General features: G+C 43.8%; 51 protein-coding genes and 3 tRNA genes (1 of these 54 running past the window's edge). 28 read left to right on the top strand and 26 right to left on the bottom strand.

The window, feature by feature from the left end; all coding sequences use genetic code 11:
• The 8 genes from gspF to I3249_RS08720 all read right to left on the bottom strand — a co-directional run.
• Positions 1–693, bottom strand: partial view of a type II secretion system inner membrane protein GspF gene (gene gspF / locus I3249_RS08755; protein WP_238069571.1) — the 5' portion only. Its footprint begins 510 nt before the window's first position; the window shows 693 of its 1,203 coding nt (coding positions 1–693); the start codon lies at positions 691–693; its stop codon lies off the left edge, out of view.
• 83 nt (positions 694–776) lie between these two features.
• Positions 777–1,838: a hypothetical protein gene (locus I3249_RS08750; RefSeq protein WP_238069570.1), complete on the bottom strand. Its 1,062-nt coding sequence runs from the start codon at positions 1,836–1,838 to the stop codon at positions 777–779.
• 320 nt (positions 1,839–2,158) lie between these two features.
• Positions 2,159–3,094 carry an AraC family transcriptional regulator gene (locus I3249_RS08745; protein WP_238069569.1) on the bottom strand — a complete coding sequence of 312 codons (936 nt, stop codon included), beginning with the start codon at positions 3,092–3,094 and terminating at the stop codon, positions 2,159–2,161.
• 442 nt (positions 3,095–3,536) lie between these two features.
• Positions 3,537–3,612 (bottom strand) — tRNA-His (locus I3249_RS08740).
• 41 nt (positions 3,613–3,653) lie between these two features.
• Positions 3,654–3,730 (bottom strand) — tRNA-Arg (locus I3249_RS08735).
• Positions 3,731–3,835: 105 nt separating this feature from the next.
• Positions 3,836–3,912, bottom strand: a tRNA-Pro gene (locus I3249_RS08730).
• Between the two features lie 238 nt (positions 3,913–4,150).
• Complete coding sequence (locus I3249_RS08725; protein ID WP_238069568.1) at positions 4,151–5,674, bottom strand: McrC family protein; 1,524 nt, start codon at positions 5,672–5,674, stop codon at positions 4,151–4,153.
• 15 nt (positions 5,675–5,689) lie between these two features.
• The gene (locus I3249_RS08720) at positions 5,690–7,207 is read right to left on the bottom strand and encodes an AAA family ATPase (RefSeq protein ID WP_238069567.1); all 1,518 of its coding nucleotides are present in this window, start codon (positions 7,205–7,207) and stop codon (positions 5,690–5,692) included.
• A gap of 426 nt (positions 7,208–7,633) precedes the next feature.
• On the opposite strand from I3249_RS08720, the gene I3249_RS08715 reads away from it, so the two are divergent.
• Both I3249_RS08715 and I3249_RS08710 read left to right on the top strand, forming a co-directional pair.
• A complete protein-coding gene (locus I3249_RS08715; protein WP_238069566.1) occupies positions 7,634–8,359 on the top strand; it encodes a DUF4442 domain-containing protein in 726 nt (241 codons plus the stop codon).
• Between the two features lie 38 nt (positions 8,360–8,397).
• On the top strand, positions 8,398–8,871 hold the full coding sequence (locus I3249_RS08710) for a RidA family protein (RefSeq protein WP_238069565.1): 474 nt from the start codon (positions 8,398–8,400) through the stop codon (positions 8,869–8,871).
• 110 nt (positions 8,872–8,981) lie between these two features.
• Here I3249_RS08710 and gspE read toward each other — a convergent pair whose 3' ends face one another.
• Entirely contained in the window at positions 8,982–10,535 is a 1,554-nt protein-coding gene (gspE, locus tag I3249_RS08705) for a type II secretion system ATPase GspE (protein WP_238069564.1), read from the bottom strand.
• A 326-nt stretch (positions 10,536–10,861) separates the two neighbouring features.
• On the opposite strand from gspE, the gene I3249_RS08700 reads away from it, so the two are divergent.
• Together I3249_RS08700 and I3249_RS08695 are read left to right on the top strand one after the other, a co-directional pair.
• Entirely contained in the window at positions 10,862–11,683 is an 822-nt protein-coding gene (locus tag I3249_RS08700; protein WP_101205496.1) for a thiazole synthase, read from the top strand.
• Positions 11,684–11,857: 174 nt separating this feature from the next.
• A complete protein-coding gene (locus tag I3249_RS08695; RefSeq protein ID WP_201578852.1) occupies positions 11,858–13,297 on the top strand; it encodes a wax ester/triacylglycerol synthase family O-acyltransferase in 1,440 nt (479 codons plus the stop codon).
• A gap of 83 nt (positions 13,298–13,380) precedes the next feature.
• Here I3249_RS08695 and I3249_RS08690 read toward each other — a convergent pair whose 3' ends face one another.
• Both I3249_RS08690 and dxs read right to left on the bottom strand, forming a co-directional pair.
• On the bottom strand, positions 13,381–14,208 hold the full coding sequence (locus I3249_RS08690) for an inositol monophosphatase family protein (protein ID WP_057758174.1): 828 nt from the start codon (positions 14,206–14,208) through the stop codon (positions 13,381–13,383).
• A gap of 343 nt (positions 14,209–14,551) precedes the next feature.
• The gene (dxs, locus tag I3249_RS08685; RefSeq protein WP_238069563.1) at positions 14,552–16,615 is read right to left on the bottom strand and encodes a 1-deoxy-D-xylulose-5-phosphate synthase; all 2,064 of its coding nucleotides are present in this window, start codon (positions 16,613–16,615) and stop codon (positions 14,552–14,554) included.
• A 633-nt stretch (positions 16,616–17,248) separates the two neighbouring features.
• On the opposite strand from dxs, the gene ribA reads away from it, so the two are divergent.
• The 3 genes from ribA to I3249_RS08670 all read left to right on the top strand — a co-directional run bounded on the left by ribA (position 17,249) and on the right by I3249_RS08670 (position 19,857).
• The gene (gene ribA, locus I3249_RS08680) at positions 17,249–17,977 is read left to right on the top strand and encodes a GTP cyclohydrolase II (RefSeq protein WP_238069561.1); all 729 of its coding nucleotides are present in this window, start codon (positions 17,249–17,251) and stop codon (positions 17,975–17,977) included.
• Between the two features lie 58 nt (positions 17,978–18,035).
• Positions 18,036–18,995 carry an oxygen-dependent coproporphyrinogen oxidase gene (gene hemF / locus I3249_RS08675; protein WP_238069601.1) on the top strand — a complete coding sequence of 320 codons (960 nt, stop codon included), beginning with the start codon at positions 18,036–18,038 and terminating at the stop codon, positions 18,993–18,995.
• Between the two features lie 385 nt (positions 18,996–19,380).
• Positions 19,381–19,857, top strand: a complete 477-nt coding sequence (locus tag I3249_RS08670; RefSeq protein ID WP_238069560.1) for a cytochrome c — start codon at positions 19,381–19,383, stop codon at positions 19,855–19,857.
• A 129-nt stretch (positions 19,858–19,986) separates the two neighbouring features.
• Here I3249_RS08670 and I3249_RS08665 read toward each other — a convergent pair whose 3' ends face one another.
• The 3 genes from I3249_RS08665 to I3249_RS08655 all read right to left on the bottom strand — a co-directional run bounded on the left by I3249_RS08665 (position 19,987) and on the right by I3249_RS08655 (position 22,410).
• Entirely contained in the window at positions 19,987–20,964 is a 978-nt protein-coding gene (locus I3249_RS08665) for a mechanosensitive ion channel domain-containing protein (RefSeq protein ID WP_101205491.1), read from the bottom strand.
• 97 nt (positions 20,965–21,061) lie between these two features.
• The gene (gloA, locus tag I3249_RS08660; protein WP_238069558.1) at positions 21,062–21,619 is read right to left on the bottom strand and encodes a lactoylglutathione lyase; all 558 of its coding nucleotides are present in this window, start codon (positions 21,617–21,619) and stop codon (positions 21,062–21,064) included.
• Positions 21,620–21,771: 152 nt separating this feature from the next.
• Positions 21,772–22,410 (bottom strand): carbonic anhydrase, encoded by a 639-nt coding sequence (locus I3249_RS08655; protein WP_057758161.1) that lies wholly within the window; start codon positions 22,408–22,410, stop codon positions 21,772–21,774.
• 390 nt (positions 22,411–22,800) lie between these two features.
• Here I3249_RS08655 and potA point away from each other — a divergent pair, with 390 nt between their 5' ends.
• The 4 genes from potA (at position 22,801) to I3249_RS08635 (ending at position 26,732) form a co-directional block, all read left to right on the top strand.
• The gene (potA, locus tag I3249_RS08650; protein WP_238069556.1) at positions 22,801–24,042 is read left to right on the top strand and encodes a spermidine/putrescine ABC transporter ATP-binding protein PotA; all 1,242 of its coding nucleotides are present in this window, start codon (positions 22,801–22,803) and stop codon (positions 24,040–24,042) included.
• Positions 24,042–24,920, top strand: a complete 879-nt coding sequence (gene potB, locus I3249_RS08645) for a spermidine/putrescine ABC transporter permease PotB (RefSeq protein ID WP_238069554.1) — start codon at positions 24,042–24,044, stop codon at positions 24,918–24,920. Before potA ends, potB begins: the two co-directional genes overlap by 1 nt.
• Positions 24,920–25,726: a spermidine/putrescine ABC transporter permease PotC gene (gene potC / locus I3249_RS08640; protein ID WP_238069552.1), complete on the top strand. Its 807-nt coding sequence runs from the start codon at positions 24,920–24,922 to the stop codon at positions 25,724–25,726. The genes potB and potC overlap by 1 nt, the downstream gene beginning before the upstream one ends.
• A gap of 115 nt (positions 25,727–25,841) precedes the next feature.
• A complete protein-coding gene (locus tag I3249_RS08635; protein ID WP_238069551.1) occupies positions 25,842–26,732 on the top strand; it encodes a LysR family transcriptional regulator in 891 nt (296 codons plus the stop codon).
• A 574-nt stretch (positions 26,733–27,306) separates the two neighbouring features.
• On the opposite strand, the gene I3249_RS08630 is transcribed toward I3249_RS08635, so the two are convergent.
• From I3249_RS08630 to I3249_RS08610, 5 genes are all read right to left on the bottom strand, one after another.
• The gene (locus tag I3249_RS08630; protein WP_238069550.1) at positions 27,307–27,936 is read right to left on the bottom strand and encodes a hypothetical protein; all 630 of its coding nucleotides are present in this window, start codon (positions 27,934–27,936) and stop codon (positions 27,307–27,309) included.
• A 225-nt stretch (positions 27,937–28,161) separates the two neighbouring features.
• Positions 28,162–28,533: a fluoride efflux transporter CrcB gene (gene crcB, locus I3249_RS08625; RefSeq protein WP_102078044.1), complete on the bottom strand. Its 372-nt coding sequence runs from the start codon at positions 28,531–28,533 to the stop codon at positions 28,162–28,164.
• Positions 28,534–28,577: 44 nt separating this feature from the next.
• Positions 28,578–29,636, bottom strand: coding sequence for a tRNA (adenosine(37)-N6)-threonylcarbamoyltransferase complex transferase subunit TsaD (gene tsaD, locus I3249_RS08620; RefSeq protein ID WP_238069549.1), 1,059 nt, complete (start codon positions 29,634–29,636; stop codon positions 28,578–28,580).
• A 237-nt stretch (positions 29,637–29,873) separates the two neighbouring features.
• Entirely contained in the window at positions 29,874–30,392 is a 519-nt protein-coding gene (locus I3249_RS08615; protein ID WP_238069548.1) for a c-type cytochrome, read from the bottom strand.
• Positions 30,393–30,517: 125 nt separating this feature from the next.
• Entirely contained in the window at positions 30,518–30,889 is a 372-nt protein-coding gene (locus tag I3249_RS08610; RefSeq protein ID WP_238069547.1) for a hypothetical protein, read from the bottom strand.
• Between the two features lie 698 nt (positions 30,890–31,587).
• Here I3249_RS08610 and rpsU point away from each other — a divergent pair.
• Positions 31,588–31,803, top strand: a complete 216-nt coding sequence (gene rpsU / locus I3249_RS08605) for a 30S ribosomal protein S21 (protein ID WP_010195908.1) — start codon at positions 31,588–31,590, stop codon at positions 31,801–31,803.
• A 203-nt stretch (positions 31,804–32,006) separates the two neighbouring features.
• Positions 32,007–32,456, top strand: a complete 450-nt coding sequence (locus tag I3249_RS08600; RefSeq protein WP_057758141.1) for a GatB/YqeY domain-containing protein — start codon at positions 32,007–32,009, stop codon at positions 32,454–32,456.
• Between the two features lie 42 nt (positions 32,457–32,498).
• On the opposite strand, the gene I3249_RS08595 is transcribed toward I3249_RS08600, so the two are convergent.
• Entirely contained in the window at positions 32,499–34,025 is a 1,527-nt protein-coding gene (locus I3249_RS08595) for a M48 family metalloprotease (RefSeq protein ID WP_238069546.1), read from the bottom strand.
• A 577-nt stretch (positions 34,026–34,602) separates the two neighbouring features.
• Here I3249_RS08595 and I3249_RS08590 point away from each other — a divergent pair.
• From I3249_RS08590 to thiS, 4 genes are all read left to right on the top strand, one after another.
• On the top strand, positions 34,603–35,058 hold the full coding sequence (locus I3249_RS08590; protein ID WP_238069545.1) for a sulfurtransferase TusA family protein: 456 nt from the start codon (positions 34,603–34,605) through the stop codon (positions 35,056–35,058).
• Between the two features lie 240 nt (positions 35,059–35,298).
• Positions 35,299–36,162, top strand: a complete 864-nt coding sequence (gene rpoH / locus I3249_RS08585) for an RNA polymerase sigma factor RpoH (RefSeq protein WP_197099889.1) — start codon at positions 35,299–35,301, stop codon at positions 36,160–36,162.
• A gap of 24 nt (positions 36,163–36,186) precedes the next feature.
• On the top strand, positions 36,187–36,561 hold the full coding sequence (locus tag I3249_RS08580) for a DUF423 domain-containing protein (RefSeq protein ID WP_238069544.1): 375 nt from the start codon (positions 36,187–36,189) through the stop codon (positions 36,559–36,561).
• Positions 36,562–36,693: 132 nt separating this feature from the next.
• The gene (gene thiS, locus I3249_RS08575; protein WP_102090834.1) at positions 36,694–36,894 is read left to right on the top strand and encodes a sulfur carrier protein ThiS; all 201 of its coding nucleotides are present in this window, start codon (positions 36,694–36,696) and stop codon (positions 36,892–36,894) included.
• Positions 36,895–37,114: 220 nt separating this feature from the next.
• On the opposite strand, the gene raiA is transcribed toward thiS, so the two are convergent.
• Positions 37,115–37,495, bottom strand: a complete 381-nt coding sequence (gene raiA, locus I3249_RS08570; protein WP_057758130.1) for a ribosome-associated translation inhibitor RaiA — start codon at positions 37,493–37,495, stop codon at positions 37,115–37,117.
• Between the two features lie 359 nt (positions 37,496–37,854).
• Positions 37,855–39,513: an RNA polymerase factor sigma-54 gene (rpoN, locus tag I3249_RS08565; protein WP_238069543.1), complete on the bottom strand. Its 1,659-nt coding sequence runs from the start codon at positions 39,511–39,513 to the stop codon at positions 37,855–37,857.
• A 287-nt stretch (positions 39,514–39,800) separates the two neighbouring features.
• On the opposite strand from rpoN, the gene I3249_RS08560 reads away from it, so the two are divergent.
• Positions 39,801–40,670 carry a nitrilase-related carbon-nitrogen hydrolase gene (locus tag I3249_RS08560; RefSeq protein ID WP_238069541.1) on the top strand — a complete coding sequence of 290 codons (870 nt, stop codon included), beginning with the start codon at positions 39,801–39,803 and terminating at the stop codon, positions 40,668–40,670.
• Positions 40,671–40,703: 33 nt separating this feature from the next.
• Here I3249_RS08560 and I3249_RS08555 read toward each other — a convergent pair whose 3' ends face one another.
• The 4 genes from I3249_RS08555 to I3249_RS08540 form a co-directional block, all read right to left on the bottom strand.
• Entirely contained in the window at positions 40,704–41,726 is a 1,023-nt protein-coding gene (locus I3249_RS08555) for a tyrosine recombinase XerC (RefSeq protein WP_238069539.1), read from the bottom strand.
• Positions 41,727–41,772: 46 nt separating this feature from the next.
• Positions 41,773–42,660 (bottom strand): diaminopimelate epimerase, encoded by an 888-nt coding sequence (gene dapF, locus I3249_RS08550; RefSeq protein WP_101205107.1) that lies wholly within the window; start codon positions 42,658–42,660, stop codon positions 41,773–41,775.
• A 311-nt stretch (positions 42,661–42,971) separates the two neighbouring features.
• A complete protein-coding gene (lysA, locus tag I3249_RS08545) occupies positions 42,972–44,201 on the bottom strand; it encodes a diaminopimelate decarboxylase (protein WP_238069600.1) in 1,230 nt (409 codons plus the stop codon).
• A 345-nt stretch (positions 44,202–44,546) separates the two neighbouring features.
• Positions 44,547–44,861, bottom strand: a complete 315-nt coding sequence (locus I3249_RS08540; RefSeq protein WP_057758119.1) for a lipoprotein — start codon at positions 44,859–44,861, stop codon at positions 44,547–44,549.
• An 805-nt stretch (positions 44,862–45,666) separates the two neighbouring features.
• Between I3249_RS08540 and I3249_RS08535 the strand changes: the two genes are divergently transcribed.
• From I3249_RS08535 to tdh, 10 genes are all read left to right on the top strand, one after another.
• Positions 45,667–46,899 carry an acetate kinase gene (locus I3249_RS08535; protein WP_238069538.1) on the top strand — a complete coding sequence of 411 codons (1,233 nt, stop codon included), beginning with the start codon at positions 45,667–45,669 and terminating at the stop codon, positions 46,897–46,899.
• Between the two features lie 153 nt (positions 46,900–47,052).
• Entirely contained in the window at positions 47,053–49,200 is a 2,148-nt protein-coding gene (gene pta / locus I3249_RS08530) for a phosphate acetyltransferase (RefSeq protein ID WP_238069537.1), read from the top strand.
• Between the two features lie 220 nt (positions 49,201–49,420).
• Positions 49,421–50,383, top strand: coding sequence for a nicotinate-nicotinamide nucleotide adenylyltransferase (locus I3249_RS08525; protein WP_238069536.1), 963 nt, complete (start codon positions 49,421–49,423; stop codon positions 50,381–50,383).
• Between the two features lie 131 nt (positions 50,384–50,514).
• Positions 50,515–50,928 carry a ribosome silencing factor gene (rsfS, locus tag I3249_RS08520; protein WP_057758112.1) on the top strand — a complete coding sequence of 138 codons (414 nt, stop codon included), beginning with the start codon at positions 50,515–50,517 and terminating at the stop codon, positions 50,926–50,928.
• 359 nt (positions 50,929–51,287) lie between these two features.
• Positions 51,288–51,959 carry an MOSC domain-containing protein gene (locus I3249_RS08515; protein ID WP_238069598.1) on the top strand — a complete coding sequence of 224 codons (672 nt, stop codon included), beginning with the start codon at positions 51,288–51,290 and terminating at the stop codon, positions 51,957–51,959.
• 157 nt (positions 51,960–52,116) lie between these two features.
• The gene (locus I3249_RS08510) at positions 52,117–53,481 is read left to right on the top strand and encodes an APC family permease (RefSeq protein WP_238069535.1); all 1,365 of its coding nucleotides are present in this window, start codon (positions 52,117–52,119) and stop codon (positions 53,479–53,481) included.
• 101 nt (positions 53,482–53,582) lie between these two features.
• Complete coding sequence (locus I3249_RS08505; RefSeq protein WP_238069534.1) at positions 53,583–54,464, top strand: N-acetylmuramoyl-L-alanine amidase; 882 nt, start codon at positions 53,583–53,585, stop codon at positions 54,462–54,464.
• A 29-nt stretch (positions 54,465–54,493) separates the two neighbouring features.
• Positions 54,494–54,685 carry a hypothetical protein gene (locus tag I3249_RS08500; protein WP_238069533.1) on the top strand — a complete coding sequence of 64 codons (192 nt, stop codon included), beginning with the start codon at positions 54,494–54,496 and terminating at the stop codon, positions 54,683–54,685.
• Positions 54,686–55,078: 393 nt separating this feature from the next.
• Entirely contained in the window at positions 55,079–56,269 is a 1,191-nt protein-coding gene (gene kbl, locus I3249_RS08495) for a glycine C-acetyltransferase (protein WP_238069532.1), read from the top strand.
• 65 nt (positions 56,270–56,334) lie between these two features.
• Positions 56,335–57,360 carry an L-threonine 3-dehydrogenase gene (gene tdh / locus I3249_RS08490; RefSeq protein ID WP_238069531.1) on the top strand — a complete coding sequence of 342 codons (1,026 nt, stop codon included), beginning with the start codon at positions 56,335–56,337 and terminating at the stop codon, positions 57,358–57,360.
• Positions 57,361–57,671: the final 311 nt, after the last annotated feature.

Genomic DNA, 57,671 nt, shown 5'->3' with positions numbered 1-57,671 from the left:
TGCGGTACTTGCCAATACCAGTAATATTAACCACCACCACTGAGTAATGATATTCGATAGCGTGAGAACGATTTGAGTAATTAAAGGCAACGCTTGCTCAGACTGTTCAAAGACTTTGACAATTTTGGGCACAACGAAGCTCATCAGTCCCATAATTACCGCAATTGCCATTACCATCAGGACAATCGGATAGACCATGGCCCCTTGGATTTTCTTTTGGAGGGCAAAACGGTTTTCGGTGTAGTCTGCTAGTTGATTGAGGATAAGATCAAGGTGACCAGATTTTTCGCCTGCAGCAATCGTAGCGATATATAATGGTGGAAAGCTAGCGGCTTGTTGCAGAGCACGTGCTAAGCTGAGTCCTTCCAAAACATGTGAGCGTACCGCAAGCATCAGGGATTTTATATGAGTCTTTGGGGATTGCTTAGCAACCGCTGCCAAGGTTTCCTCAAGTGGGATACCCGCTGCCAATAATACAGATAGCTGACGTGTCAGCAATGCCAACTCGTATGCAGACGGTTTTTTGTAGCGATTTCTGCTCTGACTCTGTCTGTCATTGACCGGATTTACTTCAACTGGTGTCCATTGCTTATCACGCAGCTGCTGGCGAATTTGCCGCGCAGAATCCCCCTCTAGCAAGCCTTTTTGGACAACGCCATGGTCGTCAAGCGCTTTGAAATGATAGGCAGGCATGGCAACAGATATCCTAAGAAGCTTACAAGTAGACAGCTATAATTAATGACTTAATAGAAATTTATTAATTTGACATGTGACGCTTAGAAAAGTGGCGTTGAGTCGTTACTATCAGGCATCAAACCTTGTAATAATAAGACATCTAGATGCTGCTGCTGTAGCTTTTTATCAAAGTCATTAACCTCAGCGATTAGCATTCTTTCAATACGTTTATCACTCGCAAAAACACTCAAGCGCGCACAAATAACGGCCAACTGATAAATGCGTTTTTTGCAATAACCGTCAAGACCTTGTAATAATCTAACCATATGCGGGGTTTCAAGACTGGCGTAATCATAGTCAGCCACGACTTGCTGTCCAAGGGCTGTGACGCCATAAGTAATCGACAGATGGGCACAATAATAACAGCTGAATAAATAACCAACCACATGACCGATATAATAGCCTCGATCGTAGGTAAAGCTACTCACGCCAAAATGCCCAAGTACATAACTGTTGAGACTACCTTGGTCGCGAATTGGCTTGCCGTGCTTTAACTTACCGACCGTAGCAAAGCACAATGGATTGCGGCCATCTTGAGTCGTCAGTTGCCAACCGGCGGGTTGCTGCGCAGGCATATGACGCACGATATCTGCAATAATATCATCGACCACATGCAGCTGCTGCCAGAGTCTTTCGAGCGTATCCGTATCCATCAACCCACGTTTATCAAGCTGCTGCGCAAGTAAATACTGCTGATATTCTGCGAATTGCGGCTTCAGGGTTTGTACTAAATAAGTAGGACGCGTATTGGCAGATGCCATGTATAACAGTCGAGTACGCTCATGCTGAGCACGATAAAGTGCCACACGCTGCGTAGCGACATTGGTTTCTTGAGCCACAGGTTTTGCAGCTACAGTAAGACTATCGGATGACTCAGATATTACTGCTTCAGTTGCTACCGCCTCGGCATCTGATAAGGTAAACATCGTCAATAATGCCGCCTTATCAGGTGTCTCTACCGACTCATTTTTCGGCGCATCTTTGCTGACATGCGGGTTCTCTATAGCAGTGTTTTTATCAACATTACTTTCTGTTTTAGCAGTTGCAGCAACCTCTTGTTGGCCATTGCTTCCTGCATTTAGCTTTGCGGTCGGTTCAGTCATAACATACCATCAGCAGAGAAAATAAACATCGTCTTGATCCTTTTATATGCCTATCCTATAAGGACATATAACGCGCTACAACATCAACGCTTTTGTCTCGACGACTCATTAACCCATAGTACCTGAACACAGACTCATTGTCAGCTGCCCTTAACTAAAATAGCCATAGCAAGTTACCAAAGGTATTATAGATATGAGTGACTCAACGTTTATAAAGAATATGTATTCACAAATTAAAAAAAGCGCCAAGGACATATAAATGACCTTAGCGCTTCTTATTGAAATTCTACTTGAATAACTTAAATAAACAGCAACTAAAACTATGCAAGCTTGTTCTGTCGATACTGCTGACGGTATGCTTTTGGCGAAACACCATACACACGTTTAAATGCCTGACTAAAAGTCGAATCTGAGGCGTAGCCCACCATCTCGCTGATACGGCTAATACTATTTTGCTGTAAGCGTAAATAGCGTGCCGCCAATCGTAAGCGGTAATCGATCAGATAAGTCAGTGGCGGCATGCCAACAGTGTCTTTGAAACGCTGTGCAAAGCTGGAACGCGACATCCCTGCCACTTCGGCAAGCTGATGAATGGTCCAGCTCTCACCCGGTGCCCCATGCATTGCGGCTAACGCCTTAGTCAAAAATGGATCCTTCATGGCTTTGAGCCAGTTTTCTGTGGCTTCAGGCAAGCTTTCAATATACACGCGCAAACACTCAATCATCATGATGCTTGCCCAATGATTGATTACAGCCGTTTTGCCCATACGCTCACGCTCAGCTTCTAGTGTTAGCAGCTTTATCTCTACATCAATCACTTCAAACCGTCCGTCAGCAGCATCATTGAGCTCTGGCAATATCGGTGGCAGTACTGACAACAGAGGATTAATCATCTCTTTGTCGTATTTGCATTCGATCAGTATCAAAGAAGAATTGGGGTCGCCATCGCCATCGATATCAAGTGTACGCTCGGTGCAATTACTCAATAGTTCATCAAGCGACTCAGCAACATCGCCATGATGGTTGAGTGCATAACTCACATGCTTGTGTGCATTCGGAATCATGATCATATCGCCAGCGCGAGCTTCTCGTAGACCATTACCAACATCAATGCAAAAACCGCCAGACATTACCAAGTAAAATAAAATGGTGTCTTTTCTAGTAATAGAATAAGACCAATTGCCAGTGCCATTTAGACGATAATACTTAGTCTCAAATAAATGCACGTTTTGCAGCAATACACTCAGTGCGTCCATCAATCAATTCCTCAATAATGCAGATTAATAACGATTCATCTTAAAAAAATAATACTCTTAATAACAAGTTCTGTCGGTTTGCTCTATGCCAATACTTGCTCCAATAAATAATTTTTATTAAATACAATGGATGTGATAACACTTAAGCATAATGCATCATTTAAAACGTCATGTCTATTTACTTATTAGAATTACTAAACAATAATAGAGTAGACACAGTCACGCTAGGCCTTAAGGGAAAGCTACAGGAAATGTTGATAAGAATTTGGGGGATTATCTAGTATTGAAGGTGCTATCAAACTCAATCTATTTAATATTATAAAGATAATATAGAGATAAAATCGAATAGGCATAAAAAAATCGCCATCAAGGGCGAGTGCTATTACTGATATATTTTTAGATTAAGATATGATTTGTATGTAGATACATACAAAATAAAATATGGGGCGACTGATGGGACTCGAACCCACGACAACCGAGATCACAACCCGGGGCTCTACCAACTGAGCTACAACCGCCATAACTATTGCCAAAGAATAGGCAAGATTTGCAGGCTAAATGGTGCGCCTGGCAGGATTCGAACCTGCGGCCACCTCCTTAGAAGGGAGATGCTCTATCCAGCTGAGCTACAGGCGCTCTTAGAGGACTTTTATATACTAAGCTTACTTTACGATATATTTTACTATATCAGAAACTAAACCGTTATACATAAAAAAAAGCCTGTAAGGCTCTTAAAATAGATGGTCGGAGTGATAGGATTCGAACCTACGACCCTCTGGTCCCAAACCAGATGCGCTACCAAACTGCGCCACACTCCGAAATTCTCTATTATCACGATAGTTTGTTAATTAACTCGTTGTTGGCAATGCCGCTAACTTGTTAATGTTCCTCGCTATCGAGGTGCACATATTAAGGGGTAAAGGCGATTGTGTCAACACCTATTTTCGATTAATTTCAAATAATCGCTAATTTTTTTAAAATTACGTCAATTTCGCCAAAATAGTGACAATAAGGCCCTTTATCCATCAGTCATTCACGCTGTCATTGATAATGATATTAAGCTTTGTCCAAATGTGGCAGTACTTCACCGTTAAGTGTGCCTGTCAAAACATTAAACGGCATTAACCATAAATGGGCATCGGCTGACTCATTGTTTTTAATATTATCGCTACTGTCACTGTCATTACTACCATAATGAGTTTGCTGCTTGAGCACCACTGGCTGCCTATCACTACCTAGCACTGGGTAAACCAACCAGACCTGCCCCGCCAAGTAAGCTTGTGCATAGCTGGTCAATTGATAAGCGTCGCTCGCACTAATTGCAGCGGCATGCGGTAAATATTTCCACTTAATATCGATGACATGACTGTAGCGACCTTTGGTTTTATCTTTGGCTTTAGTTTGATGAGCTGCTATATCGTTCTGATTTTGACAATCATCAGAGACGGTTTCAAATATCAGCAAATCAGGCCGTATAGATAAGCACGCTAGTCCCTCAGCATCATTTAGCCAGACACTTTGGGTCTGATAAAAAGGACGGTAACTACTACTAATCTGTTGAAACATAGATGCAATACGCTGACTTGCCCATTGCTCAAAAGCTTGATTCATATCAATCAATAAACATAATCTTAGCTGAGAGCAGTTTTGTCTACTTGGATCAATACCATTACCTGTCGCAGCTGTCGTCTGTTTTAGTAACCAGTATGCTAGGTCTACTAACTGCTGCGCGGCATGCAGTTTTTGCTTTTGGAGTGGTTGAACGTCTAGCTGACGCTTCGCTTGAGCATATATTAACGCTATCTGCTGAATTTCGTGGTTGTTGAGCGTAGATACCTGCTGCCATGGCTGCAACAGTTTTGAAGAAATAAACTGGGGCAATAAAGGCATCAAGTAAACCAATGCACTCTTAATCAGCCGATTGGCCAACATGTCGTGACTTAATACGCTACTTTCACAGATAAACTTATGCGGTTGCATACTATTATGACGCAGTTGTTCTTTGATGAGCAATCGACCTTGCAGGGATGCCTGATTTTCAATCTGAGCCTGATAATGCTTGGTTGGTTGATAATCCATTAAACGCTGCAAAAACTGCTCAATCAGCCAATCTGATATAGGCAATACTTTTAACGGTAAAGGAGTGGACTGGGAACCAAACTGACCGAAATTTTTCGTATTAGGTAGCTTACGATTGTTATGCACATCAAGATGTATCAAATCCGATAGCATACCTTGTACCCAATGACGAGTCTGGACGATATTGCTAGTCTGATTAGACTGATTGAGCTTTGGCAATATCTCAAGCGTCATGCTACTGGGTAGCAGAATAATCCCAATGTAGTGCCCAACCTTAAGCTGCCACTGTCCTTGCTTACGCTTGATAGTAAATACTGCAAACTCTTGCGCTATGAGCCAATCGAAGTCAGACGCTTTCAAAAAATCATGCACGGACAAACGTTGATGCTCAAACACGGTGATAACGTTCATGGTAGCGACACTACTGTCAGGGATACGAGTCTGACGACTGTTTGCCCTAATAGCGTGTTGCTTGGTGTCATATAGATTATTCGTTATCACTGAACGGTCACCCTGCTAGTACAAACGCTGATAGATAGCAGCATTATTAAACTCACCATCCCTAGCAATCAGATCGGCATTGATAGTATAGCTATTCATACTCATAGACTGACCAAGAAAAGAACCCTGCCCTGCAAACATTTGGTGTTCAGTGGAAGCATTGTTTTGGTTGCCCATCGGATTATACAATTCGTCATTCATCAATGCTTGACTGTCCTGTACAAACTGCTTGCTCGTCGGTTGCTGCTCATCTCTAAAGATATACTGCAGCACCGTAATTTGGCCACCAGCTGCTTGAGCCAATTGAGGAATAATTTGTTCAACGAGAGCCGTTTGTAATTGCTCTAATTGAGTGACGACGAACAAAAACGCATGTCCCAACTGCGCTTCTACTCCCAGTGTCTGCACGATACGTCTATTCAAGCCTGTTAGTAATTTACTCAAATCTATCGTACCTGCTTCTAAGTTTTCAGACACGCTAGCATCAGTGTCATTACTATCGCGAATTGTCGATAGTAAATCAGGCTGCGGTGGACAGTCAATAAAACGAAAACGTCGACGTAACGCCATATCAAGTGGTGCTAAAGAATGGTCTTGGGTATTCATAGTGGCATAAATATCGACATTGGCAGGCACACTAAAAGCACGCCCAGAATACGCCAAACTCACTGTCATCGCATTTGGCTTGCCCGCTCGTTTATCAGGCTCTATCAAACTGAGAAGCTCGCCAAACACCCGTGACACGTTAGCACGGTTAATCTCATCAATCAGCATTGCATAACGCTGCTGAGGGTCACGGGCGGCGCGTTGGCATAGCTTCAGGAATGCTCCATCTTGCACCGCGTAACTCATTTGAGTTTGATTAAAAGGGTTGCTATTTGCTTGTGCAGCACCACTCATGACAGGCCGTATACCTTCTACAAACTCTTCATAACCGTAGGCTTGATGGAAGCTCACCATACTAAAACGTTGCTGACCGATGTTTTGATTTTGATGGGCTTGGTTGTCACGCTGTGCTTGCTGAAACTCTGCTAATTGCTGCGATAAATCTTCTAGTAGCACCATACTCTCTGGCAATAAATACCATGATCCACTATTGTCTTTATCAAAATAAGCTTGGCTAGCACGGTTATCAAAACTGACTGTTTGAGAGTTCGTAGGACTATGTCTGCGTAACTCTAACCAAGCTGTACTATCTAGATTTTTATCACGTGAGTTCTGAGCAGCTTTGGTCATAAAAAAAGGATGATCAATAATTTCTCGTACCTTTAACAAGTCCTGTTGTTCAGCACGTAAATCTAAAAATACCAAACATAATACTTCGCGCCAGCTTAGACCTTGCAGCAGCTGTGCTAATAAGTCTTCATTTTCAGTCTTGGGTAGATAGTCGGTATATTGCTTCGCAATTTGCAGCAATCTATAGGTTTTACCTGTACCAGCAACGCCCGTATAAATAATATTAGTCGGTTCATGAGCAGACATATCAGGCATAACGTTATCCAGCGGCATTGAAAACAGGTTTGAAATAGACATGCTAACATTTTGTCATTATAACGTGACTGTCTATTGGCATGGTAACTATAGTCAATCCTCTCTACATTAGATACGGTGTCCATCTCGCTTAGTCTACTATTTGTAGTACTGTCCCTCGGTTTCCTTGTATCCAAATTATATTGAACTGACTATACCAATCACTTAATAATACCAATGTCCAAATGTTGCTGATAGATAAGATGACTAGGCTGCTTTAAGTGGCGATCTAAACTCATGACATAACCTAGCAACATAGCCACGCTACTATAGTTTTGTAAGCGCAGCAGTTCATGCTAATAATAGTAGGAAGGCAATGGTTGATGTACCATAGTATTTGTAGCGACTTTCATTATCTATATTTTTGTCGCTATTATAAAAAGCCATGCTAAGAATGTCATTCAACTCATTTACGTTAAGGAATTTTGTATGTCAGGATTATTAAAAAAACTACCCGCCAAGTTGACCAATAAACTGCCAGCCAAAGTATCTGACAGCACAAAACCTTCAGTTGAGAAACCCAGTAGCACGCTAAAACCAATTAGTAATCAATTTACCAAACTGTTATCCGTCACCAAATATCTGCCTGCTGGTGCACGCTCAAGTATTCTATCTAAAGCCTTTGGCAAGGTCGTTCCCTATGTCGGCACGACCGGCATTTATTATGAGACGGTAGAACCAAACCAAGTCGTTGTTAGTTTAAACAACAATAAAGCCGTCCAAAACCATATCGGCTCTATCCATGCAGTCGCCATTACATTACTGGCAGAGACGGCAACTGGGTTTATTTTGGGTTTAAACTTGCCTTCTGATCGCATTCTGCTGATTAAATCTTACTCAGTAAATTTCCATCGTCCAATCAAAAAAGGTCAAATTGCTGCTGTGGCAAGCTTGTCTGATGAACAACGTTTGAATATCCTAAACACGCCCAAAGGTGAGATGATTATTCCTTGTGTCATCAAAGATCGTGAGTCTGATAGTGACCGTGATCCCATTGTTGTTGAGATGACCTGGGCATGGATACCAAAAGCAGAGCTAGAGGCACGCCGCCAAGGTAAAGCGTCTGAAAAAGACGCAGAAGATGACACTAAAACCGAGGCACCAATCGAAGAAAGCGATGCTTCATCTACTCAAAATAATAGTGCTGATAAGTAGTTAATAAAAATTGATAACAAACCCAATGAGGAAACAGTATGTCCAAACTTAGCACTTGCCTATCTACGCTAGCGCTAGCCACTCTGTGCTCATTGGGTTTTGTTCATAGCGCTAGTGCTAATACGACGACAGCTGTTAGCATTGCTAAATCTAGCCCTACTTTCTTGGGAGATGGCGGTACTTATCCTTTTTCAGAAGCTGTACGCGTGGGCAATACATTGTATATGTCGGGACAAATTGGCTTTAAAGATGGCAAACTGGTCAAAGGCGGTATCAAAGCTGAAACCAAACAAGTGCTCGATAACATCCATATCACGCTATTAAAATATGGCTACCGTAAGTCTGATATCGTTAAATGTATGGTCATGCTGACTGATATGGATGACTTTGATGATTTTAATAAGGTCTACAAGGCTGAGATGATAAAGCCTTATCCTGTACGCTCAGCCTTTGGCGTATCAGAACTGGCTGCTGGAGCAAGCGTTGAGATTGAGTGTATGACTGCAAAATAATAGCGGCTAAAAACTCTAAAGCTCCACAATTAGAAAAACGTTAAAACTAAAACAACTGGCTATCCACGCCAGTTGTTTTTGTCTGATACACCAATATCTAGTCTGCAAATTTATACCAGTATCGTGTCATCCGTTAAGGCGCTCTCTTTCGTCACTCGCAGCACTTCTTCCAATGTCGTGCGCCCTTCTATGACCTTACGCAAACCATCTGCACGAATCGATGGGGTCTGCTGACGCGCATATTCTTCTAGCTCATATTCAGCCGTATTGCTATGAATCATACGGCGCAATGTGTCGTCGATTGGCACGACCTCATATATAGCGGTACGGCCTTTAAACCCTGACTGATTACATTTATCGCAGCCAACTGGCTTGGGCAAACGAATCGACTCACTTGCTATATCTTTGGCATCACTTTTCAGTGTTGAGCCAATACCAATTTCGGTAAACAGCTTGGCTTGCTCGGTATCGGCAGCCTGCCAGCTTTGACAATGTGAGCATAAAGTACGTACCAAACGTTGCGCTACTACGCCAATAAGCGACGACGACAACAGAAACGGCTCAACACCCATGTCCTGTAAGCGAGTGACCGCGCCAATAGCGGTGTTGGTATGCAGCGTCGATAGTACCAAATGCCCTGTCAAAGACGCCTGTACGGCAATCTCTGCTGTCTCTAAATCACGAATTTCACCAACCATCACTACATCGGGATCTTGACGGAGCATTGCACGCAAACTTTTAGCAAATGTCATGTCTACTTTATTATTGACCTGCGTCTGCCCGATACCATCAAGCTGAAACTCAATCGGATCTTCAGCGGTCAAAATATTGCGAGTTTGATCATTTAAATCGGTCAATGCAGAATATAGCGTCGTGGTTTTACCCGAGCCAGTCGGCCCTGTCACCAAAATAATGCCATGCGGACGATGGATTAAGCGCTTTAGCTCAGTATAGTCATTATCAGACAACCCCAAATACGTCATATTCAAACGACCAGCTTGCTTGTCTAATAGACGCATTACCACACGCTCACCAAAGCTCGATGGCAAAGTCGATACACGCACATCGACCTCTCGCCCTGCCAGTCTTAAACTGATACGACCATCTTGCGGCACTCTCTTTTCGGCGATATCCAATTTAGCCATCACTTTAATACGCGAGACTAGCAGTGGAGCCAATTGGCGTTTTGGTGTGATGATTTCTTTTAGCTCACCATCGACTCGGAAACGGACAACCAAACGCTTTTCAAAGGTCTCAATATGAATATCTGAAGCACTTAAACGAATGGCTTCGGACAATAAGGCGTTGATCAAACGAATGATAGGCGCATCGTCTTGTTGATCCATCAAGTCTTCAGTTTCAGGGACGCTATCTGCCAAGCTATCGAGATCAGGATGGTCCTCAAGTCCAGCAGCAATATGCTGAGACTCTCCTGTATTGCCAGCATAAGCTGCGTTCATACGTTTTTCAAAATCGTCCGTGCTGACACTTTCGTAAGTGGGTACACCGCGAATGCCTTGCTGCTGTAAAAACCGTACCGCTTCGTTGATCGCTGACAACGGAGTAGCTTTGGTGAGTACCAATGTCGGCGGTAATTCAGGATCTATCGTAAGTATGGCCAAAATCTGATGGCGTTTCGCAAAGCTGTATGGCAACTGCATCATAAAGACGGCCCAATAAGTGAGGAGAAGGTAAGAAGTACGCACGCCAAGACATGATGGATGCCTTGTCCTTAACAGTTCGAATCAAAAAAGACTGCCAGTAAGGTTGCATGAGTTTGTTATAATAGCATTTTGTTTTAGACGGGTATTATTTTATCTGACTGGCGCTTTATACCTATTGCCTAGCACATATTATTACTATCAGAGTTAGCATATCATGCGATTTTTTGCAGACCGCTTGCCATTGTCTATTACAACTTTTAGATTGCTTAAATTACCCATCATATTTTGTCTATCCCTTCTCCCGCTCGATATTAGGATTTTCCGTTATGTCAGAGAACGTTAGCACTACTCATCCAACACCACTTTTACAGGATACCTTTACTGTCGGTAGCCGTACCTTTTCTTCGCGCCTGCTGGTTGGTACTGGCAAGTATAAAGACATGACAGAGACTGGAGAAGCTATTGCCGCTTCAGCAGCCGAAATCGTGACCGTTGCTATTCGCCGTGTCAATATTGGACAAAATAGTGATGAGCCTAACTTATTAGATGTGATTTCACCTGATAAATATACGATATTACCGAATACTGCTGGCTGCTTTGATGCCGAAACAGCCATTCGCACTTGTAAGCTTGCTCGCGAGTTATTGGGTGGACATAATTTGGTTAAGCTTGAGGTATTGGGAGATGAAAAAACCCTATATCCAAACGTTATGGAAACCTTAAAAGCCGCCAAAGTATTGATCGATGATGGCTTTGAGGTGATGGTTTATACGTCAGATGACCCTATCGTCGCACAAGAATTAGAAAGCATGGGCTGTGTCGCCATTATGCCGCTTGGCAGCTTGATTGGTTCAGGACTTGGTCTACTCAATCGTCATACACTTAGCTTAATAATCGAAAACGCTAAAGTGCCCGTATTGGTTGATGCTGGTGTCGGCACTGCGTCTGATGCTGCACTTGCAATGGAGCTTGGCTGTGATGGCGTACTGATGAACTCAGCCATTGCCAATGCACAAAACCCGGTAATGATGGCACACGCAATGAAACATGCTATGTGGGCAGGCCGCGCTGCGTTTTTGGCAGGTCGTATGCCTATGCGTAAGATGGCTACTGCCAGCTCACCACAGACTGGGTATTTCTTTCAATAAATTGAAGTATAGATGACATGTCATAATAGAGCGTGTTGAGTATTTACGTATAGTGCTGTCAGTGCTATGGTTGATGGCTTAACACGCTCTATAAAATAATAAAAAATGTTATTTGATTGAGTATCTACTCATTATAATTTTCACATAACACTTATCGTCATAAAAGGATTTATTATGCGACTTCTCACAGCAGTCGACCAGTTGTTTTTACTTCTTGAGTCGCGTAAACAGCCCATGCACGTTGGTGGCTTATTCTTGTTTGAATTGCCAGATGATGCAGGGAGCGATTTTGTCTATCAACTGGTCAAGCAGATGCAAGACTCTGATGTGCCGCCAAGCTTTCCATTTAACCAAGTGCTTGAACATTTGATGTTTTGGAAAAAAGACAAAAACTTCGATGTCGAACATCATTTCCATCATGTCGCATTGCCAAAACCTGCGCGTGCTCGTGAGCTATTGATGTACGTTTCACGAGAGCATGGACGTCTGTTGGACCGTGCCATGCCGCTGTGGGAGTGTCATGTGGTTGAGGGTATTGAACCCGAAACCGAGGGCAGCCCTGAGCGTTTTGCGTTGTACTTTAAGATTCACCATTCATTGGTAGATGGCATCGCTGCGATGCGTTTGGTACAAAAGTCGCTATCGCAATCAGCGACAGAACCCGTAACCTTGCCAGTGTGGTCGTTGATGGCGCGCCATCGCAACCATGTCAACGCTATCTTGCCAGCTGAAAGATCGGTCAAACGCATCATTAAAGAGCAAATCTCTACCATCAAACCTGTATTCACAGAGCTGCTAGACAACCTTAAAAACTATAGCGATGAAGGCTATGTCGGCACTTTTGATGCACCTATGAGCATTTTGAACAAGCGCATTTCAGCCTCACGGCGTATAGCCGCACAGTCTTATGACATCAAACGCTTTAATGATATCGCAGAGAGATTGAATATCAGCAAAAATGATGTGGTACTCGCCGTCTGTTCTGGTGCCCTTCGTCGCTATTTAATCTCGATGGACGCCCTGCCGAGCAAACCATTGATTGCCTTTGTGCCGATGTCGCTACGTACAGATAAGAGCGTCTCGGGCAATCAGCTGTCATTTGTATTGGCAAATTTGGGTACCCACTTAGACAATCCTTTACGCAGAATAGAATTGATTCATCGCAGTATGAATAACGGCAAACGTCGCTTTCGCCGCATGAATCAAGCGCAGGTTATCAACTATAGTGTGATTGCCTATGCGTGGGAGGGTATCAATCTAGCGACAGGGTTATTCCCCAAAAAGCAGGCCTTTAACCTAATTATTTCTAACGTTCCTGGCTCTGAAAAGCCACTGTACTGGAACGGCGCACGTCTGCAATCGTTGTACCCCGCTTCTATTGTCTTTAATGGTCAAGCGATGAATATCACTTTAGCCAGTTATCTAGATAAGATTGAGTTTGGTATTACCGCTTGTAGCAAGGCGCTGCCTCGCGTACAAGATATGCTGATGCTCATAGAAGAAGAGTTGCAGTTGCTAGAAACTACCAGTAAGGAATTAGCATTCAAAGGTATTACCGTTGAAGATAAAAATGACAATAAGGGTAATAATCAAACAAAAAAGCTGGCTCCATAACGGAACCAGCTTTTTTCATTCATACTCAATCTAGATATTAACTATATCTAGGCGCTAAACGTTAATAGCATTAAGGTTAACGTTTAAATTGCGTCACCCCAGATTGGGACAACTGTTTGCATCAACGGCTTAAGCAATTTCACATTACAAGCGAAGATAGAGCCTGATGTCATAGAGTTGTGCGCGCCAGTATGATCAACCACTACACCGCGTGCTTCAGTTACGATAAGCTCGCCCGCAGCGATGTCCCAAGGCTTGATAGACATCTCAAAATAACCGTCAAAACGACCAGCGGCAACATAGCACAAATCAAGCGCAGCGGAACCCATACGACGTACCTGACCACCTGCCTCAGATATCTTCTGTAAGCTCTCAAAGTGTTGTTTAGCATAAGAGATAACTTCGCCATTGCGCTTACGCTCAAGCGGATGACCGGTTGTAAAGAAACCGCCATCAATGGTTTTGCGTTCGCTCACTTGCATACGGCGATTGTTCAAGCGCGCGCCTTTACCGCGGCTCGCTGAGAACATCTCATCACGTACTGGGTCATAAACCACACCGTGTTGGGTGACACCTTTATGCTGTACAGCGATAGATACGCAGAACTGCGGTACACCGTGGACGAAGTTCTTAGTGCCGTCTAGTGGATCGATAATCCAGCACCAGTCAGCATCTTCGCCGCGACCTTCTTGCATACCAAACTCTTCACCCAAAAATGAATGATTAGGATAGCTGGCTTTTAGCGTCTCAATCGTGAGCTCTTCGCTAAAGCGATCAATGCGGGTAACCAGACCATCAAGTCCTTTAGACTCGATATCTAACTCGATTTTGTGGCGGTTTTGATGCGCATATAAAATCTCTTTACCAACTTTTTCAGCAGTACGCGCTGCGATGACGACCATGGGTTCCATAAATAACCTATTTGCTTGATGAATGAATATAAAAAATAAGACTAACTCTGTGCCCACAACATGCCAAACAGCCGCCGCATCACACCACATCTATGCGATTAAAAACGTGTCTCTTATAAACGGAAACTTATAAAAGACACCCGCATTATACTAAAATTGTTCGATAAAAACGAAAAAACCGTCACGCTGAGCAAGCCAGTACTTTGGCGATCATCTAAACTGCGCAAGTTGTAAAAAAGTTAGCACCTACGGCTAGCAGGCGTTTGCTCTGTTTAAGGAGCTTATATCGGTTTTAATTAACACATTTTCAGTGCATTAATTTTTTAAAATAATATTGTAACGCTTACGATAAAAGTATTTTAAGCTGTTTGATCACGCCTTCGATATCTAAACCACAGTCAGCTAACTGCTCTACTTGGGAGCCATGAGCGATAAAACGATCGGGAATACCGATATTAGCAATAGCTGGACGACTTTGCTTAAAGGCTGCCGACTCATTGAGCAAATATTCATTCACTGCACTACCCGCGCCGCCCATAATCATGTGCTCTTCTAGGGTTGCTATATGAGTGACCCCTTGCGCCAGTAACGTCTCAAGCATTACCGTATCTAACGGTTTTACCCAACGCATATTGACCACCTGTATCTGGCAATCTAACGCTGCATCGTTATCTGTTAGGGTTTCTGCGGCTTGCTGAGCAGTTGCAACCATCGTACCAAAGGCCAATAATGCCAATTTGTAAGGTGCATCAGCTTTACCTAATACTGACTCGACAACTGCTTCGCCAATTTTATAAGTTTGGGCTGGCTGTTCAATATCAGCACCTGTACCTGTACCACGCGGATAACGTACCGCCGTACAACCTGGATACTCATAGCAAGTATTGAGCAAATGGTAGCATTCGTTCTCATCTTTTGGCGCTGCAATCACCATATTAGGCACACAACGCAAGAATCCAAAATCAAACACGCCAGCATGCGTGGCACCGTCTTCACCGACTAGGCCCGCTCGATCGATGGCAAACATCACATCGAGATTCTGTAAAGCCACGTCATGAATCAGCTGATCATATCCACGCTGCAAGAACGTTGAATAAATTGCGACAATAGGTTTGACGCCTTGAGTTGCCATCCCAGCCGCTAGCGTGACAGCGTGTTGCTCAGCAATGGCCACATCAAAGAAACGCTCTGGAAAGTGACGAGCAAAGTCCGTCATCCCTGAGCCTTCTTCCATAGCAGGGGTGACAGCTAGTAGCTTATCGTCTTCAGCCGCTTTATCACATAAGAACTGGCCAAACACTTGCGAATATTTTAACGCTGGCTTTGTACTTGGTTGTTTTTTTAGCTGCTCTATAGAGTCAGCTTTAGACGCTTTATGATTTTCGACTGGCAATTTACTGATTGCATGATAGCCCACCGGGTCTAACTCTGCTGGTGCAAAGCCTTTACCTTTAGTGGTATAGATATGCACTAATACTGGGCCTTTTACTTGTTTTGCCAGTGACAATACGCGCAGTAGCTCAGGGATATTATGCCCATCAAATGGACCAAAATAGGTAAAACCAATCGCTTTGAATAAGTTATCTTCTAGCTGCGGAACATCACGCATCTCTTTATGACGTTTGCGGCGATCGAACGCCTGCATATCAGGACGGTGGCAGAGTATTGGCTCACCTGACTCAGAGATATCAACTTGATAACCTGACTCCCAAAGCATCGCTAAATGTCGTGAAAACCCGCCAATAGAGCAAGATATCGACATATCATTATCGTTTAGGATGACCAGCAAATCAGCATCTTGCTGTACTGCGTCATTCATGGCTTCAAATGCCATACCGCCTGTCATTGCACCATCGCCGATGATGCAAGCAACCGTTTGCTCGCGGCCTTGATAACGCAGTGCGAGGCTCATGCCCAGACCAGCTGAAATAGAGGTCGATGAATGCCCTACGCCAAATGTATCGTAGACAGACTCTGCGCGCTCAGGAAATGCTGTCAGACCGTCTTTAGATCTGATAGTACCTAGCTGCTCACGGCGACCTGTCAGTACTTTATGAGCATAGGCTTGATGACCCACGTCCCAGACAATTTGGTCTTGCGGCGTATCTAACAAATAATGCAGTACTATTGTCAGCTCGACCACGCCCAAATTGGCACCAAAATGCCCACCGCTTTGACCAGCTGAATACAATAGAAAAAGGCGCAATTCATCAGCCAGCGTAATAAGCTTGGCAGCCGAAAGTCTACTAAGGTCAGTAGGTGTATCAATTACATCAAGCAATGGCGTATGAGGACGCACACGTGGAATCACAGTATAGGTCTGCTGTAAGCTCGATAACTGAGCAGCAGAATCCAGCACTGATGTAGATAGGGACTGAGACTTTGGAGAATGAGGTGACTGCTGCATAAACTGTACGATACCTACCAATCTGCTGACAAGACGTGTCTTTAAAATATAGCGGTGACTATAATCAAAAGACGTCGATAATACCTACATCATTATTGATGTAATCGACCATATAATTATTCATGCAACTTTCGTATTTGTATAGCTGCGCTACTTACGACAGTAGACACGCTAGCACAATAGGCTGCGCGTCAATACCAACGTTTTGATATCAAACTATTGATGCTTTTATACTATTGACAACTGAGGGGTGACATTATGCCCTATTATTTTGCATCAATAGCGGATGTTAGTGACGACATAGTAATGTAAGGATAAAGACTTGTCACTGTATCCGTCAAAATAGTATGGCATAATAGCATTTTTTTTTAATTGTCGCTTTAATCATCGTGCGTCGTCTGTGAACTTTGTGTGTTTTTATAAAAAATACAATGAGCACGCTGTCTTTATGAACAGGTTATACTGGTATCATCTTAGTATTAGCAGTAAAGTTTAGGTGACATGCTCATCTCAACTAATAGTTATTTTGAAAACAGTAGTTATCTCGAACAGTAACCGTCTCAAACAGCGCTCATCTCGAACAGCAATAACATACTTTTCACCGCCACGACTTTAGGCTTATGTAGGACAGCAATGTCATATCAATTTATCACTAGTGCCAAATTACCCACTCGTCACGGCGAGTTTGATATTCATATCTTTGAAAATAGCGAAGGTCAAGAGCATGTCATGCTGACCGTTGGTCTAGCTGTGGTCGATCAAAAGACAGACGATATCGCTAACCAACCTTTAGACGACATGATATTGAACCAAAAAGATGAATCGATAGCGAAGCAAGTACCGCTCATTCGCATTCATTCTGAATGTTTGACAGGCGACGCGTTTAGCTCATTGAAATGCGATTGCGGTCCACAGCTCAATACTGCCATGCAAGCCATCCAAGAGTCAGGTTGCGGTGCGATTTTGTATTTGCGTCAAGAAGGCCGCGGTATTGGTTTGACCAATAAGATTCGTGCGTACGCCCTTCAAGATCAAGGACATGATACGTTGGACGCCAATCTAATGTTAGGATTGCCTGCTGATGCGCGTATCTATGATATGTGTGGTCCGATGCTTGCCCATATCGGTGTCGACGCTGTCAGGCTCATCACCAACAACCCAAACAAAGTTGCTTATCTGACTGAGCATGGTATTGATGTTGTCGAACGGGTGCCATTGTTGGTCGGTGTCAATGACATGAATGCGGAATATCTAGCAACCAAACGTGATCGCATGGGCCACTTGTTTGATAAAAATATCAATCTTGATATAGACGCTTCTCTCGATACAGACCTCAATACCGCCATACACCTGAATAAATAGATATCTTATGAGTATTACAAATACAAATAACGAAACAGACTTATCAACGGTGGCGTCCGTGACGACGCCAACCAATAACGACATCATGCGAGTACGCGAATTCTTGGTTGATTTACAAGCACGTATCTGTGAATCGCTAGAAGCACAAGAGCGTGATGGCAGCACTAATAGCAACGAGCATGCGACCTTTGTACCTGATGACTGGGAACGTCCTGAAGGCGGCGGCGGTCGGTCATGCGTATTAGCAGATGGCGAGGTCATCGAAAAAGCGGGCGTCATGTTTAGCCATATTCATGTACATAACCTACCTGCCTCGGCGACCGCGCGTCACCCTAATATCGCTGGACGTAAAGCTCAAGCAATGGGCGTATCACTGGTTGTCCATCCCAAAAATCCAAACGTGCCTACGAGCCATGCCAATGTGCGTTTATTCGTAGCGGAAGCGGAAGGTGAAGCACCTATTTGGTGGTTTGGTGGTGGTTTTGACTTAACGCCATTCTATCCAGTACTCGCTGATTGTGTACACTGGCATCAAGTTTGTCATGACTTGTGTGCGCCTTTTGGGGACAATATTTACGCTGATTTTAAACAGTGGTGTGATGAGTATTTTCATCTGCGCCATCGTGATGAGCAGCGCGGTATTGGTGGTCTGTTTTATGATGACGTCAGTACCGAGAGTCGTGGCTGGGACTTTGAGACTTGCTTTAACTTTATGAAAGCCGTGGGCAACGGTTATCTTGACGGTATCATGCCGATTTTTGAACAACGTAAAAATACGCCTTATACTGAAGCGCAGCGCGAGTTTCAGCTCTATCGCCGTGGTCGCTACGTCGAATACAACCTGGTCTACGATCGTGGCACGCTATTTGGACTACAGAGTAACGGACGTATCGAGTCAATTCTAGTCAGTATGCCGCCGCTTGCCAGCTGGCGCTATCGTTTTGAGCCTGCTGAAGGAACGCCAGAATTTGAGTTGACCGATTATTATCTAAAGCCGCGTGATTGGTTGGCACTATAAGTTTCGTAAATATCACGGTATTTATATTTTTGGAAAATATTAAAAAGGTCAGCTACTATCGCCGGCCTTTTTTATTGTCAGTACCATTCAAACGAGCAACTCTCACGTTATTATTGTAAAAACATGTCGTGTATTTACCAATACAATCATCATAACCAATTATAAGCAGTAACAACCAAGTTAAGGTATGCTTATTTAAAATATTACGAGGATATAACAACTATATAATTCCCATCGCCCAGATAACCGTTACAATAGAAGACGTTCTTTATTAGCAACTGTGCTCAAAAGAATTTTAGGCAGTATTTTGTATAACTATATTTTAAGTCAAAGCGAGCGTTTGTAATCGCGCTTACTATTAGCCAAGTTTAAAGGAGTAAGTCATATGGCACAGGTTCATACCAACAAATCTTTCAAATCTCTGTTTAGCGTTACCTTGATGGCAGCTGCACTAGGTCTAACGGCCTGTAGCACTTCAACAGGATCTAATCCTGACGTGCAAGCGCGTCAAGACACCATGAAAAACTGGGGCGATGCAATGAGCGTCATGGGTGATATGGCAAAAGCACCTGACACATTTGATGCCGATGTATTTAAAGAGCAAGCGGCGTTCTTAGCAAAAGATGCCGCCAAGCCTTGGAGTCATTTTGAAGATCCAGAAGCGGTAGGTAATGCTACTGAAGCGGTTTGGTCTAATGCTGATGGTTTCAGTGCTGAAGCGGAAAACTTTCAAAAAGTCACTGCTGAGCTAAACGCCGCCGCCCAAAACGCCACTAGCATGGACGATGTTAAACCTGCCTTTGGACAAGTTGGTGCAAGCTGTAAATCATGCCATACCGACTTTAGAGCAAAAGACGAATAAAGCTTTGTACTTATAGCAAGTAGACACGTATAAAAAAACCGCCATATCAATTGATGTGGCGGTTTTTTAGTTTTCTAAATATTGTGGAAATCAAAGTTTCGAAACTAATTAAATATTTCACCGAGCGCCCTACTCTGCCACTGTTTTATTCACATCCACAACGTCTTGCTGCTCGTTCATTTTATTAACGATTGCACTCACTGAAGGATCACTCAAATCAATCGTACGTATTGGGAATGGAATGTTTACGCCCGCTGCATCCAATGAGTTTTTGATACCTACAATTACTTGATGAATCGAGGCAACTTTGTTGGCTTGCGTACCATCTTCGATAAACCAACGTACCATTAGATCAATGGACGAACCGCCAAAACCAGTAGCAATTACGCTTGGCGTTGCTTTCTTTGAGACGCTCTCTATCTTATCTAATGCTTTTATAATCTCAGCTTTAGCCGCTTCAATATCATCTTCATAACCGATACCAACTGCGACTTGCAGACGGCGCTGCTTATAAGCAGTATTAACGGTCAATGCTGAAGTATAAAGATCTGAATTTGGAATCACCACTTGACGGCCATCATAAGTCCTGATGGTGGTTGCACGGATTTTGATATCTTCGACTGTTCCTTCATAGTCGCCTGAGACAATCTGATCACCGATACGAAACGGCTCTGAAATTAGCAGCAAGATACCAGAGAGCAAATTTTGGAAGATATCTTTAAAAGCAAAACCGATAGCCACAGAACCGATACCGAGCGCGCCAATCAGCTTAGCAGGAGTAAACCCTGGTACCGCAATAACCATCGCTATCATAAAACCAATAAAGAAAATAAGCGCCCCGCCTACCCGCTGAAACACTTTGACCAAGTTCTGATGCCGACTACGACTGCCTAATAATTTGTGAACGATTTTTTTGAAGACAATCGATAAGAACCAAAAAATTAGGATAACGATAATTGATGCGACAAAATATGGGATGCGTTCAACAAAGCCAACCCATATCTCATTTGCCGAACCAAGAATGCTTTGATAGGTCAATCCATCCGTTGTCGTAGACTGCGCAGCTGTCTCAGCACTCAGTGTCGTGTCTGCCTCAGAGGTAGGCATCTGGGTGATACTCCTTTATTCTATTTATTTTTATCAATGCACCTATGCTAATAGTTACTGTCGCTCTGACTCTTAATAGATGCTGTCGTTCTGACAATTAGCCCATCAAATCGGCCTGAACAATTTCGATCCAGTAGCCGTCTACATCTTTGATAAAGGCAATGTTTTTCATACTGCCATCTTCTGGACGTTTTTTAAATTCGACGTCGTTTTTATCAAACCAAGCAACCGCTTCATCCAAGCTTGGAACGCTAAAACAAATATGACCAAAACCCTGTGGATCCTGATTGCCGTCATGATAGCTAAAGTCAGCTTTTGTCTCGGTGCCGTAGTTGTGCGTCAACTCCAAGATGCCACGTTGACGGAAAGCAAAGATTTCTAAGTCATCGCCAGTTGGCAAGTTTTCGCGCTCGCTTTCGGTCAACTTAGCCAAGAAATATAAATCGAATCCCATGTCAGGGAACTTCTTAACGGCAAGCAAGGTCATACCCAAGACACCAGTGTAAAACGCTAGCGATTTAACAGGATCTTTGACACGCAGCATGGTGTGATTAAACGTAAAACCTGTCGTTTGCGTAGAGATTGACTTGACGCCATCTACACTGATACTGCTCGCAGGCTGTGCGATGGTCGAATTATTATCGTTAGTAGACATAGTTATCCTAAGGTTATTCAAAAAAGAGTGTTATAAATAAGCGAATCACGACTGTCATGATTCACTGCTGTCTCTCATCATAATAAAAATTGGCAAAATAATTGATAGGGTTTTGTAAGGATATGAACAAAATATGTTCATATTTAGATATATTAGCTGTCTAAGAATCGTACCTTTCCGGTCTCTAGATCATATTCAGCGCCGACTACCAATAGCTGACCACTATTGGTTAAGTCCTCTAATGCACGTGAGCCATGCTTTAGCTGACTGACTGACATACGTACGTTAGCGCGGATAGAGCGGTCGACCAGCTCGTCTGCATCGACGTCTTGACCATTGGCAGTTGCCAATTCGTGCAAGTTATAAACGCTTGGACGAATACGATCTACGATGGACTGCAAGTTAGGTGAATAGTTTTGTTCAGGATTAATCAGTGTCTCAACGCAAGCCGTGACAGCACCGCATTTCGAGTGTCCAAGTACCACCACCAGTTGCGTACCAAAGGCTTCGGCTGCAAACTCGATTGAACCAATCTGCGATGGTGCAACCACATTACCTGCGACTCGTATAACGAACAAATCTCCCAAACCTTGATCAAAGACAATCTCAACGGGTACTCGTGCATCCGAGCAACCCAAAATAATGGCCAATGGATTTTGATCCTTGACCAACTCTGGACGGCGCTGCATATACTCATCGGTACTGGTGAGGCTATCAACGTAGCGTGCATTACCTGCTTTTAAAAGCTCAAGTGCTTCTTGACCTGTGGTTGGACGTATATCGGTAGGCATGAGAGATCCTTTATCATCAATAATATTAGAGTTATAAGCTGTTTTGCATACATGTATTCCAGCACAGACTGACTAATTATCGTCAAACTATCAGGCTAATAATGTTTGTCAGCCATAACGTGATTGTATAGGAATAAAAACCCAAAAACGGTAAAAACATTTGTCTAAATATCGCTAGGTGAATGTAGTCACATCTAAAAATACAGCTGTATATATCGCTGCTACGACAGTATGACTCGCGTAACTTATAATGAACTTGCACTGACTTATACCAAGGGTTTGTTATAATGGGCAGCATTCAGACAGTAATCAAATCGTGCTTACGCTCATGACAATCCCTATAATGACAGCCAGCTGTATACAGATATTGGACGCTTAGGAACAGATATTATGACCGATTTATCTCAAAATACGCATAACACCTCTGCGTCACCTCATGATGATCAGGTGCTGCTGCAACTGACTGGTCTAAAAAAAACTTATGATCAAACTGAAGTCTTAAAAGATATCAACCTTGATATCAAGCATGGTGAGTTTTTGACGTTACTTGGCCCATCAGGCTGTGGTAAGACAACATTACTACGCTTGATTGCAGGCTTTGAGCAGCCGAACGCTGGAGCGATATATTTGGATGGCGTACAGATGGCGGGCTTGTCCGCCGATAAACGTCCGGTCAATACCGTATTTCAGCAGTATGCGCTGTTCCCTCACATGAGCGTCGCCCAAAATGTGGCTTATGGCCTAAAGCTGAAAAAAGTCCCAAAAGATGAAATCCAAAGACGTGTTAGCGAGATGCTAGCGATGGTACAGCTAGAACATTTAGCCAACCGCAAGCCGCAAGATTTGTCTGGTGGTCAACAGCAGCGAGTTGCCATTGCTCGTGCGGTCATTAACCGTCCTAAACTGCTATTGCTTGATGAACCATTATCCGCACTCGATCACAAACTGCGCCTACAAATGCAGTCTGAGCTAAAACGTCTGCAACGTGAGCTAGGCATTACCTTTGTCTTCGTGACCCATGACCAAGAAGAAGCGCTGTCGATGTCAGACCGTATTGCCGTGATGAAAGATGGCACGTTCCAGCAAATCGGTACGCCTATCGAGATCTATGAAACCCCTGCCAATCTGTTTACTGCCAAATTTATCGGCGAGACCAATTTGTTCAGAGCTGAGGTAAAAGGTGTCCATCCAGACCAGCCAGATCGCGATGGCAAAGTGACCAACGGACGTATCGAGGTCGAAGTCTGCGAAGCGCAAGCACAAGAAGGGCCAACCACCTTACGCAACTTACGTCGTCCCAATTTTGCCAATGATGTGCAAGCGGGCGATATCGTTAATTTACTACTTCGTCCCGAAGATCTACGAATATATGATCCAAAAGATAACGAGCATAGCGGACTGCTAGGCCGTGTCATCGAAAGTAACTATAAAGGTAGCACCTTAGATTCGATTATCGAACTGGCAAATGGTCATATTATTAAGGCCTCTGAGTTTTTTGATGAAGATGACCCGAGCTTCGATTACAAACTAAACGAGGGCGTCAAAGTCTCATGGGTAGATGGCTGGGAGTGGGTATTGCCAGAAGACTCTGAAACTGTGCCAGATATAACTGCACAAAAGGATGGTAGCTGATGGCTCGCAACCACTTAGGCAGTAAAAGTCCATTTCGTACCGCTACACTTTGGCTAATTTGGGGTTGGCTACTGATATTTGCGCTGTTGCCAAATATCTTGGTCATCGCTGTCAGTTTTTTGACCCGCGATAGCAGCGCCTTTATCAGTTTACCTGTCAGTATCGACAGCTATGTGCGTATGATTGACCCATTGTATTTTGAGGTATTTGTCCACTCATTATGGATGGCAGGTATTACAACGGTCATCTGTCTGCTGCTGGGCTACCCTTTTGCATGGCTGATCTCCAAAGCAAAAATACGTTGGCAGCCGCTGCTTATGATGTTACTGATACTGCCATTTTGGACCAACTCCTTGGTACGGACATATGCGCTCAAATTACTATTTGCCAATAACGGGTTGATCAATAAGTCTCTGCTAGCCATCGGTGTAATCGATACGCCAATCGATATTTTATATACCCAAGGCGCAGTGATCGCAGGACTAACTTACTTGTTATTCCCGTTTATGGTGCTACCGCTATATGCAGTATTTACAGACTTACGCAATGATATGCTATTGGCCTCGCAAGATTTGGGCGCATCCAGAACACAAACCTTTTGGCATGTGGTATTGCCATTAACGACACCAGGGATTATCTCTGGTGTACTGCTCGTGCTATTGCCTGCGATGGGCATGTTTTATGTGGCAGACATCTTGGGTGGTTCTCGTAATTTATTGGTCGGTAATATTATTAAAAACCAATTTCTGGATGCGCGTGACTGGCCATTTGGTGCTGCGGCCAGCGTCTTATTGACACTAGCGATGGCGGTATTATTACTAGCCTACCGTGCCAGTAGTCGCCGTATTGGCAAGACTGACTTTAACGAGGTGGCCTAATGTCTTATAGCTCACCGAACAACAAAATTCGTACGCTCAAGCTTGGCAGTATCGCTGCCAAAGGCTATCTCGGACTGATTTATGCCTTGTTGTACCTGCCCATCATTGTCTTAGTGGTAATGTCCTTTAATAAGTCAAAAATCGGCTATAACTGGGGCGGCTTTAGCCTAAAGTGGTACGAGTCGCTATTTAATAACCAAGCAATGCTCGAGGCCTTTTGGCACTCTATTGTCTTAGGATTGGTGGCAGCCACCGTCTCGACTTTGATAGGCACGCTTACAGCGCTGGCGTTACATCGTTATAACTTTCGCGGTAAAGGCTTATTAAATGGATTGCTATTTGTCCTGATGATGTCACCTGAGATTGTACTCGCTATCTCGTTATTGACGCTGTTCCTATTGATTGGTTTGCAATTGGGCTTTGTCTCGCTGCTATTGGCGCACATTACTTTTTGCCTACCTTTTGTTGTGATTACCGTCTTTGCGCGGTTGAGTAGTTTAGATGAGCGCTTGATGGAAGCGGCACGCGACTTAGGTGCTAACGAATCAACCATGGTGCGCACCGTATTGATTCCCGTTATCTTGCCTGCGGTTATGGCGGGTTGGTTGCTGGCTTTTACCCTATCGCTAGATGATGTGGTGGTTTCGACCTTCGTCACAGGGCCTAGTTATGAGATTTTACCGCTGCGCATTTATTCTATGGTGCGCGTAGGACTCAAGCCAGAAGTCAACGCCATTGGTACTTTATTACTGGTTGCTTCACTAGTATTGGTCGTTATCTCACAGTTATTGTTACGCAAGCGCTAGATATTGATTGCTGACTAATTGCTTATTAACTACTCATTAATAATGGACTATGAGTGAAAGTCAGCGCTATATTGACTATAATGAATTTTTCTCACCTTAGCGGTTAGGTCATATTATGCTTGAGCTACGTCATCTTAATACATTAACCGCGCTACGAGCGCATGGTTCACTTGCAGCAGCGGCGGATGAGCTACACGTTACTGCCTCGGCCGTTTCGCATCAATTAAAAGAGCTTGAGAACTATTACGACATCAGCTTAGTCAATCGTCGGACGCGCCCGCTTAGTTTTACGCCAGCTGGTAAAGCAGTATTGGCATTGGCAGACAATATCCTACCGCAAGTTACTCGCACTAAATCAAATCTTAAACGCTTAGCACACGGTCAAGCAGGTAGATTACGCCTAGCATCAGAGTGCCACAGCTGCTTTGATTGGCTCATGCCAATACTGAACCACTATCGCCGTGAATGGTCGGATGTCGAGCTAGACTTTGCCACAGGGTTTGAGCCTGAGCCGCATCATCTACTCATGGAAGGTGATATTGATCTGCTTATCACTACCAGTGATTTACCGCTCGACGGTATCAGCTATCAGCCATTGTTTGAATATGAGAGTCGTTTGGTACTTTCACCAACGCATGATTTAGCTGCTCAAAAATTTATTGAACCAGATGATTTGATTAATGAGACATTGATTGCCTATCCCGTAGAAGCCAAACGCCTCGATATCATTGCTAACTTTATGACGCCAGCACAAGTAAGCTTTGAGAGTGTTCGTACGACAGAGCTGACGGCAATGCTGATTCAATTGGTTGCTAGTGAACGCGGCGTAGCAGCATTGCCTGATTGGGTGGTTGCTGAATATGAGAGAAAAGGCTGGGTCGTCTCGCGACCACTAGGAAAAGGTGTGCATTGTCAGCTATACGCCGCAACGCGTACTTCAAGTCGAAATACGGCCTATATGCAGGGGTTTGCCAGTTTATTGGAAGGGATTATGAAGCCGCTATAGTTTCATTACTAATTACTTTCTTATAGTTATAAAATATTAATCACCTTTTCATATCGTAATGAATGTTATGGTAAATAATGGTTCCCTAGTGAGGACTTGAACACGGAACCTAAGTTATTGATATTAAATTTTTTATATATTGATGGTCGCTGTCAATGTACTTATGAATGTAATTATTGTGATTAACTCGAAGGTTTTTTGACTTGATTCATTCTTTTATTATCCTTAAAGCTACTTACTAGACAGAATGTAAAATCACTAGATAGCCTTGATAAAGAACATATAGCCCAACACCAAGAGCTAAAAATAGCACAGCTATCAAGGAAAATAGAATTATCTTGCTACTTTTTTTCATTTTCATCTCTCAAAGCCTAGCTAAGGCTTTTTATGTCTGTTTTGACGTTCAATATCATGGCGAGGGTGTGCCGTTCTTAACGTCCAACTTTGGGTAGTGGATAGATCGTTCAATCTTGCGCTTATCTCATAAAATCGTGTTTGGTGCGCTATACAGGAATCGATCTGGCAGATGTATGAAGCACCTCGGAATTTCCATACTCTCTCAGATTGTTGAATCTTAAACATTCCCAATGTGGCTCAGCATACGCATCAACCATACAGCGTCAAAGAAATACTTTTTGTGGTACTCATCGGCCCAATAGTGATATTGATAATATCGCAAACCTAGAGAGCACAAGAAGCTTACTACCAATGCCAATATAAACCATGAAATGTGCGGTGTTCTTTTAAGAAAAAAACGATAAAGCATTAAAAAAGACATGGCACACAAACTAAAATACCAAGCAAAAGCACCATATCCCCATGCCACTATATGTCCATTTGAAGTGTAGCCGACAGGAAAAACATCATAAAAACTTAGAGCTATCGAACATAACAACAAGATGGCTAAAATGACTGAAAATTTGGTCGAATAGTTTGGTATGGTAAGTAATCGAACAACAAGGTAGAAGAATATATAGTTTCCACAAACAGCTAATATTCCGTAGTCTCCAAACATCAGACCAAAAGGTAAGTATAACGTACCCAATATTAGAGTACCCATACCTCCACCGTCTTCACCACTCCCTACCATTATACTTAGCTTATAAGCAGGTAATAATAAACAAAGAACATAAGTTATCATCAAAAATTGAGTTACTAACTTTAGGTTTTGGTCTGATACAAGCAGAGCTGGTCTTTTATTCATAATATTTATGGCTTGTATGCGATTTTGTAAGTGGATGAGGAAAAGTACAATTCGAGCTTTCTAAGTAGCCAGTGATAGCTTTTGATTCAAGGCTTTTCAATAGAGAGTATACCCCAAAGGAACCAGCTAATTCACTCTCCAAACGTATTAATAGACTACTTATAACAGACTGGTATAATGGAACCACTTATAACAGACTCTTAAACGATTAATATCTATCAACGCCTACAAAACTAGCTTAAAGAAATAAAAGCCAAGCGCGGTTGCTAATAATGTCAGTCCAACATGCAAGCCGATGAGCGCTAAACCTGCCAGCAGCCGCCCGTCATGGATAAAGCCAAATACCTCTGCACTAAACGTACTAAAGGTAGTTAACCCACCCAAAAATCCGGTAATCACAAACACGCGCACATGATCAGATAAGTTGCTACCCATGCGCTCAAACCACACTAGCGCCAGCCCTATCAGCAGTCCGCCTAAGATATTGGCGCTCAGAGTACCGAGTGGCACCCAACCGTGCAAGGCATTAAAACGCGATAGCCAAGCTCGCAGACAAGCACCAAATGCTGCGCCCAAACCAATAGCAAGCCACTGCATAGACTGTCCTTAATTCATATAAACGTGTTGGACCAAATACTCAGTTATACGGCTGGCAACTCTGTCATCGGCCAACGCGGAATACAGCTAACGGCCAAATCATCAGATTGTCCTGCTTGCAAGCGCTCAAAACCTGCATAAGCAATCATCGCGCCATTATCCGTACATAGCGCAGGCGGTGCATAATGAACCGTTGCATTGATTTTAGCCAGTTCAGCCTCTAACATCTCACGCAGATGAGTATTGGCACTGACCCCGCCCGCAATTACTAAGCGGCTCATATCTGCTTGCTTGAGTGCTTTGACGCACTTCTTCACTAGCGTGTCGACCACTGCATGCTGAAAGCTAGCGGCAATATCAGCACGAATCTGTGGATCGCTGTCAGCGCCATTACCCGACCCTCCTGAATGTGGCGTATCTTTAATAAGATTATGCACGGCTGTTTTCATACCACTAAACGAAAAGTCTAGACCCCGATGTAGCATTGGTCTTGGGAGTGTGTAAGTGTCAGGATTACCAGTTTCTGCCAGTTTGGCAATATTAGGGCCGCCAGGATAAGGCAGACCCAACATTTTAGCTGCTTTATCAAAGCACTCACCCGCCGCATCATCTATCGACTCACCCAATATCTCATATTGCCCAACACCGTGAGCAGCAATCAGTAACGTGTGCCCACCAGATACTAGTAGCGAGACAAAAGGAAATGCTGGAGGGTTTGCACCCATAAGCGGTGCCAAAAGATGCCCTTCCATATGATGGATACCAATCGCTGGAATATCCAAACCATAAGCTAAGCTACGTCCAAATAGTGCGCCTGTCATCAATGCACCAATAAGACCAGGTCCTTTAGTATAGGCAATCGCATCGATGTCGCTTTTTTTCATATCGCATTGCTCTAGCAGCTCATTCAATAACGGCACGAGCTTACGAATATGATCGCGGCTAGCAAGCTCAGGCACAACGCCACCATAAAGTGCGTGCAGCTCAATCTGAGAGTACAGTACTTGCCCGACCAAACCTTGGTTGTCGCTATTTATTTGCTCACTATCAAAAATCGCCAGCCCCGTCTCATCACAAGAAGTCTCTAAGCCCAATACTTTCATACTTTTGCCTTTATACTTTCGTTTTCGTGCTATTTTTATCGCACTTTTATCTTACATCATTTTGAGAAATTGGATAACGAATACAGCCAGTCACACACTATCTCAAATTCGCTTGATACAGCTGTATATTCTCAGACTGGCATGACAAAAAACGTGCATAAAAAAACCGTCATTGTCAGTCACAATGACGGCCAGTTTAGCAAATTTCAATAGCTGACATACTCTATATATACCGTATCAGCTTACCGACGCTAGCATATAATCAACTGCTGCTTTAACTTGTGCTTCGGTCACACCATTTACCGCTTGCGCTGGCATTTTATTAAAGCCTTTAGCCGAGTGCATATATAGCGTCTCTTTATCTTTGGTTAGACGAGCTGTCCAAGCTGCTGTATCACCATACTTTGGCGCATCGAGCAAACCTGCAGCATGACACACCTGACAGTTTGATTCATACAGTTTGGCACCTGCATCTGCTGCCAACACTTCAGGCTCAGAATCAGTTTCAGGTGTTGCCACTGCCTCATCTACTATGTCGGCAGACTCTGTTGCTGATTCTGTTCCTGACTCATCCACAGTCTCAAGCGTCGCGCCTTCGGCTACAGCTGTTTCTTCTACAGCGGTAGCAGGCTCATCGGCTGCTGCAGGCTCTTCCGTAGCTGTGTTATCACCGCTACAAGCACTCACAGCAAATACCACACTCATGCTGATTACAGACAATTTCAGCTTGTTCATGTACGGTTGTATATCAATCATGGTTTTACCCTTACTTAGTCAGTCTGCAATCAATTAGAGATGCGTTATATCAGCTTAAAGTACTTACATATACGACCAACGACTGTTTAATAGTCCATTGAGCTAATAGTCAAGTCAGCACGAAGTTACTCGGCAGTGGCTGCAGCTGTGTCGTCAGTAGCCGCCATATCGGCGCTGTCAGTAGGAGCAGCGGCTGTATCCGTACTATCGGTAGCGGCTGCTTCTGCAGTATCAGCGTCAGCCGTTCCTGCTTCGGCAGTAGCTGTACCGTCAGCTTCTGTACCCGCTGCATCAGCTGCTGGCATTGGTGCTGTCTCTGGGAATTCCATTTCTTCAGCTGGTGGCGCATTTTTGATGGCAAGTTCAGCAGCTTCGTCAACGCGATCGATTGCCATTACTTCTTCATGCTCTTCGCCGCCACTACAAGCGCTCACGCTCACACCTAAAGCTACGATAAGTGCCGTGCTTAATGCCGTGTTAAATACTGTTTTTTTCATTCCAACATCCTCAATAAAATACACACAAAACGGTTCATAGGCTTACTAGGGTCTATTGAACTTTCAAATGGGGTGCTGGCAGTCACTATTTTTTAGACAATATACAGTGAAATTGTTGAAGCCTAGTCATTCTAGGTTAAATTATTTCGCCATATATTGGCAAAAAAGAGTACTGCCCTCCACTCGAGCACAGCTCTTGCCTTGCGAACGGGCAAAGCAGTGCTTTGCTCGATCCGTTCTCAAGGCTGATGCTAAAATCACCCCAACCGTTGTTGAAAACCTAGCTAAGGTCTCGACATTATCGTCGGTTTTCGCCTAGTTTGGTGTAACTTTAGCCATCAGCAGCCCTAATATTTGAATGTTCAATAGACCCTATAATATGGGAATTATCATAGCATAAACTCCAATCAAACCGTTATAGATGGTAGGGGTTTTTTATTGATAAAGCGTTGTATATATGTCGAATTCATAGTTTGAGAGCCAAATTCAAATAGCCATCTAATTGAATACCTTATCAGCAATAAATGTTTAAAATCATTGACTTTGTTGGTATTTTTTATTAAAATACCTGCCCTTACGCTAATGCGTGAGAATTGTCCTAGTTTGAGCTGATGCCTGTAATCTTGAGATATTACGGCTAAATACTAATACACAGCCAAACTAATGCCCTTATATCTCATCCTAATCGAGGAGTCTTCATGCCTGCAGTTAAGGTTAAAGAAAACGAACCAGTTGATATCGCTATCCGTCGTTTCAAACGTGCTTGTGAAAAAGCTGGTGTATTATCAGACGTACGTAAGCGTGAGTTTTATGAAAAACCAACGCAAGTACGTAAGCGTAAAAAAGCTGCTGCCGTAAAGCGTTATAAGAAGAAGTTACAACGCGAAACTATTCGTACCACTCGTATGTACTAATCAGTAATCTGATTAGCTAAGTACAAGCGCTACACTAACGCCACTGTTATCAATCGATATCAGTGGCGTTTTTTATGCTACAATTTTTGTTATTACTGCTGACATAATTTTTTATTAAAACCACTATCAGCAGGTTTTGTTCTAAAAATTTAACAAACGACCTCTAACGAATAGCATTTAACAGATCGATAAGGATAATAGCAGTGAGCCAACTTAAACAGACGTTATCAGACAATATCAAAGTTTCAATGAAAGCTCGTGAGCTTGAGCGCGTCAAAGTACTGCGCAACGTACAGTCAGTAGTGAAACAAATCGAGATTGACCGTCAGACAGAACTTGATGATGCGCAAGTATTAGAAGTTTTGCAAAAGCAGCTAAAGCAGCGTCAAGAGTCACTAACTATCTTTACAGAAAATGGCCGTGATGACTTGGCCACCAAAGAGCAGTTTGAGATTGATATCATCAACGAGTTTATGCCGCAGCAAATGAATCAAGATGAGATCATGGCATTGGTAAATGCTGAAATCGCTGAGCAAGGTGCTACGTCTATGCGCGATATGGGCAGCGTCATGGGTGTCTTAAAGAACAAAACAGCTGGCCGTGCTGATCCTGCTTTGATTTCTAAAATGGTTAAAGACGCGTTACAAGGCTAGCATTTGCTATTGATTGGCAGGCTACTCTGTACAAATAACCGCCTAAGGCTTAAAGTCTTTGGCGGTTATTATTGCTTTGAGTTCTGCATTAATATTAGCCAATAACGGACGCGCACTAGTAGATTGTTCCGTAGTTTGCAGATTTTCCGTCAACTGTTTGGCCTGTGTCAAAGAGGTCAGCGCACTCTCATAACGCCCATTCCATAGCTGATCATAACTGCGATAGCGCAATGCATTAATCGTCGCGATATTGGCTAACTGTGGTGAGGTGGTGGTCTTAGCAAGTTTTTCATTGGCAAGTTGCAAGCTTTGCCATGCGTAACGGTCGCTTGGCTGCTGTTCTGTTAGTGGCTTCAACAACGCTTGGGCTTTTATCGGTTGATTACTGTTAGTCAGTGCTTCGGCCAGATAAAGACGTAAATCACGGCGCTCAGGATATAGGCGCTGTTGGCTCTCTAAGACATCTACGGTTTGTTGCCATTTGCCTTGTTCACTTAATAACTGACTGTGGGTAATCGACAATAGAGGCTCTAAATTTTGACGCTGCGTGCTTGATAACGCATTTATCTCCGCCAATACCTTATTAGCATCTGTAAAACGCTGCTGCTCTCCATACCAATGCATTAGCGCAAGTTTGGCCCCGAGACTGTTTTTGGCAGCTGTTGTCAGTGTGACTTCGGATGCATGTTTACCAGTCACTTGAACACGCCAATACAGTAAATCAAACAATGCTTGATGGCGCTGCTGCTGGCTCAATGAGAGCGCTGGATACTGCTGAGCGCGACTTTGTGACTCGCTCAACCGCTCATTACTCAGAGGATGTGAGCGTACAAAGCTCGGTAAAAATTGATTCTCAACTTGGTTTAACTGACTCTGCTGATTCATCGTGGCAAAGAACCGTGGCATCGCCCGAGGATCATAACCCGCTTGGGTCATAATCTGCATCCCTACTCGGTCAGCCTCGCGTTCATTACTGCGGCTAAACGCCATGCTGCTATTCATAGAGGCTGTCTGACTGCCCATCATCACAGCCGCAGCGGCATCACCATCGACAGCTGAGGCAGCAATCGCAGCTAACATACCGCCTAGCTGCATTAGCAAGGCTTTTTTACGTTCGTCAGCGCCGCTCTCGTAGTGTCGTTGACTGATATGCGCAACTTCATGCGCGACGACGCTCGCCAGCTCATCCATGCTACTAGCTGACAGTATCGTTCCAGTATTGATACCTATTACGCCGCCAGGCGCTGCAAAGGCATTGATACTGGGGTTGTCAATGATAACGACGCCAAGTGGTGCTTGCTGCCGAGCTTGGGCATTGAGACGCCACGTCATGTCTTTTATCGTTTCCTGTACCCAAGGATCATGCTCCATTCTGACGCGGCCATTGATATTCTGTAATGACCATTCGCCAAGCATTTTGTTTTGATATTGCTCAGCAAAGCTTAAGCCTTGCCCGCGCAGATTTGGTAGATCTAGCGTTTGCGGATCTGTGACTTGCCACGAGCTATCAGCAAATGGCAGAGTTTGACTCTCACGACTATGTGCACCGCTGGCTATGGCTAGTAGCATTATTGACAGTCCTACCTTGATACTATTTGGCAAAGCTACACTCATAAAATGACGTTTACCTTTTTGCTTAGACAGCATAATCGGCAAGCCTACAGAATTTGTGGCTACTAAAGAGTTGTTACTGTCGGGTCGCTTCGTTCTATTAGCCTGGTACAAGTGTATATCCTATAAGATAATTAACGACGTCTTTTCGACTATACGAGCTTGTTTATCCAAGGTCAATTCTACAATGAACTTAACTACCAATAACTTAGCCACCCGTCACGATTGCGCAACATGGCTGTGTAATTATTCATTGGAATATTATTTATGCAGTAAGTTTCAATCGTATAACTATTAATCGGGCAACTCTTGGTTATATGATTCTAGTGAACCGAACGCAGCGTTGATTATATTCAACTGCAACTATACATTGTCTATTTGGTATAATAAGCAGCAATGATAGTAGGTTTAGATGACTGTGATGGCTGTTATGACGACCTCATAATTTATGATTGATGGATTATGTTCGTACTCAATATCAAAGCCTATCGCTGATAAAACAAATTAAAATATAGACATCTACAAGGTTTAAGTTATGCCCGCTGCTAGTGAATTAGTCATCAAACGTGTGTCGCACTCTATACAGTTATCAGCGAATTTGACTGATGCACAGCAGAATGACATTGCGAGTTTACTAGAGCTACTACCGACTGAAAGTCATAATTCAGATGATTTAGCTACAGCGCAATCTGAACTAAATATAAAAGGTTTTGTTGATGGACGCGGTCTTGCATGCCCGATGCCATTGTTAAAAACTAAGGTCGCATTACGTGACGTAACAGTTGGCGAATCACTGTATGTGGTTGCAACTGACCCCAACTCGCAAGCTGATATCACAGCGTTTTGTCGACAAAGTCAGCAATCACAGTCGGCAGATTATTTAAAGCTAGTGGTCAATGAAGTTACTGATCACTCGTCAGTTGATGGCACATCATTACAGCGTTTCGCTACAATATATCACTTCATCATTACCAAAACTGATAGCAACTAAGCGCTGCTATCCTTTACAATTAAATCATAAAGATTTTTATCTGACTATTTGCTTAACTATTTAACCAAGGTCAAGAATATGGCTAATACTTCTACTGATGCTGTAAATACAAATAAAAAAGATGGCTCAGCTCCTATAAAAAATGATGCACGCGATGCTGCATTAAAGGCCGCTGCTCAGCGACCACCCTATGACGCGAGTACATTGGGCAACACCAGTACGCGTGACTTAGTACCAGCTATGCCAACTCACCTGTCAGCGCCAGGGGTCAACTTGGGTGCGTATATCAATACTGTCCATCAAATCCCAATCCTAACGCCGGTACAAGAGCAAGAGCTGGCGCATCGCTATTATGATGAAGGTGATGTCGAAGCCGCTCGACTACTAGTGATGTCGCATCTACGTTTTGTGATTCATATCGCACGTAGCTACTCGGGTTACGGATTGCCGCAAGCAGATTTAATCCAAGAAGGTAACTTAGGATTGATGAAAGCAGTCAAACGTTTTGACCCGAATAAAGGCGTACGTCTGGTGTCGTTTGCCGTACATTGGATTAAAGCTGAAATTCATGAGTTCGTGATTCGCAACTGGCGTATCGTCAAGGTTGCGACCACCAAGGCTCATCGTAAACTGTTCTTTAACTTGCGCAGCCTTAAGAAAACCAACAATCAGCTGACACTAGAAGAAGCGGACGCTATCGCTAATGACTTGAATGTCACGCGCAAGCAAGTGTTAGAGATGGAATCACGTCTAACCTCTTATGATGCTTCGTTTGAGGCGCAGTCAAGCGACGATGATGATGGTCGTTACGCCCCTCAACTATTTTTGGAAGATGGAATTGATCCAGCTGAGCAGCTAGAGGAAGCGGATTGGGAAGAGAACAACTCATCAGCACTCATCGCTGCGATGGGCACTTTAGATGATCGTTCGCGTGATATCGTCGAACAGCGTTGGTTATCTGAGCAAAAATCCACCTTGCATGAGTTAGCAGCAGTTTACTCTATCTCAGCTGAGCGAGTGCGTCAGATCGAGAAAAATGCTATGGACAAAATCCGTGATGCGATGACCATTGATAGTGTGATTTTGCCAGATGATATTCAGTAGCCTTAAGATGATACGAGCTGTTCAATGATAAATTGGATCGGTATTGCCGCAATTAATATGGCTATTGCTGTTGCTCTGGGCGCGTTTGGTGCTCATGGTTTAGAAGGCCGCGTCAGCATCCAACAACTTGAATGGTGGCATACGGCAACGCTGTATTTGTTCGTACATACGCTAGGATTATTGCTTGTCGGTCTGCTAATTCGTTTAAAATATATTACTCAGACGACTGCTTGGTTACTACAAATTGGTATTATCATTTTTGCTGGTAGTTTGTATGCCATGACGCTTGGTGCACCGCGCTGGTTCGGTGCGATTACGCCTATTGGTGGCGTTCTCATGATTGCAGGTTGGCTATGGTTGGCCGTTTCTGCCTTTCGATTAAAAGGTTCAGTTAACTGAGCTGTTTAATCGAATAGTTATTGTTATTTTTAGCTCTTCGCATCAGCTGCAACGAACTATCAGTAATAAAGCAAAAGATACGCAGTGAATAGCAGATAAACAGGAATTTTAAAATATTAGGGAGTATTTAATATGAGCACCATTACTGTCAATGGTAAAAGCTTGCAAACCACTCATCAGACTGTACAACTGGTTATCAATGAGCTTGGTCTTAGTCAGGGTCGTTACGCTGTAGAAGTCGACGGCGATCTGATGCCAAAAAGCGAGCTTGCTCAACTACGTATTGTAGAAGGTATGAATATAGAAGTAGTACAAGCCGTCGGCGGTGGTTAATAATGTTTAGACGGATAAGCTTGAGCTGATAGCTAGTTCATTTTCGTTCTAAGTTTACTAACTAAGTTTACTAATGATAAAAAAGACCTCAACGTATTACACGTTAGAGGTCTTTTTTTATGCCAATTACAAACTAGTGCAGTAGCTACTTATAAATTTTTTATTCTCTTAGTCTACTTTCACTAACTTGTAACGATAATGTTCAAAGTTTAGACTCGAACTATGCTGCTGGTACTGCTTCTGCAGGGGTTAGATCCTGATAGCGACTATCGCGTCCTGCACCCTGAGTCTTTTTGCGCTCTTGACGGGTTTTGTACTTACGTACTTGTCTATCTAGCTTGTCTGCCATCTCGTTAATGGCTTTATACATATCATCTTCATACGCTTGGACAAACATTTCTTGACCCGAGACACGCATAATTGCTTCAGCTTTATGGCTCTTTTTACCGCCGTCGCTAGCACCGCTATTGTCTAACGATAAAATCACTTGAATACTTTGTATCTGATCGAAGTGACGCTCTACTTTTTCAAGCTTCTCGCGTACTGCTGTGTCCATAGCTTCGGTAACGCTGATATGATGACCACTGATAGAAACATTCATATTGTTGTCCTTTTATTTGTAACTTACAATCAACAGATGAGGTAGCATTCTTGCTCTTCTCATCCTGCCTTACCACTAACTATCCCAATGCCTCTAGTAATGTGTCGACGTATCCTTTTATCGTCTCCTTTATTAGCTGTAAATAAATACTATAAATCGGCACTTGGTTTTCGTTGTTGGTATGACTCTAATTTGTCATGAAAATCGCCCAGTAGCAAGCCATTAAATTGTAACTAAGTGTAACAATACCTATTATTTCTACTTGGTTTCTATATAATCAAAAAATTTTATTTTTTATATCTGGTTTACACTATACAGACAGGTAGCCATTAACCTTGTAGAAAGATGATCTTAGATAATTAATATTTCTGTTTGCGCTGAGTAGACGAGCCAATATTCATTGCTTCACGATATTTGGCGACGGTTCTTCTGGCTATATCGATACCATCTGCTAACAGCTCATCTTTGATACGACTGTCTGATAATGGTTTTTTGGGATCTTCGTCAGCGATGAGCTTTTTAATCATGGCACTGATAGCGGTCGATGAGATATCTCCATCAGCACTACTTACGTGAGATGAGAAGAAGTGTTTCAAAGAAAACAACCCTTGCGGCGTCAAGATGGTTTTACTGGTGGTAAGGCGTGAGACTGTCGACTCATGCAAGTCAACTTCTTCAGCAATTGCCTTTAATATTAGGGGTTGCATGGCGGTTGCACCATGCTGCAGGAACTCTTGTTGATAGCGTACAATGCTAGTCGCTACTTTGAGTAGGTTTTGATTGCGCTCTTCGATACTACGAATAAACAATCGAGCATCGGTAAGGTTTTCGCGCAGATATTGATTGTCAGGGCTATCATCGCCGCGCTTGACTAAGTTGGCATATTCTTGGTTTACGCGTAGTTTTGGTAGGGTGTCTGGATTGAGGCGTACATACCAGCCATCCTCTTCTACTTCAGAGTTACTTGTCGCCTTATTGTTTCTAACAGGTGTGACCAGCACATCTGGAATATCGTAGCTCTCAGGCGGCTGGGCATAGTCGGGCTGGCTAGACTGAAACAATAGCCCTGGTGAAGCATTTAAGGTACGTAGTAGCGTAAGCGCAGGTGTGATGTATTCTGGTGCAAGCCCTGTACGTTCAGTCAGTGCTTTGATGTTATTACTGACTAAATGCTCGCTCGCTGATAATAGCGCTTGAGCTTCTTGTAGGTATTCGGTGTGGGCATCTAGTTTGGATAGCTGAATCGATAAGCACTCGCTTAAATGACGCGCCCCCACACCAACTGGATCACAGGACTGGATAATACGTAATACAGTTAAGACTTCTTCTTTTTCAACGCGCTCATCCCATTGATAGAAACTTGCCATCGTATCAAAGCTCTGTAGCAGCTCATCTATATCAATTCGAATAAAGCCCATATCATCCATGGAGTCTATTAAATACTCTGCAATCAGCGTATCGGCCTCTGATAAACGCTTAAAGTTCAGCTGCCAGCGCACATGATCTTGAATGGTAGACGATGTACCGCCTTGGTAACTATCGAAATCTTCATCACCCCTACTATTGCCAGAGCCCATTGCAGTAGAGGCGTAGTTATCCGTTTCAAAGCTACTTATATCAAAGCTATCGGCATCAGAACTGCTGTAGTTATCTACATCTATTGCACTATCATCGATATTAGGCTGTTGAAGCTTATCCAAACTATCACTGAAGCTATCGCTACTATCGCCACTGTACTCTGTACTGGTAGTAGGTACTGAGTCGAATGAGTCACTGCTACTTTGATTCCAGCTATCAAGCGTCAACGGCTCGCTCCACTCCTCTATTTCATCGTCACCACTGTCGTATTCGTCATCATTTTCGATACGTTCAAGTAATGGATTACTATCTAGCTTTGCCTGAACCTCTTGTGCGAGCTCAAGACTAGAGAGCTGCAGCAATTTTATGGCTTGCTGCATTTGCGGGGTTAGCTTTTGTGAGTTGCTCAGCGTGGTCGCCAATCCGAACGACATACTCATGGGCAGCTTATTGCACTCCGATCTTAGTGATATTGTGTTTATTCTGTCAGTAAAGGTAACGACATAAATCTTATCAGGACATGACGATAGCATTTTTTGCCACAATTTTGCTATGATAATTTATGTTTTGTCCGGATACGTTTGGTTTGCTATCGCTAGTAAACTATCATCTTGGCAAGGATGAGCAATCCATAAATACGAGCAGTCTGCTCATTACCGCGAAAATATTATAATAAATAAATTACGGTAAATGGCCAATACAGCTCACATCCAATAGGAATATTGTCATGAATTCAAGTAACCATCAACTTAACATCGCTGCTATTCAAATGAACAGTCAGCAGAATGTTGAGGATAATCTAGCAGATATCAAAGCCGCTATCACAGATGCACAAGCTCAAGGTGCTGAGCTCGTTGTATTGCCTGAGAACTGCTGTAGCATGGGGCAGCAATCTGCTACTGCTGAGCGTTTTGACGACTTATCAGCGACGATAGCAGATTACGCACGCACTGCTGGTATCCATGTACTAGCAGGCTCATTACCCTGCCATTATCGTCCTGATGGCACTGTCGTTCCTGATGGTAGATTGCGCCAAGTGAGCCAGCTGTTTGCACCAGATGGTACCCGCGTCGCACGCTACGATAAGATTCATCTGTTTACTGCAACTGTAGCTGATAAGCATGGTAGCTATAATGAAGCGGCGACCTTTGAGCCGGGTACACAGACTGTAATTGCCCCATTAGCAGTAGGCAATACAGTCTATCAGCTCGGCATGATGGTATGTTTTGATTTGCGCTTCCCAGCATTGGCGCAGCGTCTGCGACAAGCTGGTGCTGAACTATTGAGTGCCCCTTCTGCCTTTACTTACTTGACTGGACAAGCGCACTGGTCGTTGTTGTTACGTGCTCGTGCTCTAGATAGTCAATGTATGGTCATTGGCGCAGCGCAAGGTGGTGATCATCTCTACCAAGATGGTAGTACCCGTCAGACATGGGGGCATGCAGCTATTACAGCGTTTGATAGTACTGTTATCGCAAGCTATGACGATAGCGAGTTGGATAAACAATATGCCATCGTCATGGCGTCATTAGACAAACAAGCGCAAGAGCAAGGCCGTCAGAAACTGCCTATCTTTGACTGTCATCGTTTGGCATAGATTATTAATTACAGTAGATTTCGTGCCTAATTGCTAGGACAAGTCTTCATTTTGAGCATGAGTTGCTCGTGGATGCGCGCGATCATAAACCTGCGTTAATTTTGCAAAGTCAACGTGGGTATAAATTTGCGTAGTACTAATATCACTATGCCCGAGCATCTCTTGTACGGCGCGCAAGTCGCCACTGCCTGACAGCATATGTGATGCAAAACAATGACGCAATAGATGTGGATACATATTCTGTGCAATACCTGCACGAGTAGCAGCGACTTTTAAACGCTGCTGCACTGCCCGTGTTGATAATCTGGTACCGAGCTTTTCACTGATGAATAATGCGCTATCCATCTGCTCTACCCACAGATTACGATGTGGTAGGTAGCGACTAATCGCTTCTGCGGCCTTTATCCCTAATGGCACTAGGCGTGTTTTATTACCCTTACCCGTGACTCGTACCCGTAACTCAGACAAGTCCACATCTGCCATATCGAGTGCAACCAACTCGCCAACTCGCAAGCCACTACTATAGAGCAATTCGAACATAGCCTTGTCACGTAACCATAAGCGCGCTTGCTCTGGTGTATCAGGGATCTCTTGATCGAGTAGCTGAGTCAGCAAATCGACATCAGCGATAGAAGGCAACGGTCTAGGACTGCGCTTCAGCTGATAGCCAGTGGTTGGGTTGATACGTGCTAGCGCTTCTTCAATCATCCAACCATAAAAATGCCGAATCGCAGACAACTCTTGCTGGACACTGGCAAGCGCCAACTTATCTTCATCAAGACGTTGACTGATGTGCTGGGCAAGTTGCCGTTTATCACAGCGTGTCCACGTTAGACGCTTACCACGCAAAAATAACGCCAGTTGATTCAAACCAGCGAAATAAGCGGTCAGAGTATGCGGCGAATGGTTGCGCACAGACAATGTATTGAGCCAACGATGCACAGGTGCGAGCAACTCTCGTAATGCAGCGTCCGACTCTATAGTGGCAGCCAGCTCAGTAGATAGCCAAGGTGCTGAGCTCGCTGCCTGAATGTTTTTATTGGTAGACATAAACATATTAGAACCATCCTTGGCATTTATACGATTGGCCTAACAACAGTTATCAGCCTTCAGCATTGGGTTTAAGACCTGCTTGTGCCATCAGGCCATCTGGACTAAATACACCTTCATAAACGAAAGCGGTCGGACCCGTCATCGTAACCGAATAACCTGGCTGCCATTTGATAATCATGCTGCCACCGTAGAGCTGCGCGCGAACTTCCTCACCTTCATCGAGCCAACCCTCACGTATACCAACGGCTACTGCTGCACACGCGCCCGTACCACAAGCTTGCGTCTCACCCACACCGCGCTCGTACACACGTAGACGAATATGGCGCTGATTCATCACTTGCATAAAGCCCACATTGACGCGGTCTGGGAACGCAGGATGCGACTCAATTGCTTTGCCCAAAGTCTCAACCTCGGCATCGAGTACGTCATCGACTTTTATGACAGCATGCGGGTTGCCCATATTGGCAACATACAGCTGCACAGGCGTACCATTTACATCAAGATGATAGGTGTTTTGGATTTTGGTCGTCGCTCTTGGGCTAAACGGAATCTCATCTGGCTCAAATTTAGGCTTGCCCATATCGACATCTACCCAACCGTAACGATCAGTAGTCAGAGAAATAATGCCGCTGGCCGTCTCAACGCGTAGACGCTGCTTAAATGACAGTTTACGTGCCTGCACAAAACGTGCAAAACAACGCGCGCCATTGCCGCACTGTTCGACTTCGGTACCATCAGTATTGAAAATACGATAACTGAAATCGACATCAGGACGCATCGGTGGCTCGACTACGAGCAGCTGATCAAAACCAATGCCTAGGTGACGGTCGCCCAATAACTGCACCAAACCCTTGGTCAAATCTAAGCGCTGGGTCACTAAATCAATGACCATGAAATCATTACCCAACCCATGCATTTTAGTAAACTCTATTAGCATATCTTTGATGTCCTATCCTATTTTTATGTATGCCTTATATTAGCACGCTGTCAGATACAATCATAATAATACCAATCCCCAAAAATACGATTAGCGGTGTCAAACTTGTTTAGTCTACAGTGAGTAGTACTTGCACTCGTTTTCCTTGCTATTCTAATTTTTGTGAATGGTGTTGCCTTCAATTAAGAATCAGCTTTAATTAAAAAACACCTTCCTCAAAATCCAGTCATAAAAAAACCCATTGTCATTATCACAATGGGTTTTCTTCAATCATCAGATACGGCGATAGTTTTGGCTCGTCTTTAATAGACTTACTGTGCCTGCCACAATGTTTCATTTTCATATAATGATTCAATCGTTTCACGCGGACGAATCAACTGATGATGGTTATCAGACACCATAACTTCGCTAGCACGTGGACGCGAATTATAGTTGCTACTCATGGTAAAGCCATAAGCACCAGCACCCGTGATGGCCAATGTATCGCCTGCTTCCAATGCTAACAAGCGACCTTTTGCTAAGAAATCTCCGGTCTCACAAATTGCACCAACGATATCCCACGGTTGCGTACCATCCGTATCGATACCTTTGCTCGGTAACACGCTTGGAATCACTGCCATTTCCGCTTGATACAGTGCAGGACGAATCAAGTCATTCATAGCGGCATCAACAATAGCAAAGTTCTTATGCTCAGTTGGCTTGAGTACATCAACTTGGGTCAAAAGCACGCCAGCATTGGCAACGATACTACGACCTGGCTCAAAGAACACAGTCAAACCAAGCTCGCTAAGTTTTGGCAATAATGCTTGGGCAAACTCATCGATAGAAACAGGTGTCTCATCAATATAGCGCACACCCAAACCACCACCCAAATCGATATGCTGCAACTCAATACCTGCGTCACGCAGGCTATGTATCAGCTCAATAACTTTATCTAATGCTGCGACAAATGGCTCTACCTCAGTTAACTGCGAGCCAATATGGCAATCAATACCAACGATGTCGATATGTGATAAATCGGCCGCTTGCTGATAAACCGCTAATGCGTCTTCATGAGTGATACCAAACTTGTTGTCTTTAAGACCTGTTGAGATATATGGATGGGTTTTGGCATCGACGTTAGGGTTGACGCGTAACGAGATTGGCGCAGGCTTATCAAGTGACTTTGCCACTTCATTGATTAAAGTCAGCTCGCTGATAGACTCAACATTAAAACAGCCGATACCTTGAGTCAGCGCATATTCGATATCACTATACGTTTTGCCCACACCTGAGAATACCACACGTGATGCTGCGCCACCTGCGGCTAATACACGCATCAACTCACCGCGGGAAACAATATCAAACCCAGCGCCTGCCTGTGCCAAGACACCAAGCACGGCAAGGTTAGAGTTTGCTTTTACGGCATAGCATACTTGATGATTCAGACTGCCAAAGCTATCAGTATAAGCTTGATAAACGTCCAATATTGCTTGCTTTGAATACACGTAGCATGGTGTGCCATATTGTTTTGCTAGCTCATCAATACTGACCTGCTCCATATACAATGCATCGCCGCGATAGCTTAGCGCTGGCAAGTGAGCACTCAACGCTTTCGGGTCAACATATAGCCCTTGCTCAGTTTGGATAGTAACGGATTCGCCAGTAGTAGAATCGGTTAAGTCAGCAGGTAGTTCAGAATGACTCATATAAACATCTCTAATATAATCAGATTATCAAGGGTGAAAATTAAATTTAGGTAGCAAAGCTATGTAGCCAATCCAGTAGCAAGAAAATCTACAGTTAGTTAAACTGTTAATTAAATGTCTAACTAACCGATATCCATTGGGTCAGATTAGCAACTATTAGCCTCGCAACTATTAGTCTAGTAATTAATAGCTTGGCAATTAATAGTCGTTGGGGTCAGTACTAGGCTCAGGTAGCACCATTTGCTCTTCTAGGTAGCGGTTTTTTTGATAGTTATCATCGTCGATACCCGCAAAGGCTGCATCTTGTGGATGACTAGTACTATCCAGTACAGACGCACTGCCCTCTATCGTTTGACTACTAGAGTCTGCCAGATATAGATCGCCTTTTTGCCCGCAGCCTGACAATCCTAGCATAACCACACTGCCAATAAATAAAGTGGCGACAGCCTGACGACTGGTACGAGCGAACGAGCTAGCATGCTTGGCTGCTGAGGGGCTGTGTATAGTAGACATATAATAGATAACCTGTGAGCTTACGACGGCATAATGTCGATAGTAAATCGTGATAAATAAAAAACAAATGGACAGCCAAACCGACAGCGAAAGCACTATCGTTATGACCATTTTCATCATAGCATTATTACATAAAGCTGTACGGATACTGAATATGATTGGTGAATAAATTTGCGTGATGTTGGATATTTTCTAAAACATTAGTCGAATTTTTATAGTAATATCGTCTGCGAGCTTAGATATGAATGTATGACATATGGGTGTCTCGACAATATTTCTTACAATTTTGTGAGTCGGAGCACTGTTATGTAGCCCATACAAGTTATCCACTTATAGCTCTATAACTCACTGAATATAATCGATTTATTCTGTATTTAGCCATTTATTAATCACACATTTTAAACCTTACCCCTGTCGTGGTGTAGAAACAAAAATGTGTTACATTATATTCCCAGTTTGCGGCGGCAATAGGATGCTAGCCTGAGATGCAGACACATTACCTCATAAGCATGGATGCATAGGACTGTCAGAAATAGTAGCCCAAGTATAAACAAAATCGCCAATATGCTTGCTTGATATGATCAGCATAGATATGGCTGATTTTTATTTACTCGGCGGTTATCAACGTCATCAACTCCATATAATAATGACATCATGTCTCAGTGACCCTTACTACAGCACTTGAGATATCAGCGATGTAGCATTTGATGATAATAAAACAGGACGTGGCAATAGACGTCTTTTTTGTATCGAACGAACGATATAATTGATTTGCCCTTTATAAAAACCAATCTAAGGATAGAGTATGAGCGCCAACCTAAGTACCACTTTTGATGATAAGAACAGCGAAACATCAACCCTAACCAGCCCCACTTTAGTCCTCAACTGCGGTTCGTCTTCTATCAAATACGCGTTGATTAGCGATGACAATTCTACTCGTATCACCGGTCTTGCCGAAAACTTAGGTCTCGATACAGCCCGTATCAAACACACCACGCTAAATGGCGATAAGTTAGAGATTTCTATCCCTGGTGGTAGTCACAAACTTGCCCTGCAAAAAATCCTAGAGCTATTAGAGCAATATCATTTCATCGCAGTCGGGCACCGTGTGGTACATGGCGGCCGTGAATACTCTCAAGCCGTTCGCGTTGATCAGCATGCGTTAGAGGAAGTGAAACGTCTAAAGATATTGGCTCCACTACATAACCCTGCAAATGCTTTGGGTATTGAAGCGGTTCAAGCTATTTACCCTGACATTCCACAAGTTGTGGTATTTGATACCGCCTTTCACCAAACCATGCCACCCGTTGCCTTTCGCTATGCGTTGCCAAAATATCTATACGAAGAGCACAAAATCCGTCGTTATGGCTTCCATGGTACGTCTCATGCTTATGTCTCAGAACGTGCTAGCAAAATCACTGAAGCGAAAGGTCCTCATGGTTGGATTACCGCGCATCTAGGCAATGGTTGCTCAGCAACTGCCGTATATGATGGAAAAAGTCTCGATACCAGCATGGGTCTGACCCCGCTTGAGGGACTGATGATGGGCACACGTAGCGGCGATGTCGATCCAAGCTTACATATGCATCTGAAACGTCAGCTCGGTATTAGTCTAGAAGAAACGGATAAGATGCTAAATAGTGAAAGTGGTCTGCTTGGTATCTCTGGTCTATCAAATGATTTGCGTACTATTGAGCAAGCTGCGAGCGAAGGTCATAAAGATGCGCAGCTCGCCATCGAGATGTTCTGCTACCGTGCTGGTAAATACCTCGCCAGCTTAAGCTGTGCACTGCCTGAATTCACCGGTATTGTATTCACAGGTGGTATCGGCGAAAACTCTGTCACCACGCGCGCAAGCATTTTAGCCGTCATGCGTCATTTCGGTATCAAAATGGACGCTGAAAAGAACGCTGGATTGTACGGTGGCCAAGAAGGCAGCTTCCAAGCAGAAGGTAGCAGTGTCGAGCTGTGGGTTATACCAACAGACGAAGAATACCGCATCGCTCAAGAGACTCGTCAAGCATTGAAATTAGTATAAGACGATTGATTATAATGCCTAGCGCTTATCATTCTAGACGCTTATAAAAAGCTGAAAACAAATAAGATAAAGCGCTTGGCATTTCTATACTGCATTTCTTATGCTGCTCAAAATGACTCGACGTCTAAAATAAAATAAATTGTAGGACACATTATGCAAACCATTTTACTTGTTCCCATTAGTCGCGGTATCGGTGTGACATCAGCCGCGCTAGGGCTAATCCGTGCCTTTGATTATAACGGTATCAAAGCGGGCTTTATGAAGCCGTTTTTGCAAGATGATACGCTAGACAAACAGCACAGCTTAGACAGCTCAAGCGCATTGACCATGCACGCATTTGGTCTAAATCCGCCTGACTCTATCAGCCGTCAACACGTCGAGCGTATGCTAGGCGATGACAATCTCGATGACTTGATGGAAGAAGTGATTGCCAATTTTCATACGATCGATGATGGTCATGACGTGATTATCTGTGAAGGTCTGGTGCCAACCACTGAGACCTCTTATGCTTCACAAATCAACCGTGCACTTGCTCACGCGCTAGACGCCAAGATTATATTTGTCAGTACCGCTGATATCAGTAAACCTGCTTATTTAGCGGATAAACTGGATGTCCATGCCCGTGAGTTTGGCGGGGTCATCGATTCACGGACGCTAGGCGTGATATTGATGCGGGTACAAGACGTGCCGAACACGTTTGATAACCAACCTGTCGCGCCGGGTGAGGCTGTTGTCAGCTTAGATCCGAACTTCCTGCAAGAGGTTCAACGCCTATCGCCTTCGTTTAATACCGAAGTGTTCCGCCTTATCGGTGTTGTCCCTTTTAGTGACTCGTTGTCTGTGCCTCGCACATGGGATATCGCAACAGAGCTTGATGCGACTTGGTTAAATGTTGGTGAAGCAAAGACACGTCGTATCAATCGTATCAGCCTAACCGCTCGTTCAGTAGCGCGCGTCAATGAAGTCTTTAAGCGTGGTACGTTAATGGTCGTGCCCGGCGACCGTGATGACTTGCTATTAGCCGCTGGATTGGCCTGTATCAATGGGATTCCATTGGCAGGTCTAGTATTGACAGGTGGCATTACCCCAAGCGATACAGTTGCTGAGCTTTGGCAGTCAGCGCTCAAAACTGGCATCCCTGTCATGAGTGTCGAAAGCGATAGCTACGAGACAGTACAGAGCCTGATGCATATGAGTTCTGAGATTCCAAGTGATGATACAGAACGTGCTGATGAAGTGGCTCGTTATGTGGCTGCGCATTTGGATCTAAGCTGGATTAAAGAATACTTCAGCCGTAATCATGAGCCGCGTCTGTCACCATCAGCGTTTCGCCATCAGTTGGTCAAAAAATCACAGCACGCTAAGAAACGTATTGTGCTGCCAGAAGGCGCGGAACCACGTACGGTTGAAGCTGCCTGTATCTGTCAGAGTCGTGGTATCGCCAACTGCGTATTACTTGCTAAACGTAGTGAAGTTGAACAAGTAGCCAAAAACCGTGATCTAACGCTACCTGAAGGGTTGGAAATTATCGATCCTGACAACCTAGATATGAGCAAATATATCGCTGCTGTCGTAGAGCGCCGTAAAGGCAAAACCACTGCAGAAGTCGCTGCTGAATACCTAAAAGATACGGTCTATTTAGGTACTATTATGCTCCAACTAGACGAAGTAGATGGTCTGGTCTCAGGTGCGATTCATACCACTGCCAATACGGTACGCCCAGCATTCCAGTTGATCAAGACCGCGCCGCAGTACTCACTCGTGTCGTCAGTATTCTTTATGCTGCTACCTGAGCAAGTGGTCGTCTATGGTGACTGTGCGATCAACCCAGATCCTAACGCTGAAGAGCTGGCAGAGATTGCCATTCAATCAGCACAGTCTGCTGCTGCCTTTGGTATCGATCCAAAAGTTGCAATGATCAGCTACTCTACTGGCTCATCAGGCGCAGGCGCAGATGTCGAAAAAGTCGCCCGTGCGACCCAAATCGTTCGCGAGCGTGCACCAGACCTCAAAGTCGACGGCCCGCTACAGTATGATGCGGCGTCTGTCATGAGCGTCGGTAAGCAAAAAGCGCCTGACTCACCTGTCGCTGGACAAGCCAACGTCTTTATCTTCCCTGACCTCAACACTGGTAACACCACTTATAAAGCAGTACAGCGTAGCGCCAACGTCGTCAGTGTCGGCCCTATGCTACAGGGTCTGAATAAACCCGTGAATGATTTGTCACGTGGTGCCTTGGTTGATGATATCGTCTATACCATCGCGTTAACTGCCATTCAAGCTTATAGCGATTTGATTTAATCGCTGTAAGGCTCGCTAATTAAAGTCCTATACAAAGCCGACTATCATTATGATGGTCGGTTTTTTATTGGTGCTCTGGTGACAGACAATGGTGACAGATGCTCGTCTGCCCTCTACAATAGCGCTATCATCAAATTATTTAATCTAAAAAGGTCAGCCAGTAAAAGAGCAAGGGGCATCAAGGACCACGTGCGCCATACCTGCTTTTATACATTTATTTATGCCAAATACGAGCAACAGCCCTCAAGAAAAAACACCTGCACCTTCCATTCGTGCCTATCTTGGTGGCTCGTTCGATCCAGTACATAATGGTCATTTAGAAGTAGCGATGTCTGTCTATCAGCACCTACTACCAATTGCAACGCAGCTACAGCGCACGCTGCATGTGTCTTTATTACCCAATGCGCGCTCGCCATTTAAGACCCAAAGTACAGACCCTAATCATCGCTTGGCGATGTTAAAGCTGGCGACAGAGAATACACCGATACAGATTAATGAGCTGGAGCTGTGGCAAGCGCCGCCTGTCTATACGATCGACAGCGTACGCACATTAAGACAGCAATATCCTAATGACAGTTTGATATTTATCATGGGTATGGACAGCGCCCATAGTTTGGATAAATGGAAAGATGGATTGCGTCTCACTGACCATGTCAATCTATGGGTATTTAATCGTCAGAGCAGTACCGATGTGAGTGATGGCATTAGCGATAAATTTTCTGACAGTATTATATCTTCTAAAAATAGTACAGCGACTACGGAAGATGTTAATTTCTTAAAATCGCAATTGCCTTTGTCGTTGCAAGCACATATAACGGACTCACCTATCGAGCTATTAACACCCACTATTCGACGTTCGTCAAATAGCTCAAGTTCAAACAGCACTAATCTAAATAACACTGACCCCAATAGCACTGACTTGAAAAATGCCGATCAAGGACGCATTTATATAGATTCGAGACCTATTACTGCGGTATCAAGCACACAAATACGTGAGCAGCTACAGAGAATAGACGATCAAACAAATAAAATGCCAGTCGCTGAGAGGCAAATCGCATCTATAGCATCAATAAATGATATCATTAGCAATACTGAATCTAATCCATTAGCTAAATGGCTAAATCCTGCTGTTTATCAATATATTATCGCCCATCAGCTATATTCTGCTGCTCAATTCCGTTAAAATCGCCTTATCTATGTCATTTTGCCTATCCTGTCTCTATGCGTGACTGACAACATATGATCAGTCGGATAAGACAAATTGACGTTTTACCCCTTTATTTTACATATTTACGATTCAAGAGATTAAAATTTATGACCAACACCATGACTGCAGAACGCCTAACAGAATGCTTGACCCTAGTACAAAGCGCTCTAGATGATATGAAAGCAAAGAACATCACTGTAATGAATGTAGAAGAGTTGACTGACGTAACAGAGCGCATCATCATCGCTGATGGTACCTCAAAGCGTCATGTACGTGCGATGGCTGATAGCGTCGGCGCTGAAGCTAAGCAAGCTGGTTTTATGCCACTTGGTCGTGAAGGCGGCATCGACTCTGACTGGACGTTGATTGATTTGGGCGCGGTTGTCGTCCACATGATGACGCCGCAAGCACGTGAGTTTTATGACCTAGAAGGCCTATGGTCATCACCTGAGCAGTTGGCTGAGCTGGTTGCTACGCCGCGCGAAAAGAAAACTGCAGGTCGTCGTAACAAAAACAAATAAGCTTGTCAGTGACGATATTCGCTCAAGATTAAGAAACGCTCCACCAAAAAGACCAGAATACTTATTCTGGTTTTTTTTATGTAAATTTTATGGTGATGAACCAGTATAATCAAATACATCATTGAGTACAGATAAGCTCATTTCATATCAATATTTATTAGCCACTAAAATTAAACCGCCAAAATTAAGCCGCCTTAGCCTATTCATTCTACTTATTAGGAAACCTTATGAGCGCAGAATCGAACACGTCATCACCTGAGCAAACCTTAACAAAATCGCCTGAGCAAACCCTAACAGACTTTAACCAAGACTTGCCCTTACATATCGCTACCCTCACTTGTGTCCGCGCTGGCAAGTCTATGCCATTCGCTCGTGAAGAAATGAGCGCCATTGATAAAGCACCTATCAAATCTCCTGTTGCTGTCAACTTTATGGGCTTAACCACTGATGAACAGGCTGACCGCAAACATCATGGTGGCCCACTCAAAGCCGTGCATCAACTAGCTCCTGCGACGTATGAAAAAATCAATGCAGAGTTCGGTTTAAAGGTTCGCGTCGGTACACTAGGAGAAAACCTTACGACTGAAGCTGTCGATGGTTTGCCTGAAATGACCGAGTCTACCGTTTGTATTGGTGATGTTTTTCAATATGGTGGGCATTCTGGAAACGGTCAAGACACTAGTAATGATGATGCTAACGTTCAATTACGTATCGTCCAACCACGCCGCCCCTGCTACAAAATTAACGACCAAATCGGACAGTTTACCAAAGTGCCAAATATCGCAGCATGGGTGAGTAAACAAGGCATCTCTGGCTGGTACTTCCAAGTCGTTCGTGATGGCATTATAGATGCTGATTTACCTGTATATTTGGTTAAACGCCCTTATCCGTTTGCGACACTAGAGACGCTATGGCAACTGGCAAACTCAAAAGAAAAGTTTGATGCCAATGTGATTGAACCGTGGCTCGCGATTGACTGTTTAGAGGACAGTTGGAAAAAGGTTCTGGCTAAAAAAATCCAACAGGATTGAAAAGGTAACACTCAACAAAAACCTTTAATATGACTTTTCTATTTATAAAAGATAGCCACTACCCTGCGTAATGGCGTCACAAGGTTTTTCATGTTCTATGTCAGTTCCATAATAAACACTCTCTCCTTCTACATCTTTGATCGTGAAGGAGCACTCCATGAGTGAACAGACAGGAAGTATCAGCTACCTACAAGCGATAGCGATTAGCGTTGGTGCGATCATCGGCTGGGGCGCTTATGTCATGCCAGGCGATTTGTTTTTGCCACAGTCACAGCTATTAGGCTCTTCTGTTGCTATTATTATCGGTACTTTAGCCATCTATATGGTTGCGCGTGCCTATATTAATTTGCTGACTCAAACGCCAGAGAACGAGTCAGGCGGTATCTATTGGATTGAAAAATACATCAATCGCAAGCATGCTTATATTTATGGTTGGGGCGTCACGATAGGCTATATCTCTATTATCGCGCTCAATATATCAGCTGTCGCTTTGCTACTGCGCTATCTGTTACCTAGCGGCTTACAATTAGGCTATCTGTATACGATTGCTGGTTGGGAAGTCTACGCCAGTGAAGTGTTCTTATGCAGCGCGGCTATTATTTTATTCAGTTATATCAATCTAAAAGGTGTACGAGTCGGCGCAAAAATCCAACTCTATATCGCCCTCTTTATGATTCTATCAGTCACCTCGCTGTTTTTTGCCTCACTTTGGATGACACCAACGAACCAAGCATTTTTGCCAACTGATATGTCTAGCGGCTCTATTACCAGTCTGGCATGGTTACCTATCTTGGCCGTTATGCCGTGGGCGTATGTTGGTTTTGAGACCACACCGCAGATTTCAAAAGCGATTAGTGATTCAAAAACCAAGACCAAAAGTATTATCCTAGTTTCACTCATCGCTGGTGTGTTGTTTTACTTTTTAATCAACTACTTTACCGCGCTAAACATGAGCTTTGACTATCAAGCGATCAAAGACAGCCACTGGGCGACAGGTGAAGGCATAGACAATCGGATTGGTAGCATTGGCATCTGGCTGCTATCGATCGCTATGATTGGCTCGATAATGAGCGGTATCAACGGCTTTATATTGTCATCGGTTAAACTCTTAGAGTCTATGGGCGACACGTCATTATTGCCCAGCGTATTTACAGATAAACACAACCAATTCAGTAAGCAAAAGACCGTTATATTGATATGCTTGGTGTGCCTACTCTCTCCTTGGCTGGGTAGAAACTACCTACTCGATATCGTGACAATGGCGTCTTTGGGTATAACCGTTGGCTTCGCTTACGTCACGACCGCTGACCTCATCAATGAGCGAAAAAAGAAACAGGCAAGTTTGCTAAATTATCTCTCTGTATTAATCAGTGTGGTCTTTATATCGTTATTACTGCTACCATTTTCACCAGCAGCGCTGTCATTTAATGCTTATGTCTTGCTAGGATTCTTTATTCTGCTTGGGGCAATTGGTTATAAAAAAATCGCAGTCAATTCCAACGTTGATTCTGTCATTAATTAACGGCAAATAGCATTTACCTGTCGAGAGAGATAGACACCAGTAGCATCAAACGCAAACGCAAACGAAGCTATAACCGCAACTCTTCCTATATAGAGCATTTCATGGCAAAAAACATTTCCTCGATTGCATTGGCATCAGTATTAATATCATCCTCTATGCTATCGCTCGTTGGCTGCGTAACAACGTCAACGCCGCAGTATGTAATCGATAGCGATAGCTACCAAGCAACTGGCAAAAGCGAGCGCATCAAAACCATCGTCTTGCACTATACCGTCTCAGATAATGAGCGATCGATAAAGACATTGACCACAGGCAATGTGAGCGCGCACTATTTAGTATTAGACAATGATGACGATAAAATCTACAACCTTGTACCAGAGAGCGAGCGCGCATGGCATGCTGGTGACGGCGGCTTTGCAGGACGGACGATATTAAACGATACCTCTATCGGTATCGAAATCGTCAATAGCGGTATCAAGCCTGAATATCGAGACGCGCTAAAAAATGGCACGCTCGACTATCATCCTTATGAGCACTATGTGGCATTTGATGAGTTGCAGATTAAAAAAGTCGCACAACTGGTGCAAGATATCGCCGCGCGCTCTGACATCTCACCGAAGAATATCATTGGTCACTCCGATATGGCACCCTCGCGCAAGATAGACCCTGGTGCAAAGTTCCCGTGGGAGCGACTGTATTTCGATTACGGTATCGGCGCTTGGTATGATGAATTTGATAAGCAATTCTTTATGAATCAAGATGGATTTGCGTCGGCCACGATACCTGAAATCAAGCAAGCGTTTCGCAAGTATGGCTATCAAATCAACGATACCGATACGTGGGACAAGGCCAGTCGCGATGTCGTCTATGCGTTTCAGCTGCACTTTAGAGCGCAGCAGCCAACGGGTAATATGGATAGTGAGACCTATGCGATATTGCAGGCGCTAAATAAGAAATATGCTGGTCAGGATGATTTTTATTAAAGAATACAGACTATCAGGAGACATAATATATGAATAACTCTCAAAAAGATGAGCAAGACGACCTACAAAAGTATCTAGAAGAAAAAGCCAGACAGGAGCAGAAAAAGAAAGAGGAACAAGAACCTGAGCCGCTCTCTGCCTATGATGCTTGTGTGCTAAAGGAAAGTGCCAAGATTCATGAGTTGATCGCTGAGGCTCAGAAGCGTCCCAAAGATGACTAACTGGATAGACGGTACTTATCAATACTTATCAATCAAGATTATAAGAATGCGCAAGTTGATGTCTTATGTTTTGAGACATAGCTAAGCCGCTATGAAACCAATACCACAACTAAACAACGCTATATCACTTTATAAAAGAAGGCCTATCTACCAACTATTTAGGCTATTTATTGCGATAGGCTAATGATAAAATCACCGCTCACAGGGTTATAGATAGTATCACTGCTCGCACCATCTCGTTGCCTTCCCGCCTCGTTGGTTTTACCATTGGTTTTAATGATGGCTAAGATGCTGCACGGCTTTGATAGCTTGGCTTTGATAACTTGATTCTATGACCAGTCTCAATATCTTTATTATCAAACGAACACCAATAATACTAAAAAAGGAATATTTATGTATCAAGCCTTTCAAAAACACCTACAACAAGAAATCAGTGATATACGCGCAGCAGGACTGTATAAAAACGAGCGCGTTATCACCTCTCCGCAAGATGCGCTCATCAAGATCGCCGATGGCCGTGAAATGCTTAACTTCTGTGCCAATAACTACCTTGGACTGTCTGACCATCCTGAGATTAAAAAGGCGGCTATTGGGGCTATTGAAAACTCAGGTTATGGCATGTCATCGGTGCGGTTTATTTGTGGTACGCAAAATTTGCATAAGCAATTAGAAGCGGCGATTTCCAAGTTTTTTAATACCGAAGATACGATTCTTTATGCCGCCTGTTTCGATGCCAATGGCGGTGCCTTTGAGCCACTGCTAACCAGTGAAGATGCGATTATTTCTGATTCGCTAAATCATGCCTCGATCATCGATGGTGTACGCCTGTGTAAAGCTGCCCGTTATCGTTATGCTAATGCGGATATGCAAGATTTAGAAACGCAATTGCAAGCGGCGCAAGCACAGCGTTTTCGTTTGATTGTCACCGATGGTGTGTTTTCGATGGATGGTAATGTGGCGCCGATGGACGAGATCTATGCGTTGGCACAAAAATATGATGCCATGGTGATGATTGACGAATCGCATTCAGCAGGCGTAGTCGGTCGCACTGGTGGCGGCGTGACTGAATTGTTTGATCTACGTGGTGACATTGAGCTGATCACGGGTACTTTAGGCAAGGCGTTTGGCGGTGCTATTGGCGGCTTTACCACGGGTAAAAAAGAAATGATTGAGATGCTGCGTCAACGCTCACGCCCGTATTTGTTTTCCAACTCTATTCCTCCTATGGTGGCTGCCGCTGGGGTAAAAGCGTTTGAAATGCTATCGCAAGACAATACCTTACAAGACCAACTGCATGAAAATACTGCCTATTTTGTGAAGCAAATGCAAGACGCAGGCTTCGATATCAAGCCTACCGAATCGGCCATCTGTGCGGTGATGCTCTATGACGCCAACGTCTCGCAACAGATGGCAGACGCACTGCTTGAAGAAGGCATTTATGTGATTGGTTTCTTCTATCCTGTCGTACCCAAAAATGAGGCTCGCATTCGTGTGCAGCTCTCTGCTGCCCATACTCGCGAGCAGCTCGACCAGTGTATCGCCGCCTTTATCAAAGTCGCCAAGCAAATGAAGGTGATTGATTAAGCATCGTTCGGATTTACTCGCTGAATTCAATAATTAAGTACAACACAGTTAAATAAGAGAAAAGTATGAAAGCACTGGTTAAAGCTCATGCCGAAAAAGGCATCTGGATGCAAGACATGCCAGAACCAACGGTCGGCATCAATGACGTTAAAATTAAAATTAAAAAAACCGCCATCTGTGGCACAGATTTGCACATTTATAAGTGGGATGAATGGTCACAAAAGACCATAAAAACGCCGATGATTATCGGACATGAATACGTCGGTGTCATTAGTGAAATGGGCGATGGCGTCAAGCATCTTGAAATAGGTGACCGAGTCACAGGCGAAGGCCATATCGCTTGCGGGCATTGCCGTAACTGCCGCCGTGGTAAGCTACATGTGTGCGAGAACACCATAGGCGTGGGCGTCGACCGCGATGGCGCATTTGCCGAATATTTGGTGATACCTGCCGATAATGTCATCAGACTCGATGAGCGTATCAGCGATGAGATGGCAGCTATTATGGATCCCTTTGGTAATGCCACGCATACTGCCCTTTCATTCCCTGTACTGGGTGAAGATGTTCTAATCACGGGTGCGGGGCTGATTGGGTCAATGGCAACAGCGATTTGCCGCTTTGCCGGAGCACGTAATATTGTAGTCAGTGATATTAGTGATTATCGTCTAGAGCTTGCCAAAAAAATGGGTGCGACGATGACCATCAACCCAGCCAAGGGTGAAACCATCGAAGGCGCTATCGATCAGTTAAAAATGCACGGCTTTGATATTGGGCTTGAGATGTCAGGCTCGCCTCAAGCCTTTGATTCGATGATTACTAACATGTATAACGGCTCTAAAATCGCGCTCTTGGGTATTTTACCCAACACCACCACGGTGGATTGGAGCAAGATTATTTTTAAGGCGTTAACCCTAAAAGGTATCTATGGGCGTGAGATGTGGGAGACGTGGTATCAGATGGAGCAGATGCTGATTAGCGGTATTGATTTGACACCAATCATTACCCATCGCATGCATATTGATGACTTTCAAGAAGGCTTTGATATCATGGAAAGTGGGCAATGCGGTAAAGTGATTTTAAGCTGGGATTAATTTTGTTGATTCAGCACTTGATCAGCCATGGTTAGTTTTCAAATTGTCACGACTGATAAAACGGTACTGATTTCAGTGCCGTTTTTTTAGATAATAAAGAGTGATGAGATTCATGAGTTGATTGCTGAGTCTCGGAAAGAGGTTGGAAAATAATTTTGAGAGCGTGCTATCTTGAGTCTCTTTAGGTTGTACAGCTTTCTCACTACGTTCTCATAAAGTTCAATTGTGTAGAATGGGGAGTTTCCTAAAAACTGTGTAACTGCTTATAATCCACTAACAGGAGAATAAGCAATGACTAACCAAACTGACAT

The sequence above is a fragment of the Psychrobacter sp. Ps1 genome (genome assembly GCF_022129425.1).
GTDB lineage: Bacteria > Pseudomonadota > Gammaproteobacteria > Pseudomonadales > Moraxellaceae > Psychrobacter.
Note: the sequence above shows the minus strand (reverse complement) of the source record. Positions and strands in the feature narration are given on the sequence as shown.

Excerpts from the sequence above, each read along its gene's own strand:
- I3249_RS08750 (WP_238069570.1), bottom strand. The coding sequence starts at position 1,838 with ATGACTGAACCGACCGCAAAGCTAAATGCAGGAAGCAATGGCCAACAA.
- I3249_RS08745 (WP_238069569.1), bottom strand. The coding sequence starts at position 3,094 with ATGGACGCACTGAGTGTATTGCTGCAAAACGTGCATTTATTTGAGACT.
- I3249_RS08720 (WP_238069567.1), bottom strand. The coding sequence starts at position 7,207 with ATGTCTATTTCAAACCTGTTTTCAATGCCGCTGGATAACGTTATGCCT.
- I3249_RS08715 (WP_238069566.1), top strand. The coding sequence starts at position 7,634 with ATGTCAGGATTATTAAAAAAACTACCCGCCAAGTTGACCAATAAACTG.
- I3249_RS08710 (WP_238069565.1), top strand. The coding sequence starts at position 8,398 with ATGTCCAAACTTAGCACTTGCCTATCTACGCTAGCGCTAGCCACTCTG.
- gspE (WP_238069564.1), bottom strand. The coding sequence starts at position 10,535 with ATGATGCAGTTGCCATACAGCTTTGCGAAACGCCATCAGATTTTGGCC.
- I3249_RS08700 (WP_101205496.1), top strand. The coding sequence starts at position 10,862 with ATGTCAGAGAACGTTAGCACTACTCATCCAACACCACTTTTACAGGAT.
- I3249_RS08695 (WP_201578852.1), top strand. The coding sequence starts at position 11,858 with ATGCGACTTCTCACAGCAGTCGACCAGTTGTTTTTACTTCTTGAGTCG.
- I3249_RS08690 (WP_057758174.1), bottom strand. The coding sequence starts at position 14,208 with ATGGAACCCATGGTCGTCATCGCAGCGCGTACTGCTGAAAAAGTTGGT.
- dxs (WP_238069563.1), bottom strand. The coding sequence starts at position 16,615 with ATGCAGCAGTCACCTCATTCTCCAAAGTCTCAGTCCCTATCTACATCA.
- ribA (WP_238069561.1), top strand. The coding sequence starts at position 17,249 with ATGTCATATCAATTTATCACTAGTGCCAAATTACCCACTCGTCACGGC.
- I3249_RS08670 (WP_238069560.1), top strand. The coding sequence starts at position 19,381 with ATGGCACAGGTTCATACCAACAAATCTTTCAAATCTCTGTTTAGCGTT.
- I3249_RS08665 (WP_101205491.1), bottom strand. The coding sequence starts at position 20,964 with ATGCCTACCTCTGAGGCAGACACGACACTGAGTGCTGAGACAGCTGCG.
- gloA (WP_238069558.1), bottom strand. The coding sequence starts at position 21,619 with ATGTCTACTAACGATAATAATTCGACCATCGCACAGCCTGCGAGCAGT.
- I3249_RS08655 (WP_057758161.1), bottom strand. The coding sequence starts at position 22,410 with ATGCCTACCGATATACGTCCAACCACAGGTCAAGAAGCACTTGAGCTT.
- potA (WP_238069556.1), top strand. The coding sequence starts at position 22,801 with ATGACCGATTTATCTCAAAATACGCATAACACCTCTGCGTCACCTCAT.
- potB (WP_238069554.1), top strand. The coding sequence starts at position 24,042 with ATGGCTCGCAACCACTTAGGCAGTAAAAGTCCATTTCGTACCGCTACA.
- potC (WP_238069552.1), top strand. The coding sequence starts at position 24,920 with ATGTCTTATAGCTCACCGAACAACAAAATTCGTACGCTCAAGCTTGGC.
- I3249_RS08635 (WP_238069551.1), top strand. The coding sequence starts at position 25,842 with ATGCTTGAGCTACGTCATCTTAATACATTAACCGCGCTACGAGCGCAT.
- I3249_RS08630 (WP_238069550.1), bottom strand. The coding sequence starts at position 27,936 with ATGAATAAAAGACCAGCTCTGCTTGTATCAGACCAAAACCTAAAGTTA.
- crcB (WP_102078044.1), bottom strand. The coding sequence starts at position 28,533 with ATGCAGTGGCTTGCTATTGGTTTGGGCGCAGCATTTGGTGCTTGTCTG.
- tsaD (WP_238069549.1), bottom strand. The coding sequence starts at position 29,636 with ATGAAAGTATTGGGCTTAGAGACTTCTTGTGATGAGACGGGGCTGGCG.
- I3249_RS08615 (WP_238069548.1), bottom strand. The coding sequence starts at position 30,392 with ATGATTGATATACAACCGTACATGAACAAGCTGAAATTGTCTGTAATC.
- I3249_RS08610 (WP_238069547.1), bottom strand. The coding sequence starts at position 30,889 with ATGAAAAAAACAGTATTTAACACGGCATTAAGCACGGCACTTATCGTA.
- rpsU (WP_010195908.1), top strand. The coding sequence starts at position 31,588 with ATGCCTGCAGTTAAGGTTAAAGAAAACGAACCAGTTGATATCGCTATC.
- I3249_RS08595 (WP_238069546.1), bottom strand. The coding sequence starts at position 34,025 with ATGCTACTAGCCATAGCCAGCGGTGCACATAGTCGTGAGAGTCAAACT.
- I3249_RS08590 (WP_238069545.1), top strand. The coding sequence starts at position 34,603 with ATGCCCGCTGCTAGTGAATTAGTCATCAAACGTGTGTCGCACTCTATA.
- rpoH (WP_197099889.1), top strand. The coding sequence starts at position 35,299 with ATGCCAACTCACCTGTCAGCGCCAGGGGTCAACTTGGGTGCGTATATC.
- I3249_RS08580 (WP_238069544.1), top strand. The coding sequence starts at position 36,187 with ATGATAAATTGGATCGGTATTGCCGCAATTAATATGGCTATTGCTGTT.
- thiS (WP_102090834.1), top strand. The coding sequence starts at position 36,694 with ATGAGCACCATTACTGTCAATGGTAAAAGCTTGCAAACCACTCATCAG.
- raiA (WP_057758130.1), bottom strand. The coding sequence starts at position 37,495 with ATGAATGTTTCTATCAGTGGTCATCATATCAGCGTTACCGAAGCTATG.
- rpoN (WP_238069543.1), bottom strand. The coding sequence starts at position 39,513 with ATGAGTATGTCGTTCGGATTGGCGACCACGCTGAGCAACTCACAAAAG.
- I3249_RS08560 (WP_238069541.1), top strand. The coding sequence starts at position 39,801 with ATGAATTCAAGTAACCATCAACTTAACATCGCTGCTATTCAAATGAAC.
- I3249_RS08555 (WP_238069539.1), bottom strand. The coding sequence starts at position 41,726 with ATGTTTATGTCTACCAATAAAAACATTCAGGCAGCGAGCTCAGCACCT.
- dapF (WP_101205107.1), bottom strand. The coding sequence starts at position 42,660 with ATGCTAATAGAGTTTACTAAAATGCATGGGTTGGGTAATGATTTCATG.
- lysA (WP_238069600.1), bottom strand. The coding sequence starts at position 44,201 with ATGGAGCAGGTCAGTATTGATGAGCTAGCAAAACAATATGGCACACCA.
- I3249_RS08540 (WP_057758119.1), bottom strand. The coding sequence starts at position 44,861 with ATGTCTACTATACACAGCCCCTCAGCAGCCAAGCATGCTAGCTCGTTC.
- I3249_RS08535 (WP_238069538.1), top strand. The coding sequence starts at position 45,667 with ATGAGCGCCAACCTAAGTACCACTTTTGATGATAAGAACAGCGAAACA.
- pta (WP_238069537.1), top strand. The coding sequence starts at position 47,053 with ATGCAAACCATTTTACTTGTTCCCATTAGTCGCGGTATCGGTGTGACA.
- I3249_RS08525 (WP_238069536.1), top strand. The coding sequence starts at position 49,421 with ATGCCAAATACGAGCAACAGCCCTCAAGAAAAAACACCTGCACCTTCC.
- rsfS (WP_057758112.1), top strand. The coding sequence starts at position 50,515 with ATGACCAACACCATGACTGCAGAACGCCTAACAGAATGCTTGACCCTA.
- I3249_RS08515 (WP_238069598.1), top strand. The coding sequence starts at position 51,288 with ATGCCATTCGCTCGTGAAGAAATGAGCGCCATTGATAAAGCACCTATC.
- I3249_RS08510 (WP_238069535.1), top strand. The coding sequence starts at position 52,117 with ATGAGTGAACAGACAGGAAGTATCAGCTACCTACAAGCGATAGCGATT.
- I3249_RS08505 (WP_238069534.1), top strand. The coding sequence starts at position 53,583 with ATGGCAAAAAACATTTCCTCGATTGCATTGGCATCAGTATTAATATCA.
- I3249_RS08500 (WP_238069533.1), top strand. The coding sequence starts at position 54,494 with ATGAATAACTCTCAAAAAGATGAGCAAGACGACCTACAAAAGTATCTA.
- kbl (WP_238069532.1), top strand. The coding sequence starts at position 55,079 with ATGTATCAAGCCTTTCAAAAACACCTACAACAAGAAATCAGTGATATA.
- tdh (WP_238069531.1), top strand. The coding sequence starts at position 56,335 with ATGAAAGCACTGGTTAAAGCTCATGCCGAAAAAGGCATCTGGATGCAA.